Origin of the sequence: Giesbergeria sinuosa (assembly GCF_042652905.1) — a bacterium.
Taxonomy (GTDB): Bacteria; Pseudomonadota; Gammaproteobacteria; order Burkholderiales; family Burkholderiaceae_C; genus Simplicispira; species Simplicispira sinuosa.
The window spans coordinates 1-57,031 of record NZ_JBHSHJ010000001.1; the positions used below are offsets into that span (position 1 = coordinate 1).

A 57,031-nucleotide genomic window follows, 5' to 3' on the forward strand; every position below is an offset into this window, starting at 1 on the left:
TGGAAGTGCAGCGATTGCGGGGCGGAACACGACCGCGATGTGAATGCAGCACGCAACATTCTCGCGGCGGGGCATCGCCGTCTAGCAGTAGGAATCCCCGTCCTTTAGGGCGGGGAGGATGTCAATGGGATGCAAGGCCCAAGAGTCCCTTGCTGTGGGTTTGGCAGAAGCCTGTTTGCTACACTTTGGCCCATGTTCATCCACCGCGTGTTCATCGCAGGTCAAAGTGACCGGGGAGCTTGGCCCTGGCGTCGCTCTGTCTATTGCTGCGCTTGATGCGTGCGGGCATGGCCCTGCACGCCCCCGTGGTCTCCCCTGGCTCTAGCGGAGGCCGATTGCATGAACACTGTGGCACTGCGTCTTTGTCCACGCCAGCATGTGCCGCCCCAGCAGGGATCTATCCCCCGTGATCACAGAATCTGAATTTCACCATTTGGCCCAACAGGGCTACAACCGTATTCCGCTCATGGCCCAAGCCTTTGCGGACTTAGAAACCCCACTCTCGCTGTATCTCAAATTGGCGCATAGCCAAGATGGCGGTCAACGCAGCTTTTTGCTGGAATCGGTAGTGGGGGGCGAACGCTTTGGCCGTTACAGTTTTATTGGCTTGCCTGCGCGCACTTTGCTGCGCGCCAGTGGCTTTGGCCACGCCGCCCACACCGAAGTAGTGACCGATGGTGTGGTGATAGAGACCGCCACGGGCAATCCGCTGGACTTTATCGCCCAATACCAGCAGCGTTTCAAGGTGGCTCTGTTGCCCGGATTGCCGCGCTTTTGTGGTGGCTTGGCGGGCTACTTTGGTTACGACGCCGTGCGCTATATCGAGAAAAAACTCGAAGCCAGTTGCCCCCCCGATACTTTGGGTTGCCCTGATATTTTGCTGTTGCAATGCGAAGAGCTGGCGGTAATTGACAACCTGTCGGGCAAGCTGTCTCTGATTGTTTATGTCGACCCGGGTCAGCCCCAAGCCTACGCCCAAGCACAGCAGCGCCTGCACCAGCTCAAACAGCGGTTGCAAGCGCCCGTGGTGGCCCCGGTGGTGCAAGCCAGCACCAGCCACCCGGCCCAGCGCAGCTTTGCCAAAGACGACTACTTAGCCGCTGTGGCCCATGCCAAAGAGTTGATTGCGGCAGGCGACTTTATGCAGGTGCAGGTGGGCCAGCGCATTCACAAAACGTATACCGAATCGCCGCTGAGCTTGTACCGCGCCCTGCGTTCGCTCAATCCATCGCCCTATATGTATTTTTACAATTTTGGCGATTTTCAGGTGGTGGGCTCTTCGCCCGAGATTTTGGTGCGCCAAGAGCAAACCCCCGAGGGGCAAAAAGTCACCATCCGCCCACTGGCCGGTACGCGCCCGCGCGGAGCCACGCCCGAGCAAGACAAAGCCGCCGAGGTCGAGCTCATCAACGACCCGAAAGAGCGCGCTGAACATGTGATGCTGATTGACTTGGCCCGCAACGATATTGGCCGCATCGCCCAAATTGGCAGCGTCAAAGTGACCGAAGCCTTTGTGGTGGAACGCTACAGCCATGTGATGCACATTGTCAGCAACGTGGAGGGCATCCTCAACGAGGGCATGACCAGCATGGATGTGCTCAAAGCCACCTTCCCAGCAGGCACCCTGACGGGCGCACCCAAAGTCCATGCGATGGAGTTGATTGACCAGTTGGAACCGAGCAAACGTGGCATTTATGGCGGTGCCTGTGGCTACCTGAGCTACGCGGGCAATATGGATTTGGCGATTGCCATCCGCACCGGCCTGATCAAAGACGGCACGCTGTATGTGCAAGCCGCAGCGGGAGTGGTGGCCGACTCGGTGCCCGAGCTGGAATGGAAAGAAACCGAACACAAGGCCCGCGCCCTGCTGCGTGCCGCAGAACTGGTAGAGGAGGGCTTGGAATGACCCGTGCCATCGACAACGTGCAGCACTGCACCACCATGCAAGACGTGCGCCGCCACATAGATGCTTTGGACGATGTGTTGGTGCCCCTGCTGGTGCAACGCACCGGCTACATGACCCAAGCCGCCCGCATCAAGCAAGACCCATCGCAAGTGCGCGACGAGGAGCGCATCGAAGCCATCGTCGCCCGTGTGCGCGCCAGTGCGGCCCTGCATGGTGGTTTGCCCGATGTGATGGAGGCCATTTACCGCAGCCTGATGGAGCATTCGATTGCCCACGAGCACAGCGAATTTGCCCGCCTGCACACACCCCAAGGAGCGCGGCCATGAAACTCTTGATGGTTGATAACTACGACAGCTTTACCTACAACATCGTGCAATATTTTGGCGAGTTGGGGGCCGAGGTAGCAGTGTTTCGCAATGACGAAATTACCGTCGCCGACATTCAGGCCCGGTTAGATGCTGGAGAACTGGATCGGTTGGTGATTTCGCCGGGGCCATGTTCTCCGGCAGAGGCAGGCATTTCGGTGGCAGCCATTCAGCATTTTGCAGGCAAGCTGCCAATTTTGGGGGTCTGCTTGGGCCACCAAGCGATTGGGGCGGCCTTTGGTGGCAAGATTGTGCGGGCGCAGCAGCAAATGCACGGCAAAACCAGCGTCATCACCACCACACAGCAGGGCGTATTTGCGGGCCTGCCTGCGCAATTTACCGTCAACCGTTACCACTCATTGGCAATTGAGCGGGCTAGCTGCCCCGACAGCCTAGAGATTACCGCCTGGACGGATGATGGCGAAATCATGGGCGTACGCCACAAAACCTTGGCCGTGGAGGGGGTGCAGTTTCATCCCGAGAGCATCCTGACCGAGCACGGTCATGCCATGTTGCGCAACTTTTTGCAGCAGCGTGGGGTTGGATGCGGCCCCACCGAGCCAGCAGCACCACCGATGTTGTAGTCGTTTGTCATCTACAAAATGATGGGTAAGCTTACGTTGACGTAAACGTCAACTATGATGGGGGTTCTCTTTCGGTCTCATCAACCGGGTCAACCCCCATGGTCATGCCTCCTACCGTTCAGCACATCACTGCCCAAGATCAATGGGTGTCCGTCCCGCAGGGGAGCCTGCGGGTGCGCGTTTGGTCGCCACCAGCACGGCTCTCTCAAGTGCCCATCATCTTGCTGCACGATTCTTTGGGCAGCATTGTGCTGTGGCGTGATTTTCCGGCAGCACTGTGTGCGGCCACTGGGCGGCAGGTCATTGCCTATGATCGGCTGGGCTTTGGGCAGTCCAGTCCGCACTGGGGCAAGCTGCCATTGGATTTTGTGCTGCAAGAGGCCGAAGGCAGTTTTGCTGCCGTGCGCCAGCAATTGGGCGTGGGGCGTTTTGTGCTGTTCGGTCACAGTGTAGGGGGTGGTATGGCCGTGGGGTGTGCTGCCCGGTTTCCGGAGGCCTGTGAGGCGTTGATCACCGAATCTGCCCAGGCATTTGTGGAAGACCGCACCATTCAAGGCCTAGAGCAAGCCAAGGTGTTTTTTGGCGATGCCGAACAGATGGCCCGTTTGCACAAGTACCACGGTGACAAGGCGGCTTGGGTGCTGGATGCTTGGATCGGCTCTTGGTTGCATCCTGCATTTGCCGATTGGTCGTTGGCGCCTGCACTGCCTTTGGTGGCCTGCCCGGTGCTCGCCATTCATGGTGTGGACGATGAATATGGCTCGCCACGCCACCCGCAGCAGATCGTGCAACAGGTGGTAGGGCCAGCGCAGCTGGCACTGATGCCAGAGACCCAGCATGTGCCCCACCGTGAAAGGCCCGCACAAGTGCTGGCCTTGGTGGCTGATTTTCTACGGGAGCCTCTGGATGGCAGAGGGGCCGGACGTTGACGCTAGACTAGAAGACTGGCACCCCCAGCCCGTGGGTTGCAGTCTTCTCCCTTCTCTGTCAGAACCATGTCTATCACCCCCCAGCAGGCGCTACAGCGCACCATTGAGCACCGCGAAATCTTTCACGACGAAATGCTGCACCTGATGCGGCTCATCATGCGTGGTGAACTCTCGCCCGTGATGACGGCGGCCATCGTCACGGGCTTGCGCGTGAAGAAGGAAACCATTGGCGAGATTGCGGCTGCTGCCCAAGTGATGCGCGAGTTCTCGCACAAGGTGCAAGTGGCAGATGCCACCCATCTGGTCGATATTGTGGGCACGGGTGGTGATGGGGCCAATACCTTCAATATCTCCACCTGCGCTACCTTTGTCATTGCGGCCGCGGGTGGCAAAGTGAGTAAGCATGGTGGGCGCGGCGTGAGCAGCAAGAGCGGCAGTGCCGATGCCATGGAGGCTCTGGGCGTACAAATCAATCTGACGTCGGAGCAGATTGCGCAGTGCATTGCTGACGTGGGCGTGGGCTTTATGTTTGCACCCAACCACCACCCAGCCATGAAGAATGTGGCTCCGGTGCGCAAGGAGTTGGGGGTGCGCACCATCTTTAATATTCTGGGGCCACTGACCAATCCAGCCAGCGCCCCCAATATTTTGATGGGGGTGTTCCATGAAGATCTGGTGGGTATCCAGGTGCGGGCCTTACAGCGTTTGGGCGCTGAACATGCACTGGTGATTTACGGTCGCGATGGACTCGATGAGATCAGCCTAGGTGCCTCCACCTTGGTGGGGGAGCTCAAAAACGGCCAAATCATCGAGTACGAAATTCACCCCGAAGATTTTGGCCTACCGATGGTAGGCACCCGCCAATTGCGGGTCGATACCCCAGAGCAGTCCCGCGCTATGGTGTTGGATGTGTTGGCAGGCAAAGCGGGCCCGGCACGCGATATTGTCTGCTTGAACGCTGGGGCGGCGCTGTATGCAGCCAATGTAGCTGACAGCATTGCCGATGGGTTGGTGCTGGCACAACGAGCCATTGACAGTGGCGCTGCCCAAGCCAAGTTGGAGGCGCTGGTGGCCTACACACAAAAAATAGCGGCCTAAGCCCCGAAAGCACACTATGTCCACCAGCCTTTGGGATGCGCCAATTTGGCAGGACTCCGGCACTTGGATTGTGCTGGGTATTTCATTGTTGTTTTTGGTGGTGGGGGTGGTGATGCACCGCATCATCATGAAGGTGGTGCGTTCACCCCAGGCGCCACCGCAGCCCTTGGCCCCCGGTCAAGACGAATCGACACCACCACCTTAATCTCTATGGGGTGCGATGGGCTGTTGTGCGGTGTACCGGGCTCAATGATTGGCAGAGCGCCTGACGGTGGGGGCTATGGTGTCTGCCGGAATGGCCCGACAATCCGTGGCTGAAATGCGGTACACCGCGGCGGTGTGCTGCCCCTACCAGGAACCCTCACCATGTCCGACATTCTGAAAAAAATCTGCGACGTCAAAGTACAGGAGGTCGCTGCGGCAAAAAACCGCAAATCTTTGTCTGCCATGCGCGCCGATGCCGAAAGCCGTGTGTTAACCCGCGACTTTGTGGGCGCCCTGCGTGCCAAGATCTCGCTGGGCCAAGCGGCGGTGATTGCCGAAGTGAAGAAGGCCAGCCCCAGCAAGGGCGTGATCCGTGCCGACTTCATTCCTGCCGACATTGCACAAAGCTATGCTGAGGGCGATGGCAAAGTCAGTGCTGCTTGCCTGTCGGTGCTGACCGATCGCTCGTTTTTTCAGGGCAGCATTGACGCCCTCAAGCAAGCACGGGCCAGTTGTCAGTTGCCGGTGTTGCGCAAGGATTTTTTGGTGGATGCCTACCAAGTGTATGAATCCCGTGCCATGGGTGCCGATGCCATCTTGTTGATTGCTGCTTGCTTGGACGATGCACAGATGCAAGACTTTGAAGCGATTGCCCGCAGCCTAGACATGGCGGTTTTGGTGGAAGTGCATGATGGCGCGGAATTGGAGCGCGCCCTCCAGCTCAAGACGCCATTGCTGGGCATCAACAACCGCAACCTGCGTACCTTTGATGTGAGCTTACAAACTACGCTGGACTTACAGCGTCATGTGCCACAAGATCGGTTGTTGGTCACTGAGTCGGGCATTCTGACGCCTGCCGATGTCCAAACGATGCGCAGCGCCGGTGTCCATGCCTTCTTGGTGGGGGAGGCTTTTATGCGAGCCCCCGAACCAGGGCTGGAGCTGGCCAAGCTGTTTGCCTGATGGTTTTGTTGCAGGAGCACAAAAGGAGCACCCAATGAGAAAAATAGTCACTTTGCTGTCTATGGTGGCGGGGGTGGTAGCGGTCATGCCAGTCTGGGCGCAGGAGGACAAGCTGCTGGCACAGGCGCGTAGCATTGCTACCGAGATACCGCCCAAGCTGTTGGCCGTGCTGCAAGACGAAATGGCCAAGGCAGGGCCAGAAGGGGCGATGGGGGTTTGCCGTGAAAAAGCACCGCAAATGGCCAAGGCTGCTTCAGAAAAGACGGGCTGGCACATCCGCCGTGTCAGCCTGAAAAACCGCAATCCAAACGCCACGCCTGACGCCTGGGAAACCGCGGTGCTGCAAGAGTTTGACCAGCGTCAGGCTGCGGGCGAAGCGCCTGCCACGCTGGAAAAAGGCGAGGTCGTGGTGGGCGATGGCAATGTACGCACCTACCGCTATATCAAGGCGCTGCCTACGCAAACCCTGTGTCTCAGTTGCCACGGCAACCCCGAGCACCTGAGTCAGAGCTTCAAGGCCAAGCTGCACGAGCTGTACCCACACGACAAAGCCACTGGCTATGCTCCAGGGGACATTCGTGGTGCCATCACGCTGAAGCGGACACTATGAACGCTGACAGTGCTATGAACCCGTCCGTTGTTCTTCCTACCCAACTCCAAAGCGCAAATCCTGCCGATTGGCCTGTGGCCCCTGGTTGGCAAGCCTTGGTAGACGGGTTTTTTGCCAGCACTGCGGGGCAGAAGTTGCTGGCCTTTTTGCAGGCGCGCTTGCAAGCCGGGGCCGTTGTTTTTCCACCGTGGCCCTTGCGGGCGCTGGAGTTGACGCCAACCGAGTCTGTACGTGTGGTCATTTTGGGGCAAGACCCTTACCATGGGCGCGGGCAGGCCGAGGGGCTGGCATTTTCAGTGGCTCCTGGTGTGGCACTGCCGCCATCGCTGCGCAATATCTTTAAGGAGTTGCAGCGCGATTTGGGTACGCCTTGGCCTGCTTTTCCACAGCCGGGAGGCAGCTTGGTCAAGTGGGCAAAAAATGGGGTGTTGTTGCTCAACACCTGCCTGACGGTGGAGGAAGGACAGGCCGCCAGCCACTCGGGCAAGGGTTGGGAGCGCCTGACCGATGCCGTTATTGCCCAAGTAGCACAGGGGCCACGCCCAGTGGTGTTCATGCTCTGGGGATCGCACGCACAGTCCAAACGGGCTTTGATTCCCACAGACCGGGGGCATTTGGTGCTGTGTGCCAACCATCCGTCGCCGTTGTCGGCGCTGCGTCCGCCGGTGCCCTTTATAGGGTGTGGGCACTTTGGGCAGGCACGGGCTTTTCGGCAGGCACAGTCCTAACAACTGCTTGGGGAGGTGCAAGGGTGGTGAAAGGGCTGATGTGACAATGCGCAGCTACGCTTTTTTTACCCCCATCAGGAGACACCAATGGAGCACCAGTTTTTGGACATGCCCGATAGCCAAGGTTATTTTGGCGAGTATGGCGGCCAGCTCATTCCGCCAGAACTCAAGGCGGTCATGGACGACATCAACACTGCTTATGACCAAGTGCGCCAAACCGCAGCCTTTCAGGATGAATTGGCCGAGCTGTACGCCCACTATGTGGGTCGTCCCAGCCCCATTTTCCATGCCAAGCGGCTGTCACAGCGCCAAGGCGGCGCGCGCATTGTGCTCAAGCGCGAAGACCTGAACCACACCGGTGCGCACAAAATCAACCACTGTTTGGGCGAGGCATTGCTGGCCAAGCACATGGGCAAAACCAAGGTGCTGGCCGAAACCGGCGCTGGTCAACATGGTGTGGCGCTGGCCTCGGCTTGCGCTTTGGTGGGGATTGAGTGCGAAATCCACATGGGCGAAATCGACATCGCCAAAGAGCATCCCAACGTCACCAAAATGAAGATTTTGGGCTGCAAGCTGGTGCCGGTCACACGCGGCACACGTACGCTCAAAGACGCTGTGGATAGCGCGTTTGAAGAGTACCTGAAAGACCCGGTCAATTTCTTCTACGCCATTGGCTCGGTGGTCGGGCCGCACCCATTCCCGAAGATGGTGCGCGACTTCCAAAGCATTGTGGGGCGCGAAGCCCGTGCCCAGTGCTTGGCGCAGCATGGCCGCTTGCCCGACATGGTGGTGGCTTGTGTGGGCGGTGGCTCTAACGCGATGGGCATTTTTACCGAATTTTTGCCCGACGAAGCGGTGCAACTGGTGGGCGTAGAACCTGCTGGCAAGGGCTTGGACACCCCCGACCATGCTGCCACGATGGCACGCGGTACCAAGGGGGCGATCCACGGTTTTGCCTGCTACACCTTGCAAGATGCACAAGGCGAGCCGCTGCCGGTGTACTCGATTGCCTCCGGCTTGGATTACCCCGGCGTGGGGCCGCAGCACTGCTACCTCAAAGACATTGGCCGCGTGAACTACGAAAGCATCACCGACGATGAGTGCCTCGATGCCTTTATGACGCTGTCGCGCACCGAAGGCATCATCCCGGCGCTCGAAAGTGCCCACGCCGTGGCCTATGCCATGAAGGTCGCCAAAACCATGTCGCCCGAGCAGACCATTTTGGTCAATCTGTCGGGCCGTGGCGATAAGGACGCCGATTTCGTCTCACAGCGTCTGGGGCGTTGATCGTTCCGTGTCGGCGCGGCGCTCCAACAACATGGCATCGCCATAGCTGAAGAAGCGGTAATTGCGCTTGATAGCGTAGTGGTACAGCCCCATCACTTGCGCATAACCGGCAAATGCGCTGACCAACATCATCAACGTGCTCTTGGGCAGGTGAAAGTTGGTCAGCAGCAGGTTGACCACCTGAAAGTCAAACCCCGGTGTGATAAAGATATTGGTGTCGCCACTGGTTTGGCCCGAGCGTGCCCACGACTCCAGTGTGCGCACAGTGGTGGTGCCCACCGCCACCACCCGGCCCCCGCGCTGGCGGCAGCGTTCCAGTGCTGCCAAGGTGGCCAGTGGTATTTCGTACCATTCGCTGTGCATTTGATGCTCGGCCAGATTTTCGGTTTTCACGGGCTGGAAGGTGCCTGCCCCCACATGCAGCGTCACGCTGGCCCGTTCAACGCCTTGGGCAGCCAGTGCAGCCAGCACCGTATCGTCAAAGTGCAGCGCCGCTGTAGGTGCTGCCACAGCACCTGGGGTGCGGGCAAACACGGTTTGGTAGCGTTGGGTGTCTTGGGCAGCGTTGGGGTCGTTGCCTTCGGCTTGCTGGCGTTCAATGTATGGGGGCAGCGGCAAGTGGCCGTGGCGCTCCATCAATGTCCACGCATTTTCGTGGGCTGGGCCGTGCAGTGCAAAGCGAAACAGCGGGCCGTTCTCATCGGGGTAGCGCCCGAGCAGCACGGCATCAAAGCCCCCGTGGTGGCTACCTCCTGCCATGTGCAGGGTAGCGCCGGGCTGGGGTTTTTTGCTCACCTTCATGTGCGCCACCACCTCATGGTCGGAGAGCACCCGTTCAATCAGCAGTTCTAGCTTGCCGCCGCTGGATTTCTCGCCAAAAATGCGCGCCTTGAGCACACGGGTATCGTTAAACACCAACAAATCACCGGCCCGCAGCAGGCTGGGCAGTTCGCGGAAAATGCGGTCTATTGGTTGTGCGCCACGGCCATCCAGCAAGCGCGAAGCACTGCGTTCGGGGGCCGGGTGCTGGGCAATATGCTCTGGGGGCAGCTCAAAATCAAAATCACTGAGGGTGAATGCGGTGGAGACGGTAGCAGAAAAATCAGTCATGGGGCTTGAGGGCCGAACAGGCCCGTACCAAGAATAAACAGGAAAAATACGCCAAGCCTCAAGGGGGCGCGGCACGATTGTCCCACGGTGGCTGTCCCATAATCGCTGCGCTGCGGGTGTGTGCCATGCCTGTGGTCGCGTGCCACCATGCCGTTGGTGGTGTGTCTTTTTAGCGTCCAAGGAATCCAGTGCCATGTCTCTTGTCGTGTTCAACCAGAAAGGTGGAGTAGGCAAATCCACCATCACCTGCAATCTGGCCGCCATCAGTGCTAGCCAAGGGCTGCGCACCTTGGTGATCGATCTGGATTCGCAGGGCAACTCGAGTGCTTATTTGCTTGGGGCTGCGCCTGCGCCGGCACAGCCTGGGTTGGCCCATTTCTTTGAGCAGACACTGGGCTTTAGCTTGCGTCCCCTGCCCCCCAGCCATTTTGTGCAGCCAACACCGTTTGAGCGCCTGCACCTGATGGCCTCCAGTCCGCTGCTTGATGAGTTACAGACCAAACTCGAATCGCGCCACAAAATCTACAAGTTGCGTGAGGCAGTGCAAGCTTTGGTGCAAGACTATGACCGCATCTATATCGACACGCCCCCGGCACTCAATTTTTATACCCGTTCGGCGCTGATGGGGGCCACGGGTTGTTTGATTCCGTTTGATTGTGACGATTTCTCCCGTCAGGCGCTCTATACCCTGCTAGCCAATGTGCAAGAGATTCGTACCGACCACAACCCCAGCTTGCAGGTGAAGGGGATCGTGGTTAATCAATTTCAGGCCCGTGCCAGTCTGCCCCGGCGGTTGGTGCAGGAGCTGCTAGACGAGGGCTTGCCCGTTTTGCAGCCCTACCTTCCCCAATCGATCAAAGTGCGCGAGTCACACCAGCAGGCCACCCCTATGATTTACCTCGATTCTCGGCACAAGCTCACCGAGGCATTTATGGCTTTGCACCAAACCCTGACCGTATAAATTGGCCCATGCAGTTACAAGATATTCTTTATTCGCAAGGTTTTGGCACCCGTCGCGTGTGTGCTGGTTTGGTGCAGCAGGGCTGGGTGGATGTTTATGATGCTGGGCCAGACCAGCCGCCCGTGCAGTGCTTGGATGCCAGTGCCGATTTTGCCCCTGAGGGCTTGCACTTTCGGGTGCAGGGTGTGGATTGGGCCTACTTTGCCCATGCTTATGTGATGCTGCACAAGCCCGCAGGCACCGAGTGCTCGCAAAAGCCGTCCACTTATCCCAGCATTTACACCCTGTTGCCCGCCCCCTTGCGCCAGCGGCCCGTCAAAAGTGCCATTCAGGGCGTACAAGCGGTGGGGCGTTTAGACCAAGACACCACAGGTCTGTTGTTGCTCAGTGACGACGGCCAGTTTATCCACCGCATGAGTTCGCCGAAGAAGCATGTGCCCAAGGTGTACCGTGTCACGGCCAAACACGCCATTACCCCAGAGCAAATTGAGCGCCTGCTGGCAGGCGTGGTGCTCGATGATGATCCTAAACCGGTGCGCGCTGCTGCCTGCGTCTTGGTCGATGCCCACTGCCTAGACCTGACCCTGACCGAAGGCAAATACCACCAAGTCAAGCGCATGTTGGCAGCCGTGGGCAACCGGGTAGAGGGGTTGCACCGCAGTCGCATTGGTCAGTTGGCCCTGCCGCAAGACTTGGCCCCCGGCCAATGGCGTTGGTTGAGCGCACAAGATTTGCAGCGTCTGACCATGACTGCCGATAATCCACCGTCCGCGGGGTGAAAGTTCTGTCTTGGCCCAACGCCATAATGGTGCATAGACCTTGTGGTGCTGGGCTTGGTGCCTGTCACAGCCTTTGCGGCACCCTTATTTTGTAAAGAAACGAGTCTGCCGCTATGGATACCTTTGTTTGGGATCAGAACTTTGTTACCGGCTTGCCCGATGTGGATGAGCAGCACCACGCTTTGGTGGATTTGTTCAACGAGCTGAGCCGTTCACTGTTCTTGAGCGACGAGTCCCAGGAGACGGTGCTCAGTGAGATTTTTGAGCGTTTGGTGGCCTATACCGAATACCACTTCAGCGATGAAGAAGTGCTGATGGAGGCAGAAGGGGTAGACCCGCGCCATGTGTTGGCACACAAGGGCTTGCACCAGCAGTTTGTAGCCCAAGTGCATGCCATGTGGCAACAGCGCCATTTGATGGCCGACCCTGCCGAAACCTTTGTCGGTTTTCTGACTTCGTGGTTGGGGATGCACATTTTGGGCATAGACCAGTCGTTGGCTCGCCAAATTGTGCTGATCCGTCAAGGCATGTCGGCGGCCCAAGCCTTTGAGCAAGAAAACTCCGGCCACGACAATGGCACCCAGGCATTGCTCAAGATGATTGGCAAGCTCTACCATGTGCTTTCGGCACAGAACACGGAATTGGCGCAGGCCAACCAGTTGTTGGAAGATCGTGTGGCCAGGCGCACACGCGAGCTGGCCCAGGCCAATGAAGAGCTGCAACAAGCCAATTTGCGTTTGGAGGCTTTCTCTCGCACCGATGGCTTATTGCAGATTGCCAACCGCGCCTATTTCAATGATCGTTTGGCCCAGACCTGTGCCAGTGCTGCTCGGCGGCAGGAGCCAGTGGGGCTGTTGATGATCGATGTGGATTTTTTCAAACGCTACAACGACACCTACGGCCATCAGGCGGGCGATGCTTGTTTGCAAGCGGTAGCACGGGCTGTGCAAAACGCCACCCAACGCACCACCGATCTGGTGGCCCGTTATGGTGGCGAGGAACTGGCGGTTATTTTGCCCGACACTGACGCCCAAGGCACTGCCGAGGTGGCGCGGCGGGTCGTGGCCGCCGTGCTGGCTTTGGGGCGTGAACACAAGGCCTCAGATGCTGCACCCTATGTGACGGTGAGTGTGGGCGCGGCCAGCCAAGTGCCCGAAGGGGCCGAAGCCGACCAAGAACTGCTGGGCAATGCCGATGCGGCGCTCTACCGGGCCAAGGAGGCAGGGCGCAACTGCTGGCTGCTGTCAGTCTGAGCGCACCCCGTACTAGGCCAGCAGCGCCTGGGCGCTGGCCTGGTCGTTGGCTACTTCCAGAATTTTCAGAAAACCACTGATCTCAAACACTTCACGCACATGCGGGGCCATGCCGCACAGCACCAGCCGCGCTTGGGCTTGTTTGGCCCGTTTGGCGGCCATCAGCACAATGCGCAAACCCGCACTGGAGATGTAGTCCAGTGCCGTCAGATCGACGATGGCATGGCGTCCGGGGGTATCAAACAGGGGTGTGAGGGACTTTTCCAGCGCACCAGCGGTGGCGCTGTCCACACGGCCCACAATACAGGCCACACGTGCCGTGCCCAGTTCTGAAATCGTACATTCGAGAGCCATTCTCTTCTTTCTTGGAAACAAACAAAAACTCAGGCATCCTTGCGCAGCGTTTTGAGCAGCACAATCAGGTTGCCGCTGCCGTCGTAGTAGGTGCGGGCGTCGTCCATCAGGGTTTTGACCAGATGCACACCCAAACCACCGACTTGGCGCTCTTCCAGATCCAGCTCCAGATCGGGGGATGGCACCTCCACAAAGGGATCAAACTGGGGCGCATCGTCTTTGATGATGATCTCTAGCCATTCATCAGACATGCTCATGCGCACTCGGATCACCCGGTCTTCAGCACCTTGAAGCCCATGCAGGATGGTGTTGGTGATCAGCTCGTCAAGGCACAGATTGGCCGAAAAGGCCAAGTCGCTGCGCTCTGGCAGTGCATCTTCTACCGCACTGGCCAGTTTTTCGAGCTCTTCCAGCCGCGCTGGCAATGGGTAGTCCAGCAGCAGTGTCTTTTGGCGAAGTTCGGGCAGTGGGCCGTCCATCAGGAGCTCCTTACTTTCTACAGAGAATCAGGCAGGTCAGGTCGTCCGAAGCTTCGGCACCATTGACGAATTGTTCCACATCGCGCACCAGTGCAGCTACCAGTGCTGCCGGGCCTTGTTCGGGTTGGGCCTGCACTAGCCAGTGGTGCAGGCGGGCATCGCCATAGGCTTCGTTGGCGGGAGAGAAGGCTTCGGTGACGCCATCGGTATAGAGCACCAGCGTGTCACCAGGAGCCAGGGTGATGTGCTGATCCAGGTAGCGCATGTCTGGGAACACCGCCAGCGCCAAGTCGTGTACGCTGGGCAGCACTTGCACTTCGCCGTGGGCTTGGCGCAGCAGCGGCGGGTGGTGTCCTGCACTGGCGTAGCTCAGGCTGCCATCGCGTGGATCAAAAATGCCGTAGCAGGCCGTGACAAACAAATCCATTGGATTGCGCTCGCACAGCAAATCGTTGGCTTGGGCCAAAACCTGGTGTGGAGGCTGGCCGGTCATGGCCAAGTCCAGCAGTACGGTGCGTGATACCGCCATGAAGAATGCTGCCCCTACGCCTTTGCCTGAGACATCAGCCACCAAAATCCCATAGCGGCCATCAGGCAGCATGAAACCATCGTAAAAGTCGCCGCCGAGTTCGCGGGCCGGAAACATGATAGCGTGAACGGCCCAACTGGCTTCATCGGGGAATTGTTGCGGCAAGATCGCCAACTGCATGGCGCGGGCCAAGTTCAGTTCTTCTTGTACCCGGTCGCCTACAGCGCGCAGCTGCTCGTTCTTTTCGGCCAGTTCTGCCGTGCGGGCCTGCACTTGGGTTTCTAGTTCGCGTTCGCGCGATTCGTTTTGCTCGCGAATCACGTCCAACAGGCGGCCAAACTCCCCAGCCACCGTGTTGAAGTTACGCGCCACCAGCACCAGCTCGTCTTGGGTGTCAATTTGGATGCGGGTGTCTAGGCGGCCTGCGCAGAAAGCATCAGTGCCCTTTGAGAGGCTGCGCAGTGAATGCAGGGTAGACAGGTAGATGCCCACAAACAGGTAGGCAATGGCCGCCAGTGCGCCTACCAGCAGCGCGGCAATTGTCCACTGTGTGTGTTTGAGCCGGGTGATGCGCTCCAGCAGGTGGGCATCGGCTGTGTGTGTCAGGGCTTGTAGCAGTTCGCGGGCACGCTGTTGGTTGTTGTGGGCCAGTTGCCGCAATTCGTCCAAGGCGTCGGGGTTGTCTAGGGTTTTGTCAGCGGCATCTTGCTGGGCAACAATGCCTACCAGCAGTGCCTCTAGTGGCGTGGGCACCGCGCTGGCTGTGGGGTGGTGTGCCATCAGTTGGGCAACTCCAGCCTTGAGGCCGGGCATCGATTCGGTCAGTACCACTTGGGCACCCAAGGCGTAGGAGGCCATGTCGCCGGTATTCAGGGTCAGGGCATCTTGCTGTTTGCCCAGGGTGTCGAGCACCAGTGGCAGGCGGCTGGTTAGCAGCTCAAAGGTGGCATCCAGTTCTGGATCGACGTTCAGCCGATAAACGCGGGCACTGGACTGCACTACCCCCAACATGGCATTGATGGCACCGTTCAGTACCGCAAAGCGCCGCTGTGGAGTGGCGCTGCTGTCGAGTTGTTGCACTTGTTGCCAGCGGTTGTGCAGTTGCGCCCAAGGCCCATCTGGGGTTGCCAGCGGTGGGGGGGCCAGTGGGGTGAGCGCCTGGGTAACCTGGGGCAGTGATGTCAGTGTGGTGCCGCGCACTGCCTGATCACGCAACTGCACCATTTGTGCCAGCACCTCGGCTTGGGCAGCAAAGGCCCGCAAACCCGCACGTTCCGTATCGGCGGTTTCGCGGGCTTGGCGGGCTTGTTGCCACAGTGGCATGCTCAACGAAGCCATTGCCAGCAGCACCACGATCCCGATCAGCAGGTATTTGCGGGAAAAGGTCAAGCGCCCGGACAGCCAGATGGCCGGGGCAAACAAACGCAGAGCCAGCCGTGCCGCACGGCTGGCCCATAAGCTGTCCAAGGGGCGTTGCACTGTGGGCTTACGGGGTTGAGTGGGGGTCTAACACTACCTTCACATTCCCTTCGGCACTTTTTCTGTCGATGTAGCCAATGGCGCCAGGGGTTGCTTGAACGGCCTTGCTGACATCGGCAGCGGTGGCCACTTCGCGCGGCGGAAATCCCATGCCAGTAAACGCCTGCCGTGCCCAATAGGCCCGCAATTGGCCTGGGCTACGCCCAGTCACTTTGGAGTAGAACTCCATGCGCAGGGGGGCACCTTCTTTGATATCAATAGGCTGAATGGGCTTGCCATCAGGCCAAGTCTGCACCTGTTTGAGAAAGATCTGTGTCGCTTGGCTGGGGTCGAGTTTTTCTACCGGCACAGCACGGTGGGCAATGACCACTACCGAGCCTTGTGCCAATGCTGGCAAGGGGGGCGTTAAGGCCATACTCAGAAGCGCAATATGCAAGGGTTTCATAGCCAAACCTTAGAAAACAACATCCAGCACCACACTCACCAGGTTGATCCGGTTGTTGATCGGCAGCCTCAAATTGGCAAACGGCCCGGGGTGATAAGGGTTGGGGGTTTTGAAACGGTCGTATTGCACTTTGAGGGCCATGTTGTCATGAAAATCCCAGCGCACGCCCACGGTGGCGGAACGGGAGGATTTTTGTGTGCCCGAGGCAGCCTCATCGAGGCTGCCTTTGAGTTGTGCCAGCCCTGCATCCAGTTGGGGATGCAAGCCAGTAGGCCCAAGGGCGCTGGTATCGAGGACAGGCGTTTTGCGCTGCTGGCGGGCTATGCCCACATAGGGCGTGAAATCGCCAACGCTGCGGCCCACGCTCAGGTGGTAGCTGTCGGCCCGGCCCAACATGGCCGATCCAGAGTGAAACCGTGCCCATTCTCCCATCACGGCCCAGCCATCCCAGTTGGCGTTGAAGCCCACACTGGTATAAATGGGCGAGCTGTCAAAGGGGTTGGTATAGCCCAAGGCGGCTTGGGCCTTGTTGTTGAGACTGGTACGCAAGGGGGCTGGTAGCATGGGGTTGGCAGCCAAGGCCGACAACCCGCCCGCCATTTGTGCCAGACCGGCATTGAGCTGATCTACCTGGGATGAGCGCAGTGTGGTGCTGTTGACCCAAGTGCGCGAGGCACGCAGCGTGACATGGGGCAGGGTGACACTGGCGGCCAAACCCTTGAGGCCGCTGAGTTCGTTGTCAGACTCAATCACCGGGTTGGCGCTGTTGAAGCGGATTTTGTAACTGCTGCTACCAGCATAGCCTTGCAGCAGCAATGCGGTATTGCCTAAAGAGTGGCGCCATTGCACATCGCCACCATCAATGGCAATGACACTGTTGGCAATCCAGTACACGGGCAGGGGGGGGCGTACCGTCATGTTGGCGTAGCCGATTTCGGTGATGTCGGAATCAAAGTACAGCGGACTGCGGTAGCGGCCTACCCGCACGGCCAAGTCTGGCCCCAGTTGTTGGCGCACATAGCCCATGCGCAGTTTGGGCTCCATGTTTTCGCCAGCACGGCCCACTGCTTGCAGTACCGCCGAGGTGGACTCAGCCATTTGCCAGTTTAACTGCACCCCCAGCACGGAATCCAGATTGCCTGAGATGCCACGGTGGGCTAAGGATTTTTGGTCGAACGAGAACACCATGCCCACATCGTCATTGCGGTGGTGTGTTACGCCCAAGGTGGCAAACCCCGACAGTTTGAGCGTTGGTGGAAGGGGGCTGGTCGTTTCAGACTCTTGTGAATATGCGGGTGCCAGTATGGTCAGTGACAGCAACAGGGCACTCAGAGCCAGATGGTGCGGGAGCTGTCGTGCGGAGGTTTCCTGCATGGGCGGTTTGGTGGAAAGAGGCGGCAGAGGGCAACCAGAAAGTATTGGAGCAGCGGAGACTGTAGAAAATATACGGGGCCAGCCCCACCTTGGCTAGCATAATTTGGCTACAGAATGCACACGAACCTGTGGCTGTAGCCGGTGGATGTCGTGGGGTTGGGCCAAACGGGTTCCCCCAGACAGCAGGGCCGCCGTGCCCCCAGCTACCCCCCAAGCCAGTGCCTGGGCTGGGGGGTGGTCTTGTGCCAGCGCCCAGACCAGCGCCGCCAGAAAGCAGTCACCAGCACCCGTGGTGCCCTCATCGGTAGGCACTGTCAGGGCCGCTGCTTGCCAAACGCCTGCAGGGGTGGCTAGCAAGGCGCCTTGTTCGCCCAATGACAACGCCACCATTTGCGCTTGCCCTTGCGCTACTAGGCTGTGCGCTGCAATAGCCCATTGCGCTGGCTGTGCCAGTGCTTGTCCAGTCAGTTCGCGCAGTTCGCGCAGACTGACCTTGAGCAGACCAACCCCTGCCTGCAAGGCACTGCTTAGGGCCGGGCCTGACGTGTCCAGCACCAACTGCTGGTTTTGGTGGCGGGCCTGTCGTGCCAACTGGGCGTAAAAATCATCAGGCACCCCCGGTGGTAGGCTGCCGCTGGCTACCAGCCACTGTGGTCTGGGTTGCACAGCGGCCAGGCCATGCAGGCAGGCTTGCCATTCGGCGGTTTGCACTTTGGGGCCAGGCAACACGAAGCGAAATTCCTGTCCGGTGCTGTCTTCTATGACCGAAAAGTTTTCGCGGGTTTGCCCGGCAATGGGTTGGGCTTGGGTCTGCACCCCTTCTGCTTGCAACAGGGTTTGCAAACGCTCGCCGGTGGGGCCACCTGCCAAATACCATGCCTGTACCGGGCTGCCCAGTCGGTGCAGCACCCGTGCCACATTGATACCGCCCCCGCCGGGGTAGTGCTCTGCGGTGGTGCAGCGCAGTTTGTGGGTAGGCCGCACTTGTGGGGTGCGGGTCGCCATGTCTAAGGCAGGATTGAGGGTGAGGGTCAGGAAGGTGCTCATGCCGCAGAAGGGGGGGCTGGTGCCAGCGTGTGGTGGTGGGAAATATCAAACCCTGACCAAAGCCGGATCAAATCAGGAAAGTGCCATTGTTCTGGGTCTTCTCGGGCAGTGATTTTTTCGTTGCAGCCAGGTTGACTCAGGTCTATGGTTTCTGGGGGGATACGTTGTTTGGTGCGGGTGCAGTAGAACACTTTGACCCACGGCGCTGTCAGGGTGCTCCGGTTCTGGTCAGTCACCACCCCCAGTCGCTCGGAACTCAGCCGAACCAGAGAGCCCGCCGGATAAATGCCGATGCTCTTGACGAAGGCATGAAAAAGTTGGAGGTCGAAATGGCCTTCGCTCCACTGGGCCATGCGCCGCAGCGACTCGGCGGGGTCCCAACCCGCCTTGTAGGGGCGGTTGGAGGTGATGGCATCGTAGACATCGCAGATGGCCGTCATTTTGGCGATCAGGTGGATGTGCTCACCTGTGAGTCCGTCTGGGTAGCCTGTGCCATCAATCTTTTCATGGTGGTGCCGACAAGCGTCCAGCACGGCCACATCGGTTTTGCCACCTTGGCGCAGCATCTCCCAACCCGCCACCGGGTGGTGGCGCACCACGGCAAATTCAGCATCGGTGAGCTTGCCGGGTTTGTTCAGCACATGCAACGGAATGGTGGCCTTGCCCAGATCGTGCAGCAGTCCTGCCATGCCAGCAATGCGGGTCTGTTCTGCATCCAGTTGTAGTTGGCGGGCCAGTGCAACCATCAGCGCACACACGGCCACCGAGTGCATGTAGGAATAGTCATCCGCCGTTTTGAGCCGTGCCAAGCTGATCAGTGCGCCGGGGTTGCGAATGACAGAGGAGGAGATGTCTTCCACCAGATCGCGCATGCGGTGGGTGTCGGTGGCCTTGCCCAGCCGTGCCTCGTTGAACATGGAGGCGACAGCAGTTTTGGACTGTCGGCAAATGGCCGCGGCCGTCTCCAGTTCTTGCGCCATGCTGGTGGGACGCTGGTCACGCAGTGCGGACGGTGGTGGCACAGAGGCCCGCGTTTCGGTGGTGACCGGCCCATCGTTCAGGTGCTGGAAGGTGTTTTCGACCTGGGCTTCAGCCTCTGCTTGCGAGGTGGACGCAATGCCTGGGGCAACGTCTAGCCCGCGCCCTACATCGATCCAGACTTCCTTGATGGTGGTGGCTCGGATACTGGCCAGATCTTTGGGGTCTGTCAGGGTGAACTGGGTGCGCCAGAAAGGATGCTCCATCCATGAGCCACAAAACTCATGGATGTGCATTCCCAAGGTGAGATGCTGAACATGGATGCGTTTGAGCATGGCAATTTTCTTCGGGTACGAACAGGCAGGACTTTGGGGGCATTGTGGCGCGAAAATAACAAATTGTTGCATTTGGAGCGCCATTGAATGCCAACAGAGTACTGGCCCATACGGCAGATTGTGGTGGTAGCCACCGTGGTGGTTGCTGCGCACAATTCAGGTGGCCATCGCCACTGCTTCAGCATAAGTCCATATGGTCGGGTTTGGACATCCTCTCCCCCCTAAAAGATGGCGATTCCTACGGTGGGATGGCGATGTCCCGCCGCGAGAACGTTCTGTGTTGCATTCGTATCGTGCCCCGCAGTCGCTATGGGGTCAGCAATATGGCGGTTGCGCTACCTGCTATCGGTCAGAATCTCTGTATGCCTGCCGCGCCCTCTGCTCCTGCCCACCCATCCCCTGCGCCTGCAACCTTGAGCGGGCCGCAAAAAGCGTTGCGCAAACTCGGGCTGGTGCGCTCTATTGATTTGGCGTTGCATTTGCCCCTGCGTTATGAGGATGAAACCCGCATTGTTCCATTGAGCCAAGCCCGTGATGGTCAGACGGTACAGATCGAGGCCACGGTGACCACGTCAGAAATTGTGCTGCATCCACGCCGCCAGTTGCGGGTGTTGGTCGATGATGGTACGGGCACCTGTGAGCTGCGTTTTTTCACCTTTTATCCATCGCAACAAAAGACCATGGCGGTGGGGGTGCGCTTGCGGATTCGGGGTGAAGTCAAAGGGGGCTTCTGGGGTCGGCAAATGCTGCATCCAGCCTTTCGGCTGGCGGGGGGGGAGCTGCCGGTGGCCTTGACGCCAATTTATCCGACCACTGCGGGCCTGCCCCAGCCATACCTGCGCCGCGCCATTGTTATGGCGTTGGGCCGGGTAGACCTGTCTGAAACTTTGCCCTCTAGGGCACCCTCTCCCCCTTTGCAATGGCATGACCCTATCGGTAGTGGTCAGGCTCTGTGGACTTTGCGTGAGGCACTGGTGTTTTTGCACCATCCGGCACCGGATGTGGCATTAGCCACATTAGAAGACCACAGCCACCCGGCTTGGCAACGCCTCAAGGCCGAGGAGTTGTTGGCACAGCAGCTTTCACAGGCACAGTCCCGCCGTGAACGGGCGCAGTTGCGTGCTCCGGTGTTACAGACCCGTGGGGCCGGGCCACAGACTTTGTCTCTGCCCGAGCAGCTGTTGGCGGTCTTGCCCTTTGCGTTGACGCCAGCCCAGCGCCGTGTGGGGGAAGAAATTGCCCGTGATTTGGCCCGCCCGGTGCCCATGCACCGGCTGTTGCAAGGCGATGTGGGTTCGGGAAAAACCGTTGTGGCCGCGCTGGCCGCCACCATTGCCATCGATGCGGGTTGGCAGTGCGCCCTGATGGCACCGACCGAAATTCTGGCCGAGCAGCACTTTGCCAAACTGATTGGCTGGCTAGAGCCGATTTTGGCAGCACGTGGTCAATCGGTGGCTTGGCTGGTGGGTGGGCAAAAAAAGAAAGAGCGCACAGCCATGCTCGAGCGTATTGAGAATGGAGAGGCGGCCTTGGTTGTTGGCACCCATGCTGTGATTCAGCAACAGGTGCGTTTCAAAAATCTGGCATTGGCCCTGATTGACGAGCAGCACCGTTTTGGCGTGGCCCAGCGGTTGGCATTGCGGCAAAAGTTGGCGGCGCATGGCATGGAGCCACATTTGTTGATGATGACGGCCACCCCCATTCCGCGCACTTTGGCCATGAGTTACTACGCCGATTTGGATGTATCGGTGATTGACGAGCTGCCGCCAGGGCGCACACCCATTGTGACCAAAACCATTAGTGATAGCCGCCGTGATGAACTCATTGCGCGTTTGGGGGCGCAGATTGCCGCTGGGCGGCAAGCCTATTGGGTGTGCCCGCTGATCGAAGAAAGCGAGGCACTCGACCTGTCTAATGCCACGGCCACCCATGCCGATTTGTCTGCGGCCTTGCCAGGGGTGCAGGTGGGGCTGCTGCACTCACGCATGCCCAGTGCCGAGAAAAAAGCAGTGATGGCCGCTTTCAGTGCTGGACAGATGGGGGTGTTGGTGAGCACCACCGTGATTGAGGTGGGCGTAGACGTGCCCAATGCCAGCCTGATGGTGATTGAACACGCCGAGCGTTTTGGCTTGAGCCAGTTGCACCAGTTGCGTGGCCGGGTGGGGCGGGGGGCAGTGGCTTCGGCCTGTGTGTTGCTTTATTCCACCGGCGACAGTGGCCGCTTGGGTGAGGTAGCCCGTGAACGTTTGCAGGCGATGGTTGAGACCAACGATGGCTTTGAAATTGCCCGCCGCGATTTGGAGATTCGTGGCCCTGGCGAATTTTTAGGCGCGCGCCAATCTGGGGATGCCATGTTACGCTTTGCCGACCTGCGCACAGATACCCTGCTGTTGGATTGGGCCAGAGCATTAGCACCACAGATGCTGGAGCAACACCCCGAGTTGGCCCAACGCCACATTGCCCGCTGGCTGGGTGGTAAGGCTGAGTTCCTTAAAGCCTAATGCGTGGCAGGGTTGCCCACCATGTCCCATGGTGCGGCTGCATGTCTTGTTTGCAACGCTGGGTTCAATAGGCAATCGCAGTTGGGGAGTCAGCGCAGGCCTCACCCCTTGGGCAAAGAGGTGAAGCGGTGGGCAAGTGTGGGGCTCAGCCGTCGGCGTTAATGCGCTGAATCAGCGTTTGCAACACAGCATCGGCTTGGTCGTTGCTGATTTGGCAGGTGCCCGCCGCGTTGTGACCACCGCCACCGTATTCCAGCATCAGGTTGCCCACATGGGTTTGGCTGCTGCGGTCGAGGATGGATTTGCCAGTGGCCAGAACCGTGTTTTGTTTTTGCAGTCCCCACATCACATGGATGGAGATGTTGGCGGTGGGGAACAGCGCATAAATCATGAAGCGGTTTACCGCCCAGATGGTGTCTTCGCCCCGCAAATCGAGCACGACCAAATTGCCGTGTTGGGTGGCGCAGCGCAGAATTTGTTCCTTGGCCTTTTCGGCGTGGTCAAAATACAGTTCTACCCGCTCTTGCACATCGGGCAGCGCCAGAATCTGTTCAATGCTGTGGTCACGGCAGTATTTGATCAAGTCCATCATCAGCTGGTAATTGCTGACGCGAAATTCCCGAAAGCGCCCTAGCCCGGTGCGTGAGTCCATCAGGTAGTTGAGCAGTGTCCACTTTTGTGGATTGAGCACGTCTTCGCGCGAGTATTGCGCCGAGTCGGCTTGGTCGACCGCCAGCATCATCTCGTCGGTCACGCGCGGGAAGGCAGCCTTGCCACCAAAGTGGTTGTACACCACCCGTGCTGCCGAGGGGGCATGGGCCTCAATGATGTGGTTGGCGCGTTCGCCAGTGTTGCGCACGGTTTCAGACTCGTGGTGGTCAAACACCAAGTGTGCTGCTGCCACATAGGGCAGGTTGGTGGTGATGTCACGGTTGGTGATTTCGATTTTGCCGTCCTGCATGTCTTTGGGGTGGACAAACAGAATGTCGTCAATCATCTCCAGCTCATTGAGCAGTACGGCACAGACCAAACCATCAAAATCGCTGCGGGTAACCAGTCGGTATTTGGGGGAACTCATGGTGGCATCTCCTGGAAAACAAAGAAGGGTTGTTTAAAAAACAATGTCTGTCACTGTATCGTGCCTGTAGCGCAATGGTGAGGAAACACAGTGGTTTGGCATGGCTGCCAGAGGGCTTCAAAATTGCTCGTGTGGCCCTAGGTAGCGCCATTGGCCCACAGGCAGGTTGCCCAGTACCACCCGGCCAATGCGGATACGCTTGAGGCCCACCACTTTCAGGCCGACCAGTTCGCACATGCGCCGAATCTGGCGTTTTTTGCCTTCAGTCAGGATAAAACGCAATTGCTCAGGGTTTTGCCATTCCACCTTGGCGGGTTGCAGCATCTGCCCGTCCAAACTCAAGCCATGGCGCAGGCGTTGCAGCTGCGCCCGTGGAAACACGGCCTGCACATTGGTGCTGACCGGGTCGTTTTCATGGATTTCTAGCAAGGGAGCGGCCCGCTCGTCAGGGGAGAGGGGCCGCAGTGGCCCCGGCCCTTGGTACACCACACGCACCAGGTACTCTTTTTCCATCACGGAGTCCTCCCCAATGATTTGCCGAGCCACGCGGCCATCTTGTGTGAGTACCAGCAAACCCACTGAGTCGATATCGAGCCGTCCCGCAGGTGCCAAGCCCCGCAGGTGCGGTGGCGTAAAGCGCAGGCCGCTGGCATCTTGGCGCCAGTGCGTGCGGGGGTTGATGAGGGCTACAGCAGGTTGGTGGCCATCTTCTGCTTGGCCCGATACATAGCCAATGGGCTTGTTCAGCAAGATGGTGACACGGCTGTCCTGTTGGCGCTGGGCAGCACGCTCCACAGCCACATGGTCGTGGGCGGTGACTTTGGTGCCCATGGCAGCCACCTGACCATTGACCAGCACCCAGCCTTGGGCAATCCAGTCGTCGGCCTCGCGGCGTGAACACAAGCCCAGTTCGGCCAGTCGTTTGTTCAGGCGGGTGCCTTCTGTGGTGGGCTGGGAGGCGCCAGCAGGACGCGCGGGTGGAGCCGAACGGCCAGATGGTGGCGCAGCGGCGGGCGAAGGTTTGACCGGTGCAGAGAGCACTGGGCGGCGCAACACTGGGCGGGCAGCAGTGCTGGGACGGGGCGGGCCCGAAGGGCGGGAAGTATCAGAAGACATGAACGATGGCTAAGGCTGTGCCCTCAACGGGCGGTTTCCTGGGCCCAGGCACGCTGGGCGTGCCAAGACAGGAAGGCATCCACCGGCAGTGGGCGGCTAACATGGTAGCCCTGGGCCTCGTCGCAGCGCAGGGTACGCAGGCGTTCCAGGATGGCAGCATTCTCCACCCCTTCGGCCACCACGCTCAGGCCCAGATTGTGCGCCAGATCGATGGTGGAGCGCACAATCATGGCGTCATCTTGATCGCTCTCCATGCCCATGACAAAAGACTTGTCGATCTTGAGCTCATCCACCGGCAGTCGCTTGAGGTAGCCCAGCGAGGAATAACCCGTGCCAAAGTCGTCAATCGAGAGTTTGAAGCCCTGCTGTGACAGACGATTGAGCATGGCCTCGGCCCGTTGCGGATCGTCCATGATGGCGCTTTCGGTGATTTCGAGGCAGAAGTCGTGGGGTTGTACGTTGTGCCGTGCCAACATGGCTTGCAGGCGCTCGCACAATTCGGGGTCTAGCAGGTCGCGCGTAGAGAGGTTGACCGATACCCGCAGTCCGATGCCTTGGGTACGGGGGTCGGCCAGCAGCCGTGCCGATTCTTCAAACATCCATAACGTAAGCTGGCGCACAAAACCCGTCTGCTCGGCAAAAGGAATAAAGTCCATCGGTGGAACCAAGCCGCGCTGTGGGTGCTGCCAGCGCACCAAGGCTTCGGCGGCCATGCCGGGGCGGCCTTGCAATGGCACCTTGGGTTGCAGGTACAGGCGCAACTCATCACGTTCAATGGCGCGGCGCAGCTCGGTCAACAGCGACAAGGTTTGTGCGCTGGACGAGTCCATGATCGGGTCATAGACTTGTGGGCCGTCGAGTTTGCGTTTGGCCACATACATGGCAATCTCAGAGCGGTTGAGCAGCGTGTCTACATCGTTGGCATCGTCGGGCCAACAAGCAATGCCAATGCCTGCACTCAGGTCCACCATTTGGTCACCAAATGCCAAGGGACGCTCAAAAGATTGGGTAATGCTGCGCGCCACCACCATGGCCGCACTGGCATTGGTGCGCCGCAACAGCAGTGCAAATTCATTGCCTCCCAGTCGGGCCACCATGTCGCCATGGGCCATGATTTGCTCTCGCAGGCGCTTGGCTACGGCTTGCAACAGTTTGTCGCCAAAGGCATGGCCTAGCACATCGTTGACATGTTTGAAGCGGTCTAAGTCCAGCGTAATGACGGCCAAGGTGGTGGCCTCGGGGCCATAGTCGGCATGGGCTGCAATGGCGGCCAATACGGTGTTGCGAAATCGCTCGCGGTTGGGCAGGCCAGTCAGGCGATCCCAGTAGGCCAGATGGCGGATTTCTGCTTGTTGTTCGGCAATGTCAATGCGCATCCGATCAAAAGAGCGGGCCAGCAAGCCGATTTCGTCACGGCGGTTGGTGTGTTCGACGGGCATGTCGTACTCACCGCGTGAAATGCGCTGTGTGCCCAGCACCAGCGAACGCAACGGTGTAGTCACCCAGCGTGCCATGAGGCCATGCCCCAATGCAAACAGCAGCAGGCCCGTCAGGGTGATGCCTGCCAGCAGCCATTGCAATTGCCGGTACGGTGCCACCACGGCATCTACCGAACGCAGTAGCAGGGTTTGTGCTTGCTCGGGGCCATCCCGACCCAGAGCAATCGAGCGCACCAGCAGGGTATCGTGACCATTGGTCAGTTCAGTGATGGGGCCATGGTGTTGGCGCAGTGCCGCCAGTGCATCGTCCCCTAGGGTGCTGACCGGTACAGTCCATTGGCTGTTGTTGTTGCCATGCACACGCAAGGCCACTTGCACAGCCAGCAATTGCTGCATCTCGTCGGCCAAGGTCTGATTGATCGGAAACCCCATCAGCACCCAGCCCATGAGCACTGGCGCCCGCATGGGCACCAACACGAACTGGTATGGCAAGCCATTGACCGTGGTGATTTGGCTGTTTTGTTGCCCTGCGGACAGGGCCGGTAGCACCTGTGCCAGAGCACGGTCAAAGGCGCCCATGCCCTGCCCACTACTGACGCTGCGCACTTGCAGTTTGGTGTCTAGCAGGGCCGCCACTGCAGCGCCCATGCGTTGACCGTGGTTTTCTAGGGCAGACTGTATGGTGCGCTGATCCCCAGAGCCTACTGCAGCCCGAAAACCGTAATCTGCAGCCAGCAGTGTGGCACCTTGGCGCAAGCGTTCGGCGTTTTGCTCGAGCAAGCGGCGCCAAACGTTTTCGTCGGTGTCCAAAGTGTGGGCAATTTGGCTGCGGGCATTGCGGTCAATGCTGTTGCGCACCACGGCAAAGCCAGCTATTTGCACCATCAACAGCAACAAGAGTGAGATTCCGACCAGCCGTGCAATCAGGCTGCGAGACCAAGTAGCCAAACGCCAGTTCAAGGTGTTAACTCCTGCAACTGGACGGTGGCCGAGACGGTGTCGGTAGCTCCCACGGTGAGTGCTTGGTCTGTGGCTGGGGCATCTATTGGCAGGCGGGGGTGCCAAACCCGCAGTCGATAGTTGCCTGCAGGCACATGGTCGATTTGCACACGGCCTGTGTGGGCCGCCGTTTGTCCGTAGTATGGGGTTTCCACTACAACGATCCAGCCCACCATCTGGTCGTGGATATTGCAGCCCAGCACCACCACACCTGGTTGTTCAAAGCGTACCGGATCGGCGGGGGTGCCACTGTAGAGTTTGAGTTCGAATTTCTTGGCCGCCGAAAACGAGTACACATGGTGGCGCACGGTGTCTTGGTTGGGAAAGGAGACCTCGCTGCCCACGGGCACTACCAGCACCTGCGGGACGAAGCGTTTTTTCTCCTGTGCCATCTCCAGTCGGGGCAGTGGTTTGACCTGCCGCCGGGCTTGGGCAGACTCGAGATAGACCACGGCTTGTGCCAAAGGCAGGCCGGTAGGTGATTGCACCTCTATGTGCACACTGCCCGCTTGCGCATACCCGATGCCCAGAGTGGTGGCCCATAGCAGTGCAGTGCCATAGCGGGCGGTTTGAGGCCAAGCCTTCTTCATGGCACGATGGCGATGCCTAGCAGCGCCTCTCCATCACCCACCACTCCCAACGCTCTGGCCCGACCTGTGGCCAGGTCAATCTGGTACAGCCGGGTTGGTGCCGAGGGCGAGAGGCTGCGTATGGCAGCCAGTGCTTGGTTGGATACATCAGAGATATCCAAGCTGGCTTCAGCCAGCGCCCCCAAACCCAAGGGGCCCACCGTGTGCAGCTGCCCAGTGTTGGGTGATATGACCGGCTGGGTAGCCTCCAACGAACCCAAGACAGCCAGCGTGCCCAAGGTTTTGTCGATGGCGTAATTGGTGGTCAGTTTTTCATTTTGTTGGTTGTAGGTGTAGGCGACGGCAGTGATGTCGGGCAGCCGCCCCGCGTAGGTGTCACCGGGGGCGTAATGCAGGCGCCCATCGGTTTGCAGGCCGGGTTGGGCTGGGTCGCCATCCACCACGGCCCCTGTGTCTGGGTGCAAACGCAGGTTCAGACCATCGGGGCCAGTCACCCGCAGCCTATCGACGGTGGGGTTGAAATCAAGGCCAAAACTGCCCGTGGGCAGAGCCAACGCAGTGGAGCCGACGGCTTGCAGTGTGGCCCGTTGTGGGTGCAAGGTATAGAGCTGCCCTTGTTGTGACAAGGCATAAAGCACACCGCGAGCCACCCGAAAATCGATTCCTACCAGTGACTGGCCTGTAGGCAGCCCTTGGATGCGCTGGCGCTGCACGATCTGCCGGGGCTGGTCGGCCTGAAACCGAATCAAATCCATAGACGCCGTCACAGCCAGCAACTCTGGCGCACGCCCGAGTGGACGGGTTGGGGCGGGATTGACAGAGGCACTGCGCCCAGCATCTGCCTCGGTAGAGGGAGGAGAGTTGGCACAACCAGCCAGCACCCAAGGCAGCACAGTCAGCCAGAGCAGGCGAGATGGGGGCAGGGATGTCCGTGTCATAGGCAGAATCTATATCTTTGGCAAAGGCGTTTGTTATAACTCTTAAAGATCGACTCTGCAAACCAGTGTCCTGTGGATGTGCTCAGCGTTTTCTGCGATGGGCCTTGCGGTGTTCTCCCGCCTGAAAGACATGCCAACGCAAGGCAGCCAAATCCAACACCCGCAACCCTCCGTATTCCACCTGAATGGCCCCTTGTCGCTCTAGGGCCGTTAGGGCTTCATTGACCCGTTGGCGTGACAGGCCCACCAGATAAGCCAATTCTTGTTGTGTGATGTGTAGCACCTGCCCCACACTGGGATACAGCACCGGATTGAACAGGGCTGCCAGGCTGCGTGCCACGCGCAAATCTGGGCTGTTGAGCCGGTCAATCTCGCGTGCGGCAATAAATTGGCCCAAACGCTCATTGAGTTGGTTCATCACAAAGCGGTTAAAACCAATCGAGTGGTCCAGCAACCAGTGGAAGGTGTCAATCGGCAGTCCAGCGACTGCGCTGTTGCGCAGTGCTTGTACGTTGTAGCGGTATGGCTCGCGCTTCATGGCTGTGCCCTCACCAAACCAGCCTCCAGGGGGGAGGCCCGCAAAGGTCATGGTACCCCCATCGGGGTTGTCGTTGCTCATCTTGAGCAATCCCTCCACCACGCCAAACCAGTAGGTTACAGGGCGGCCTACCCGACAGACGTAATCGCCAGGGCTTGCATCTCCCACCTGCAGTGCGTCAATAGCCCGTTCGCGCTCACTGGTTTGCAAAGAGGCCAGCCAAGGAATGCCTTGAATTTCTTCGGTGGTGGGGGGGCGGCGGCGTTGGTGCAGAGACAATTCGTGGGTCATGGGGTAGTGGCTGGGGTCAACGGTCGATGCGGGATTTCCACGAGACACATTGTCGGCATAAAGACAGCTTTTGCTTGCACACTGGCCGATGATGCAAGACCCGTGTATGTGTTGTGGGTCACGATGCAGTCATCCCCCACCCTTCCTACCGGCAAGACCTTTTCCCTCCATTGTGGAGCTGATATCACCATGACATCCCAAGCAATTACCGAGACAGTTTCCCAACATATTCCCGTTCATTTGGCCCGTCGCCGTTTTTTGGCCGCCGCGATGGCCCTGCCGGCTTGCGCTGCCCCTGCTGTGTGGGCACAGGAAGGTGCGCTCAAAATTTGCCAATCGGTTGCATTGACGGGCCCATTGGGTGATCTGGGTTCGGCATTGCACCAAGGGGCAATGGCGGCTTTTCAGAGTATCAATGCACGCGGCGGTATTCATGGACGCCAGATCAAGCTCGAGAGTTTGGACGATGCCTACGAAGTGCCCAAGGCCATGCTGAATCTGGAAAAATTCTTGAACGATCCAGACTGCTTTGCACTGTTCAATTGTTTTGGCACGCCCATGGTGGAAGAGATGTTGCCCCGGCTCAAGGATGGCAACATCCCCTTCTTTGCGCCGTTCACCGGCGGGCAGGTTTCGCGCGTAGCGGGTGCCCGCCACCTGTTCAATATCCGTGCGAGCTATGCTGACGAGGCCGACAAACTGGTGCAACACTTGGCCACGATTGGCATTCGTCGGATTGGCATCGTCTACCAAAACAACACCTTTGGCCGGGAAGTGTTTACTGGGGCAGAACTGGCCATGCAACGGGCCAAACTGCCTGAGCCGGTAGCCACCACGGTCGAGAGCAATGCCTCCGATGCCGAGAAAGCCGCCACCTTGCTGGCCGAGGGCAATCCAGAGGCCGTGTTGGTGGGGCTGGCGGGCAAGCCGGGGCTGGAATTCATCAAGCATTTCCGCAAGTTGCGCCGGGGTGTGAGTTTGTATGCCCTGTCGGTGTTGGGCACCCCCACCAACATCAAGACCTTGGGAGCCGATGCCAAGGGCATGGCGATCTCACAGGTAGTGCCATTGCCTACCAATGCCACGACTGCGGTGGCCCGCGATTTTGTCAAGGCACTCAAGAACCTTGATGCCAATGCTGAACCCTCACACCAAGCCTTAGAGGGTTATATCAATGCGCGGGTGTTTGCCGAAGTGTTGCAACGGGCAGGCAAAGGGGCGACGCGCAGTGCGTTTATTGATGCCAGTTGGGGGCTGAAAAAGTTTGATTTGGGGGGGTTTGAGGTTCACGCCACCAGCCCAGACCGCAGTGCCTCGCGGTTTGTCGAGTTGACGGTGGTAGGCCGTGATGGCCGCCTGATTCGCTGAGACAAGCAACGAACAAGGGTTTTACCCACCAAGGATAAACCCTGCAATTGTCGTCGCAAAGACAACCTGACGTCAAATTGCTCCCTACCATTCCGGTGAAACTTGCAGGCACCCGTGGCCTGCCAACGTTGGCCCCCACCGGCCATCCCTTGAACCTTTTAGGACCCGGAATGAAGACCACGTTTCCGCAACTGCTACTTCAGCACGCTGCCGAGCGCCCCGATGCCGCGGCACTGCGCGAAAAAGAATATGGCATCTGGCAGACCCACACTTGGGCTGCCTTGGCCCGTTTGGTAGAACAGGTGGCCGCAGGCCTGCACCAGGCTGGTTTGGCCCGAGGCGAACACATGGTGGTGATCGGTGCCAATCGGCCCCATCTCTATGCCACCATGTTGGCTGCCCAATCGTTGGGGGCGATCCCGGTACCGTTGTACCAAGATGCGGTGGCCGCAGAGTGTGTCTACCCCCTGAACAATGCCGAAGTGCGCTTTGCAGTGGTGGAAGACCAGGAGCAGGTGGACAAGCTGCTGGAAATCCGTGACCGTTGCCCAGCCATTTCCCATATTTATTACGATGATCCCCGTGGCTTGCGCAAATACAGCGAGCCCGGCTTGGCCTCGTTCGATGCCCTGATCGAAGCGGGTGCTGCTTTTGCCAGCCAAAATCCACAGTGGTTCCGCAACGAAGTGAGCAAAAGCCAGCCGCAAGACGTGGCGGCCATGTTCTTTACTTCCGGCACCACGGGCAACCCCAAGGGCGTGGTGCATACCCACAGCACCTTGCTAGACCGTGCCACTGCTGGGGCCGAGTTTGACAAGCTCAATCACACCGAAGAAGTGCTGGCCTATTTGCCGTTGGCATGGATTGGGCAAAACATCTTCAGCTATGCCCAGTGGCTGGCTTGTGGCTATGTGGTGAACTGCCCTGAGTCGGCCAGCACCGTCAATATCGACCTCAAAGAGATTGGCCCCACCTACTACTTTGCGCCGCCGCGGGTGTTTGAAGGGCTGCTCACCAGTGTCACCATCCGCATGGAAGATGCAGGCAGCTTCAAGCGCAAAATGTTTGAATCTTGCATGGCACTGGCCCGGCGCGTTGGCCCGGCACTGATGAATGGCGAGAGCGTGAGCGCCATCGACAAGCTCAAGTACGCTTTGGGTGACTGGCTGGTGTATGGCCCGCTACGCAACAACCTGGGCTTCTCGCGGGTGCGTGTGGCCTACACCGCTGGTGAGGCCATCGGCCCCGATTTGTTCACCTTCTACCGCTCTATTGGTATCAACCTCAAGCAGCTCTACAGTTCCACCGAAACAGCGGTGTTTGTTTGCCTGCACCCCGATGACCAAGCCCGTGCCGACACCGTGGGCGTGCCCATTCGTGGCGTGCAAATCAAGGTGGCTGACAACGGCGAGATTTTGGTCAAGTCGGCTGGGTTACTTAAAGAGTATTACAAAAACCCCGCTGCCACAGCAGAAGTGCTCACCCCCGATGGCTGGTACCACACCAGCGATGCGGGCTTCTTGGATGCCCACGGCCACCTCAAGATCATCGACCGCGTCAAAGATGTGGGCCGCCTCAAGGGGGGCGCTCATGACGGAGCCATGTTCGCTCCCAAGTATGTGGAGAACAAACTCAAGTTCTTCCCGCATATTAAAGAAGTGGTGGCTTTAGGCGATGGCCGCGACCGCGTCTGCGTGATGATCAACATTGACTTTGAGGCCATGGGCAACTGGGCCGAGCGGCGCAATTTGCCTTATGCCGGTTATACCGATTTGGCACAAAAGCCCGAGGTCTATGAGTTCATCCGTGAGTGTGTAGAAAAGACCAATGCCGATCTGGCCAGTGATGCCCTGCTGGCAGGCAGCCAGATCAGCCGCTTCTTGATTCTGCACAAAGAGTTGGACGCCGACGATGGCGAACTCACCCGTACCAATAAAGTGCGCCGGGGCTTTATTGCCGATAAGTATTCTGTGTTGGTGGATGCGCTGTATGCGGGCCGCACCGAGCAATTTATCGAGACCGTGGTCAAGTTTGAGGATGGTCGCACTGGCAGTGTCAGTGCCACGCTCAAGCTTTCGGATGCCAAAACATTCACCCCGGTGAAAGCCGCTGCCTGAGGAAACCCATGAGCGATAAGAAGATTGGCGACGTCATCCTCGACATCCAGAACATCAGCCTGCGTTTTGGCGGCGTCAAGGCGCTGACCGATATCTCGTTCAATGTGCGTGAGCATGAAATCCGCTCCATCATTGGCCCCAACGGCGCTGGCAAGAGCTCCATGCTCAATTGCATCAACGGTGTCTACACCCCCACCGAAGGCTCCATCACCTTCCGGGGACAAAAGTTTGACCACATGAACAGCCGCCAAGTGGCGGAGATGGGCATTGGTCGCACGTTCCAGAACTTGGCATTGTTCAAGGGCATGAGCGTGATCGACAACATCATGACCGGGCGCAACCTCAAGATCAAGAGCAATCTGTTGATGCAGGCGCTGCGCATTGGCCCCGCCCAGCGCGAAGAAGAAAAACACCGCGAGTTTGTCGAACACATCATCGACTTTCTCGAAATTCAAGCCTTCCGCAAAACCCCTGTTGGCCAGTTGCCCTACGGCTTGCAAAAGCGTGTGGACTTGGGCCGCGCCTTGGCGATGGAGCCGCAAGTGCTGCTGCTTGATGAGCCGATGGCCGGTATGAACGTGGAAGAAAAGCAGGACATGTGCCGCTTCATCTTGGACGTGAACGATGAATTTGGCACCACCATCGTGCTGATTGAGCACGATATGGGTGTGGTGATGGACATCTCTGACCGTGTGGTGGTGCTGGACTACGGCAAAAAAATTGGGGACGGCCAGCCGCAAGAAGTGCGCGACAACGAAGACGTGATCCGCGCTTATCTGGGCACCAGCCACTAACCGCAGGAAGAATAAAAAATGGCCTTTTTTCTTGAAACCCTGATTGGCGGCCTGATGGCCGGCATGTTGTATGCGCTGGTGGCTCTGGGCTTTGTATTGATCTACAAGGCTTCTGGGGTGTTCAACTTCGCCCAAGGGGCGATGGTGTTGTTTGCTGCTTTGGCAATGGCACGTTTCTCCGAGTGGATTCCTAAATGGCTGGGTTTAGACAACATGCTGGTGGCTAACCTGCTGGCTTTTGTCATTGCCGGGGCCTGTATGTTTGTGGTGGCTTGGGTGATTGAGCGGTTGGTGCTGCGCCATCTGGTCAACCAAGAGGGGGCAACGCTCCTGATGGCCACATTGGGCATTACCTACTTTTTGGAAGGTTTGGGCCAAACCTTCTTTGGCAGCGACATCTACAAGATTGATGTTGGCATGCCTAAAGACCCCGTATTCCTGTTCGATTCGGTGTTTCCTGGTGGCGTGCTGGTCAACAAAGAAGACGTGATTGCTGCGGCGATTGCTGGTGGCTTGGTGATTTTGCTCAGTATCTTCTTTCAAAAGACCACCACGGGCCGCGCTTTGCGTGCAGTGGCTGATGACCATCAGGCCGCTCAGTCCATTGGCATTCCACTCAATCGTATTTGGGTGATTGTGTGGTGCGTAGCCGGTGTTGTGGCACTGGTGGCCGGGATGATTTGGGGTTCTAAGCTGGGTGTGCAGTTCTCACTGACCACCGTTGCGCTGCGGGCTTTGCCTGTGGTGATTTTGGGTGGTCTTACATCGGTGCCCGGTGCCATTATTGGTGGCTTGATCATTGGTGTGGGCGAGAAACTCTCTGAGGTCTACCTTGGCCCCTATGTGGGCGGTGGTATCGAAATCTGGTTTGCCTATGTGTTGGCACTGGTGTTTTTGCTGTTCCGTCCGCAAGGTCTGTTCGGCGAGAAGATCATCGACCGCGTGTAAACAACAAGAAAAAAGAAAAGGAGACTTTCCATGTTTTACCGCGAGAACGGCCAGTTCAAAACGTCCTACCGGGCCGACCAGCAGATTTTCCCAATCGCCCAAGACCGCATTGCCTTGGCAGTCATGTTGGCTATCGCCTTCTTGGTGGTGCCCATGTTGGCTACCGATTATTTTTACCGCGCCATTTTGATTCCACTGGTCATCATGTCGATGGCGGCGCTAGGGGTGAACATTTTGGTGGGCTACTGCGGCCAGATTTCACTCGGTTCGGGGGCGTTTATGGCGGTGGGTGCCTATGGTGCCTATAACTTCTTTGTGCGCTTTCCGGGCTTGCCACTGATTCCGGCCCTGATTCTGGGCGGCCTGTGCGCTACCTTCTTTGGCATTTTGTTTGGGCTGCCTAGCCTGCGCGTCAAGGGTTTGTATTTGGCAGTGGCTACGCTGGCGGCCCAGTTCTTTAGCGACTGGATGTTCCTGCGCATCAAGTGGTTTACCAACAACTCTGACTCGGGTTCGGTGTCGGTCAACGGCCTGCAAGTGTTGGGCATGCCCATTGAGAGTGCTACCTCCAAATACCTGTTCTGCTTGGCCCTGTTGGTGGTGATTGCGCTGTTGGCTAAAAACTTGGTGCGCGGTGCGATTGGCCGCGAGTGGATGGCGATTCGTGACATGGACGTGGCCGCCAGCGTGATTGGTATTCGCCCCATGTATGCCAAGTTGAGTGCGTTTGCGGTCAGCTCCTTCATTATCGGCATGGCTGGTGCGTTGTGGGCTTTCGTTCACCTGGGTTCTTGGGAGCCAGCTGCGTTCTCGGTCGAGATATCGTTCCGCCTGTTGTTTATGGTGATTATTGGTGGCTTGGGTTCGATCATGGGCAGCTTCTTTGGTGCCGCCTTCATTGTGCTGTTGCCCATCGTACTCAACCAGTTCCTGCCTGCTTTGATGGGCCTGTTCGGCATCGAAATCTCTACAGCGGGTGTGTCCCATGCTGAACTGATGATTTTTGGTGGCCTGATCGTTTGGTTCCTGATCGTCGAGCCGCACGGCTTGGCCAAACTGTGGTCGATTGCCAAACAGAAGCTGCGCCTGTGGCCCTTCCCGCATTGATCATTTCCCCGTACTCTGCACTCTTCACATTTCACACCAAGGAGACATCCATGAAGCTTTCGAAAATCGTGATTGCCGTGGCCGTTCTGGCCGCAGGGGCTACATCGGTCACCAGTGCTGTTGCGCAGGCAAAGGAGCAGTTCTTCCCGCTGCTGTCTTACCGCACCGGCCCTTATGCCCCTAATGGCACACCTTGGGCCAATGGCAAGCAGGATTACCTGAAGATGATCAATGCCCGCGATGGCGGTATCAATGGTGTCAAGATCACTTTTGAAGAGTGTGAAACGGGCTATGCCACCGACCGTGGTGTGGAGTGCTACGAGCGCCTCAAGAGCCGTCCCGGCGTCACCATGTTTGATCCACAAGCCACCGGGATCACTTTTGCGCTGACTGAAAAAGCCCCTGTGGACAAAATTCCGCTGATGACGCTGGGCTATGGCCTGTCGGTGGCCCAAGATGGTATGGCCTTCAAGTGGAACTTCCCCTACATGGGCAGCTACTGGACGGGCGCAGATATTTTGGTGCAACACATTGGCAAAAACGCTGGTGGCCTAGACAAGCTCAAGGGTAAGAAAATTGCGCTGGTGTACCACGACAGCCCGTTCGGTAAAGAGCCCATCCCGCTGCTGCAAGAGCGCGCCAAGATGCACGGCTTTGAGCTGCAACTGTTGCCCGTCACAGCACCCGGCGTAGAGCAAAAAGCCACCTGGCTGCAAGTGCGCCAAAGCCGTCCCGACTATGTGATGCTGTGGGGTTGGGGCGTGATGAACTCTACGGCCCTGAAAGAAGCCCAAGCCACCGGCTTCCCGCGTGACAAGCTGTATGGCGTGTGGTGGGCTGGTGCCGAACCCGATGTCCGTGACGTGGGCGATGGTGCCAAGGGCTACCAAGCACTGGCTTTGAATGGCTATGGCACCCAGTCCAAGGTCATCCAAGACATCCTCAAACATGTGCATGACAAGGGCCAAGGCACAGGCGCCAAAGATGAAGTGGGCTCTGTGCTCTACACCCGTGGCGTGATTATTCAGATGCTGGGTGTAGAAGCCGTGCGCCGTGCCCAAGAGCGTTTTGGCAAGGGCAAGGTCATGACCGGCGAGCAAGTGCGTTGGGGCATGGAAAACCTGGCCCTCGACCAGAAGAAACTGGATGCACTGGGCTTCAATGGCCTGATGCGCCCCCTCTCGACCAGCTGCTCAGACCACATGGGTTCCACTTGGGCACGCGTGCAGACTTGGGATGGCAAGAAGTGGGGCATCACTTCCGACTGGTACCAAGCCGACGAGCAAATCATCAAGCCTTTGGTCAAGTCTGGCTCGGACAAATATTTGGCCGACAAGAAGTTGACCCGCCGCGACGCTGCCGATTGCCAATCTTGATGGCATGACACCCTTCCAGCGCGGCGCAAGCCGCGCTGGGTTCTGGCGGCTGCCAGTGCAGCCGCCAACCGGCAGGGCTGGCCCGCACAGTCCTGCCGATTGGCACAGAGAGAGAAACCTTATGGAAAACCGAAACATTGTCCTGAACGTCAACGGTATCGAGGTCATTTACAACCACGTGATCTTGGTGCTCAAGGGGGTCTCGCTGCAAGTGCACGAGGGTGGCATCGTCGCCATTCTGGGCGGCAACGGCGCAGGCAAGACCACCACGTTGCGCGCCATCTCCAACCTGTTGGCGGGTGAGCGCGGTGAAGTCACCAAGGGCAGCATTGAATTTCGTGGCGAACGCATCGAAAACCTCTCGCCCGCCGATCTGGTCAAGCGTGGTGTGGTGCAGGTGATGGAAGGGCGTCACTGTTTTGCCCACTTGACCATCGAAGAAAACCTGCTGACTGGTGCCTATACCCGTGCCAGCAAAGCCGAGATCGCAGCCAATTTGGAGAAGGTCTACAACTACTTCCCGCGCCTCAAAACACGCCGCACCAGCCAAGCGGCCTATACCTCGGGTGGTGAGCAGCAAATGTGTGCCATTGGGCGCGCCATCATGACCAACCCCAACATGGTGCTCTTGGACGAGCCCTCGATGGGTTTGGCGCCGCAGATTGTGGAAGAAGTGTTCAACATCGTCAAAGACCTCAACACCAAAGAAAAGGTCACTTTCCTGCTGGCCGAGCAAAACACCAACATGGCCCTGAAGTATGCCGACTATGGCTACATCATGGAGTCGGGCCGGGTGGTGATGGATGGTACGGCAGCCGATCTGACCAGCAATGAGGACGTGAAAGAGTTCTACCTCGGTGTGGGCGGTGGTGAGCGCAAGAGCTTCAAAGACGTCAAGAGCTACAAGCGCCGTAAACGCTGGTTGGCCTAAAGGCGGTTTGTTTTTTTCCTACGCACCCACCCACCTCGCCCCACACCACCATGACCTCTTTTTACGATACGCTGGAAACCCGTACCCCTGCCGACCGTGAAGCCGCACTGTTGGCCGCGCTGCCAGCGCAGGTGGCCCATGCGCGCAATGCGGCCCCTGCCTTCGCGGCGATTTTGGCCGATGTAGATCCGGCCAGCATCACCAGCCGTGAAGCCCTGGCCCGCTTGCCTGTGACGCGCAAATATGAGCTGCTGGAGCGCCAACAGGCACACCGTGCCGACAATGTTTTTGGTGGCTTCAGTGCCGTAGGCTTTGGTGCGGCCATGCCGCGCGTGTTCTCCAGCCCTGGCCCTATTTATGAGCCAGAAGGCAAGCGTGCTGATTACTGGCGCATGGCCCGTGCTCTGCATGCGGCAGGTTTTCGGGCTGGGGAGTTGGTACACAACAGCTTTAGCTGCCATTTTGTGCCTGCAGGCTCCATGATGGAAAGCGGTGCCCATGCGCTGGGTTGCACGGTGTTTCCGGGGGGCACGGGTCAAACCGAACAACAGGTGCAAGCGATGGCCGAGCTGCGCCCCGCAGGCTATATTGGGACACCCAGCTTTCTGAAGTTGATTTTGGAAAAGTCGGTGGAACTGCAACAGCCTATCTTGAGCATGAACAAGGCACTGCTGTCTGGGGAGGCCTTTCCGCCCAGCCTGCGCGATTGGTTGGCTGAGCGTGGGGTGCAGGGCTACCAGTGCTATGCCACGGCAGATTTGGGTCTGATTGCCTACGAAACGGCTGCCCGCGAGGGCTTGGTGCTGGATGAGGGCGTGATGGTGGAGATTGTGCGCCCCGGCACCGGCGACCCTGTGCCCGAGGGCGAAGTGGGCGAGTTGGTGGTGACCACGCTCAATCCCGACTATCCGCTGATCCGTTTTGGCACTGGCGATTTGTCGGCTATCTTGCCAGGCCAGTGTCCCACTGGGCGTACCAACACCCGTATCAAGGGTTGGATGGGTCGTGCGGATCAAACCACCAAGGTGCGCGGCATGTTTGTCCATCCGGGCCAAGTGGCTGCCATTGCCGCCCGCTTTCCGCAAGTGCTGCGCGCGCGCTTGGTGGTCAGCGGCGAAATGGCGAACGACCAGATGGTGCTACAGGCCGAAACAGCCGAGTTTGCCAGCGGCTTGGCCGAACGTTTACAAGACACTATCCGCGAGGTGACCAAACTGCGCGGCGAGGTAGAACTGGTTGCCCCTGGCACCTTGCCCAATGATGGCAAGGTGATTGAAGACGCACGCAGTTATCGCTAACCAGCTGCTGTTGCACCACTGAAGCCGCCTGCGTTGTGCAGGCGGCTTTTTTCGTTGGCAAGAACACCCGCATTGGCGATGCAACTCGGTGCTTGCAACGCACTGTCTTGGTGCGTTGCTGCTGCTAAGGCGTGCGGTCTCTCGGGGTGTTTAATAGGAAAAAACTATCAAAAAAACTAAATAACTTTTAGAAACCCCTTATGCAGTTTTTCTGCATATCAGGGTAAACCCCAAATTCATCTATGGCATGAAAGCTGCTGTTCCTGTCTGTTGTAAGGACATGTAAAGGAATCGGCATGAAACATCTGCATATTGCCCAACAGTTGGCTATTGGGTTTGGCTTGCTGCTCCTGTCGTTGATAGGGGTCAGTGTTTTTTCGGTGTACCAGCAAGACAAGCTTGGGGCGCTCATGGTGGCGGAGTTCAAACATCCTTTTGCCGTTACGAATGCCATTACGCGGGTGGATGCCAATATTGCCCGTATGGCACGCGCCATGCGCGATGTCACGATGGCTGAAAATGAGGCCGACATCCAAAAGTTCACCACGGATGTGCAAGCCTTAGAGCAGAAGGTTTTAGATGACATGGCACTGGTCAAAGAACGTTTTCTGAGCGACAAGGGGCATTCGGATGCGTTGGTGGGCAAGATTCGCTCATGGCAACCGATTCGTGAGCAGGTGCTTCAACTGAAGAAGGCAGGCCAGTCTGCCGAGGCGGCCCAGGTGGTGCGCACACAGGGTGTGGCTAAAGTGGCTGAAATTAATGCCGCCATCACCGAAATCCATGACATTGCTTGGAAAAAGGCCGAAGGTTTTCAGGCCAATGCTGTGCAAGTGCAACAGACTGGACGTTACATCTCGATTGTGGTCAGTGTTCTCTTTGTGGTGTTGGGGGCGGTAACAGGTGTCTTCATCACCCGCTCGCTCACCGGCCCTATCCAGCAGGCCGTGGAGGTGGCCCGCACAGTGGCTGCGGGTGATTTGAGCCACCGCTTTGAAGTGCAGGGTAAAAATGAAACGGCACAACTGTTGCAAGTGCTGCAAGAGATGCAGTGCAGCTTGGGCGGGGTGGTGCTGGCTGTGCGTACTGGGTCGGAGAGTGTGGCCTCGGCCAGTGGCCAGATTGCCTCGGGTAACCATGATCTGAACCGGCGCACCGAAGAGCAAGCGGCGATGCTGCAACAGACAGCCGCATCGATGGAGCAGTTGAGTTCTCAGGTGCAGCAAAACGCTGACAGTGCCAAGCAGGCCAACCAGTTGGCACAGGGCGCCAGCAGCGTGGCTATTCGGGGTGGCGAGGTGGTGGAGCAGGTGGTAGACACCATGAAGGGCATCAACGATGCCAGCAAGAAAATTGCCGACATCATCCAAGTGATTGATGGTATTGCTTTCCAAACCAATATCTTGGCCCTGAATGCAGCGGTAGAAGCCGCACGCGCGGGTGAGCAGGGGCGCGGCTTTGCCGTGGTGGCCTCGGAGGTGCGCAATCTAGCAGGCCGCAGTGCCGAGGCAGCCAAAGAAATCAAGGGTCTGATCCATGCCAGCGTGGAGCGGGTAGAGCAAGGGGCGGCCTTGGTCGATCAGGCGGGGGTTACCATGACCGAAGTGGTCAGCGCCATCCGCCGTGTGACGGACATGGTGGGTGAGATCACCGCTGCCAGCCATGAGCAAAGCGATGCGGTGCAGCAAGTGGGCGTTGCGGTGACGCGCATGGATCAAGTCACGCAAGAGAATGCGGCCTTGGTCGAAGAAATGGCAGCAGCCGCTGGCGGCCTGCAAAAACAGGCGCAAGAGCTGGTCGATACCGTGGTGGTGTTCAAGTTAGAGGGCCAGCCCTTGGCCGCATCTACTGTACAGCCCTTGGTGCGTGCCCACTGTCTCCAGCTCAGTGCTTAAACGCCCCGCGCCCGTTCTGCCTTAAAGCGGGCGCGGAAGGCAGAAAACTGGCCTGCATCCAGTGCCTCGCGCACCTCGCGCATCAGGTTCAGGTAGTAATGCAGGTTGTGTACCGTGGTCAGCATGGGGCTGAGCATTTCGCCACAACGGTCGAGGTGGTGCAGATAAGCCCGTGAGAAGCCGTCGCGTCCGCCTTGATCCCAACTCACGCCACTGCTGCCCGCACAGGCATAGCAGGTGCAACTGGTATCCAGCGGCTGGTGGTCGGTTTTGTGGCGGGCGTTGCGGATTTTCAAATCACCATAGCGGGTAAACAGCGTGCCGTTGCGCGCATTGCGCGTGGGCATCACGCAGTCAAACATATCCACACCGCAGGCCACGCCTTCGACCAAATCTTCGGGCGTGCCCACGCCCATCAGGTAGCGCGGTTTGTGGGCGGGCAGCCGGTGCGGCGTGTGCGCCATGATGCCGAGCATTTCTTCTTTGGGTTCTCCCACACTCACGCCACCAATGGCATAGCCGGGGAAATCCATCTCCACCAACTGCTGCAAAGACTCTTCGCGCAGGTTGAGGTACATACCACCCTGCACAATGCCAAACAGCGCGTTGGGGTTTTGCAGCCGCTCAAACTCGTTTTTGGAGCGCACCGCCCAGCGCAGGCTCATCTCCATCGAGGTGCGCGCTTCGCGTTCGGTGGTCAGGTGGCCTTTGGTCTCGTAGGGTGTGCATTCGTCCAGTTGCATCACGATGTCCGAGTTGAGTATGGTTTGGATCTGCATACTCACTTCGGGCGACATAAACAACTTATCGCCATTGACGGGGCTGGCAAAGGTCACGCCTTCTTCGGTGATTTTTCGCATGGCCCCCAAGCTCCAGACCTGAAAGCCCCCCGAGTCGGTCAGGATGGGTTTGTCCCACTTTTCAAAGGCATGCAGGCCGCCAAAGCTCTGCATGATGTCCAGACCGGGGCGCATCCAGAGGTGGAAGGTATTGCCCAAGATGATTTGTGCGCCCATGTCGTGCAGGCTGCGCGGCATCACGCCCTTGACCGTGCCATAGGTGCCCACGGGCATAAAAATCGGGGTTTGCACTACGCCGTGGTTGAGCGTGAGCTGGCCGCGCCGGGCATGGCTGGCGGAGTCGGTGTTCAAGAGTTCAAATTGCAGCATGGTGGCATTTTCGGTGATGCTGCACCGCTACACTGATCCGTATTGATCCCCATAAGGAATTCCGATGCTCAAGATCCTGATTGCCATTGATGGCTCTGAATGTTCGCTCGATGCTGTGCAGCATGCGCTGAAGTTGGTACAAAAGGGTTTGCAAGCCCAGTTTGTGCTGGCTAACGTGCAGGAGCCAGCCTCACTGTATGAGCTGGTTACTTCGCGTGATCCTGAATTGATTGCTGCCGCCAGCCTAGAGGCTGGACACCATCTGATGGCTCCTGCGTTGGCACTGTTGCAGCAAGCAGGATTAGAGTGTGAGACAGAAGTGGGCATTGGAGACCCGGCACACACACTGGTAGACATCATTGAGGACACCGGCTGCGATTTGGTGCTGATTGCTGCGCGTGGGCAGGGAGCCATTGCCAGTGCGTTGTTGGGTTCGGTATCGCAAGAACTGGCCCATGCCAGCCCGGTGCCCGTGACCATTGTGCACGCTATCGATGTGGAACCAGCACCCGAAGAGCCGCTGGAAGGGGAGTCTGCTGCCGACTGAAGCCCTCTGCATACCGGCCAGGCTGCATGTGGCAGCCTGTAGCGGCAGCGGCTCAAGCTGCGCGGCGGAACTGGTGCGTGCCGCCTTGGCGTTGGAATTTGCCGTGGGGCAGGGTGGCTAGGCGCTTGAACAGGCGTTGCACATAGCCCCGAATCCACAGGCACTTGTTGATTTCTTCTACGGGAAGCGGCCCCGAAATAACCACGATGTCATTGGCTTGGGCCTGCGCACCGGCAGCGCGCAGACGCCGACGCGTCATGGTGGCCCAAGAATGAATGCGGGTGGGATTGCCATGCTGGTGGACCTCGCCGGTATAGAGATCAAACGCAATGGCCACCGTATCTGTTTTCAACTTGAAGCGGCGCTCCCCCGTGACGGCACTGGGCGTCTCGCGCATGTCGTACAGATAATAGCTGCCAGCCTTGAGCTGGTATTGCAGATCCATGGTGCTTCTCCGTGGCAGGATTGTCGTGCAGGTCGGTGCATTTCAGGCGTGGAATAAGCCGGGCAAAAGGGCATTTATACGCAAAAAGAAACTTACCGTGGTGGCGTGGTGGAGGCAGCTTTGGCTGCAAACTCAGCGCGCAAGGCCTTGAGTTTTTCGCGGTAGTCTTCTTGCACAGTGGCTTGGTCGAGCTTCATTTCTGCAATAAAGCGGCTGGGCTGTGCTTTGACCATCTCGCGCCCTTTTTTACGCTTTTTTGTCCAACCCACGGCCAAAGTGCGTTGGGCACGGGTAATGCCCACGTACATCAGGCGGCGCTCCTCTTGCAGGCGTTGCACGATGTCTGCGTCTGCATCGGGGTTGTTGCCGTGGTCGTCGTCGAGTTTGAAGGGCAGCATGCCCTCGGTGACTCCGGCCAAAATGACATGGGGCCACTCTAGCCCCTTGGAGGCATGCAGGGTTGAGAGCGTGACCATGTCTTGGTCTTTTTCGCGCTCCGAGATGGTGGAAAGCAGGGCGATGGTTTGCGCTACTTCGAGCAGGCTTTTGCTTTGTGTGGTGATGACATCGCCCACAGTCTCGTCAATTTGGCCGCCCGCACGCTGGGCCATCCAATCACAAAACTCCAGCACATTCGTCCAACGGGCAGCGGCGACTTTCTCGCTTTCTTCGCCATCGTAGAGGTGCTTTTCATAATCTATCTCTTGCAACCAGTCTTGCAAAAATGCGCGGGCCGCTTCGGCACCGTGGGTGTGGCGGGCGCGGTATTCCAACTCGTTGATGTAACGGCCAAACTCATGCAGCCCTTCCAAGGCCCGTTTGGCAATGGCGGCAGGCAACATGCTATTGAACAGTGCCTCGAACATGCTTTGCTTGTGTTGGGTGGCAAAGTGGCCTAGTTGGCCCAGTGTGGTGTGTCCAATACCGCGCTTGGGGCTGCTGATGGCGCGCAAAAAGGCTGGATCGTCATCCGAGTTGATCCACAACCGAAACCAAGCGCACAGGTCTTTGATTTCGGCACGGTCAAAAAAGCTGGTGCCGCCCGACACTTTGTACGGAATATTGGCTTTGCGCAGTGCCTTTTCAAACGGTTTGGCTTGGTGGTTGGCACGGTACAAAATGGCAAAGCTGCGCCAGTCTGGCGGTGGGTTGCTGGCGGCGCGTAGGCTTTGGATGCGCGCTACAGCGCGCTCGGCCTCGTGCTCTTCGCTGTCGGCACCTACTACGCGCACCGGTTCACCCTCGCCCAATTCCGAAAACAGTGTTTTGGGAAACAACTTAGGGTTGGGCTCAATCACATTGTTGGCAGCGCGCAAGATGGCGCTGGTCGAGCGGTAGTTTTGCTCTAGCTTGACCACTTTGAGGGTTGGAAAGTCTTGCGGCAGTTTTTTCAGGTTGTCTAGGGTGGCGCCGCGCCAGCCGTAGATGCTTTGGTCATCATCGCCCACAGCGGTAAAGTGACCACGCTCGCCTACCAAGAGCTTGAGCAGCTCGTACTGTGTGGCGTTGGTGTCTTGGTATTCGTCCACCAGCACATGGCCCAAAAGGGTTTGCCATTTGGCGCGTACCTCTGCAAAGTCACGCAGCAGTTTGAGCGGCAGACTGATCAGGTCGTCAAAATCCACGCTTTGGTAGGCGCTCAGGCGCTCTTCGTAGCGTGCCATCAGCACGGCGGTGCTGCGCTCTTGTTCATCTTGTGCTTGGGCCAAGGCCTGCGCGGCGTTCAGACCTTGGTTTTTCCAGCGGCTGATAGTCCATTGCCATTGCCGGGCGGTGGCGGCATCGGTGGTGCCCCCAGCGGCATCTTTGAGGATGCTGGTGACATCGTCGGTATCCAAAATGCTGAATTGGGGCTTGAGGCCCAGCATTTGGCCGTCTTCGCGCACCATGCGCACACCCAGCGCATGGAAGGTGCAAATCAGTACCTCTTTGGCGCGGCGGCCAATCAAACCTTGGGCGCGCTCGCGCATTTCGGCGGCGGCTTTGTTGGTAAAGGTGATAGCGGCGATGCGGCGCGGCTCTAGCCCGTGCTCAATCAGATGGGCAATTTTGTGTGTAATGACACGGGTTTTGCCCGAGCCAGCACCCGCCAGTACCAAACAGGGGCCGTGGGTGTAGTGGACAGCCTGAAGCTGAGCGAGGTTGAGACCGGCAGACATGGAAAGAAAAGGAGCGGGGCAGGCGGGAGCGCGCGCAATGATACCGAGGCCCATCTTGTGTGCTTTTTGCCACGGTGCAAAAAATCACTGTTACGTTACGTGACACCGGATTACATTGTCAGAGATTGCTTTTTATAGGCACTCGGTGCCTGTGGGGTAGTCGTTTTCTATCGCTTTACTATTAACTTACCGTCTTCTTTTCAGAAGTATTCTCATGAAAAAGACCATTGCACTGACCGCATCCGCCTTGTGGCTGGTTTTCAGCAGCAGCGCCTTTGCCGCCACCAGCTACAACCGCCCACCGGCCGATGACGCCCAGTACCGCCAGTGTCTGCGCTACGCGGCCAAACTGTATGAGGGCGGCGATGAGGCCAGCCCCGTCAAAGGCCAAACCAAGGCCCAAGCGTGGTGCACTTGTATGTGGAATGAAACCCCCGACGATTTTGGTGGCAACTTGGTCAAGTACTCTGAATCGTCCAAAGGCAAAGCCACCAACAAGCTGTGCGAAAAGCACGCTGACTGGAGCGAATAAGACGCTGCAACCCCGGTGCTGGGTCTGACCCAGCACTGGCAGGCGGCGTCAGTCCGCCAAAAAATGGGGCGTTGGTGCCAAAGTGCTCAAGGGCAGTTGGTGCAGTTCGTGCAGCAGTTGCGCCAGTGCTTGGGCAGCGCCCTGCACCACGGCACGTCCTTTGTCTGCACTAGCGGCTGCGGCATTGCCCACGGCGCCTGCTGGATGGTAGTCTTGTATGGCCCAGCCCAGTTTGGCGCTTTTGCCGTTGCCCAGCAAAGCATAGTGCTGGGAGCGTTCGTACGAGGTAGACGGAAAGTTTTGTGCCCGCTCCATGTGTACGGTTTCTGGTGCCAGATGCAGCATCATCGAGGTCTCAATCTCCCCCGCATGGATGCCAAAGCGGTGTTCGTGGGCGCTGAACTGTCCTGCCACGCTATCGGGCAGGGGCAAGCTGAACCAGCTTGCGCTGTACACCAGCAAATTGCACTGTTGGCGCAACTGCCGAGCCACGATGTCCATCACGCTCACTTGGCCCCCGTGGCCGTTGAGGAGCAGCAGTTTCCGAATGCCTGCACGGGCTACGCATTGACCTATCTCTGTCCAAAGCGTGATCAATGTGGTGGGTGACAGGGTCAGGGTGCCTGCAAAGGCGGTGTGCTCGGTGCTGAGGCCTATATTTTGCGGTGGCAGAAACAGCACGGGCAGATCGGCGGGCAGTTGTGCCAGTGCGGTGTCAATCACCCCTTGCAACAAAGTGGCATCCACCGATAGCGGTAAATGTGGCCCATGCTGCTCTATGGCTGCCACTGGTAGCACAGCGATGATCTCATCGGTAGCGCCCGAAGCCTGAAGTTCGGCAAAGTCATGGGTAGACAGCTCGGCCCAAAAACGTGAGGGCAAAGCAGGGGCAGGGGTGAAGGGGGCAGGGCGACTCATGGGGGGGATTGTCGGCCCTCCGCTACCATGCGGCTCCCCAGAGAGTCGTGCAGCCGGAACCAAAGCGGCCCATTCGGCTCCGACCTATCACCATGCTGCATCCATTTATTTTTCGCCTTTTCTCGGTTGTGTTGTGGCTGACGGCCAGTGTCTTTAGCACGGCGGCGCTGGCCCAGACAGGTTTGTTGGTTACTGGCAGCGTGGTCACTACGCCCCATGTGCGCGCTGAATTGGTGGCCCAAGCTCCACAAGGCATTGCGCCGGGCCAGCCGCTGTGGTTGGGGCTGCAACTTACGCACCAGCCCGACTGGCACAGCTACTGGAAGAACCCGGGCGATTCGGGGCTGCCTACCGAATTGCGCTGGGAGTTGCCTGCTGGGCTGGAGGTGGGCGAGGTGGTTTGGCCTGTGCCCCATCCTATTCCAGTGGGGGAGTTGGTCAACTACGGCTATGAGGGAGAGGTATTGCTGGCTGTGCCGGTGCAGGTGACGCCGCTGTTCCAGCCACCAGTATCGGGTGCAGGTGACATCACCGTACGGTTGCGGGCCAGTTGGTTGGTGTGTCGCGTGGAATGTATCCCCGAGGAAGGTCAGTTTACTTTGACGGTGCCAGTGCAGGGCTCTACCGCTTTGCACAGTGCCGCCTTTGCTCGGCAGTGGGCTACCCAGCCGGTTGCTTTGGAGGGTGAGGCCCGCGCTCAGGTGGATGGTGAGCACCTGCAAGTGCGTGTTGCGGGTTTGCCTGCCTCGGTCAGGGGGCAAAGGCTGTTGTTGTTGCCAGAGATGCCAGCCGTGTTACAGCACTTGGCACAAGCCGCACAGGGTTGGACGCAGGCTTGGGAGGGAGAGGTTTGGACAGCCCGCGTGCCTTTGTCTCCAGACCGGGGAGAAAACATCAGCAGTCTGCCCTTGCTTTTGGTGCCTGAGGGGCGCAGTCAGCACCGTGGTGCCTTGGCGGATGTGGCGGCTTGGCGCACCGTGGCCTCTGTGCAAGGCCAGTGGACTCCTGCCGCCCGTGCCGAGATTTCTCCCGCTTTGGCCGCAGTGCTGGCGGCCAAGCCAGCCGCGCCCGCATCGGCACCTGCTCAGGTGCCGGGGTCTTGGTGGTTGGCATTGCTTGGTGGGCTGGCCGGGGGCATGTTGCTCAATCTGATGCCCTGTGTGTTTCCCATTTTGGCTTTGAAACTGGTGGGTTTTGCCCGCCACGGCCATGCCTTGCGGGCGCAGCGGTGGGCCGGTGGTGCTTATGCTGCTGGTGTGGTGCTCTCGTTTTTGGCTTTGGGGGGCTTGTTGTTGGCACTGCGTGCTGCCGGGGAGCAACTGGGCTGGGGTTTTCAGTTGCAATCGCCTGCCGTGGTGGCCGGGTTGGCGGTGTTGTTTACCCTGATGGGGCTGAATTTGGCTGGGCTGTTTGAGTTTGGTCAGGTGCTGCCGTCTGGCTTGGCCAGTATGCAGGCGCGCCATCCGGTAGCCGATGCTTTTTTGTCGGGGGTCTTGGCCGTGGCCGTGGCATCGCCTTGCACCGCACCGTTTATGGGGGTGTCGCTGGGCTTGGCGGTGGCCTTGCCCACCGGGCAGGCACTGGCTGTGTTTGCAGCCTTGGGTGTAGGGATGGCTTTGCCTTATTTGCTGGCGACCTGGGTGCCAGGGGTCGTGCGTTGTCTGCCTGCTCCTGGTGTTTGGATGCAGACTTTCCGGCAGGCACTGGCCTTTCCGATGTTTGCCACGGTGGTGTGGTTGGTGTGGGTGTTGGGCCAACAAAGCGGCATGGATGGTGCGGGTGCGCTGCTGGCGTTGTTAGTGGCGCTGGCGGCGTTGGTGTGGTCGTCGACCTTGCAGGGGCGCACCCGCTGGTGGACAGTGGCCGTGCTGCTGTGGCTCAACGCTTGGCTGCTGGTAGTGATTGGGCCTTATGTGACCCAGCCAGCGCCTGTTTCTTCCAGTAGAGACAGCGCAGCCACCGTGGATGGCGTGCGCCAACCACAGTGGCAGCCTTGGTCTGCCCAGCGGGTGGCCGAATTGACGGCGGCCGGTCAGCCGGTGTTTGTGGACTTTACGGCTGCTTGGTGTGTGACCTGTCAATACAACAAGCGCACAACTTTGGCCGATGCCACGGTGCTTGCCGACTTTGCCGCACACAAGGTGGCGCTGTTACGCGCCGACTGGACGCTGCGTGATCCGGCCATTACCGCAGCACTGACCCAGTTGGGCCGTAATGGGGTGCCGGTGTATGTGCTTTACGCTCCAGGCCGTGCGCCCGTGGTGCTCACAGAAATCTTGAGCGTGCCAGAGGTGCGAACGGCATTGAGCGCACTGTGATGAAGCACCACGCTACCATTGTCGTATCAACCCTGTGAAGTTTCGCATGTCCAGCCCTGATCTGTTGTGCGCCGCTCTGGCGCAATGTCGCACCATTGCCGTAGTGGGCCTGTCCCCCAAGCCACACCGTGACAGCTACCACGTTGCGCAGTATTTGCAGCAACAGGGCTATCGCATCGTGCCGGTCAATCCGGTGGTGGCCGCCCAAGGCGACCAGATTCTGGGCGAGCCGTGTTATGCCAGCCTGAGCGATGCCGCCCAAGCACTGGCGGCACAACAGTTGCGCATAGACATGGTGGATGTGTTTCGCAACAGTGCCGATGTGCCGCCAATTGCCGAGGAGGCTATTGCTATTGGTGCCCGATGCCTGTGGTTGCAACGTGGTATTTGCCATGAGCAGGCCGCAGCCCATGCCCATGCGGCAGGTTTGCAGGTGGTACAAGACCGTTGCACTTTGGTGGAGCACCAGCGCCTGCATGCAGCAGGGCTGCTTTGATGCTGGTTGGCTATGAGTTTTTTGTCTTTGCGGCCTTGGGGACGGTCTGCTTTTCTATGGCGGGGACGTGCCTTGCGCGCGGCTGTGGCAGGTTTATGGGCTGTGGCCATGAGCGCACCTGTCTGGGCTGTTCCACCCAATCCGGCCAAAATTCCGGCAGCAGCCTCTGTGGCATCAGAATGTCAGGCGCTGGTGCGCCGTTTGCCCAATGTCACGCTGGCGCAGTGCCAGCAGGCCGGTCTGGTAGTGAGTGCGGCCCGCTCGGTGCAGGGGCGGCGCATCTTGGTGCGTGATGTGCCCGATGCGCAGGCGCAGTTGCGGGTGTTGGTCATTGGGGGCATTCATGGTGACGAGCCTTCGTCAGCTTCGGTGGCTTTGCACTGGCTTGCTTTAGCCCGTGATAAAGCCTTTGACCTGCCCCAGCCAGTGCATTGGCGATTTATTCCGGCACTCAACCCCGATGGCCTGCTGATGGAGCGGCCCCGGCGTACGAATGCCAATGGTGTGGATTTGAACCGCAATTTCCCCACGCCCGAATGGTTGCGCGATGCCCCCCACTATTGGGCGCAGCGCACCGGGAAAGATCCACGCCGCTGGCCGGGCAAAGCGCCATTGTCTGAGCCAGAAAGCAGCTATCTGCACGAGGAGATGCAACAGTTCAAGCCCAACCTGATCGTGAGTTTGCACGCACCGTATGGCGTACTGGATTTTGATGGCCCCATCACGCCACCCTCGCGTTTGGGGCGGCTCTATCTGGATCAAGTGGGCATTTATCCCGGCAGCTTGGGGCACTATGCGGGCGTACACAAGGGGATGCCTGTGGTGACGGTGGAGCTGTCCAGCGCCAGAACGACCCCACGCGAGGCGGAGATGCGCCAGATGTGGGTAGACCTGTTGCGCTGGATGAGTGAGCGGCTGATGGCACCGGCCAACCAGCAGGCGGTGAACAAGTCCTGAGCCTGCGTTTGGGGGGCAATCATCAGCCTGCCAACTGCGCTTGCAAGCTCACATAGTCGGTTTTGCCCGAGCCTAAGACCGGGATTTGGTCTACCACCCGGATATTGCGCGCTACGGCCAGTTCTGGCGCCCCCAAGGCTTGGGCAGCCGTCACCAGTTGTGCCCGGTTCAAGGCTGCATCTGTCGTCAGCAACAGCAAACTCTCGCCTTTGGCCGGATCGGCCTGTGCCAACACCGCATGGTGGTGCAGCGGCGAAGCCTTCACCGCCACCTGCTCGGCCACATCCAAAGACACCATTTCGCCCGCCACCTTGGCAAAACGCTTGATGCGGCCTTCGATGCGGACAAAGCCATCGCTGTCTATCGAGACAATATCGCCCGTCTCGTACCAACCGGGGCGGCCCAAGGCTTGGGGCACTTCGAGCAGGCCGGGGTTCTCGTAGCGCAGATAGCCTTTCATCACGTTTGGGCCTTGCACATAGAGTGCGCCACCTTGGGCAATGCCGGGCACGGGTTCCAAATGGTATTGGATACCCGGCAGCAACTTGCCTACGGTGCCGCTGCGCGCTGCCATCGGGGTGTTGACCGCCAGCACCGGCGCACATTCTGTGGTGCCATAACCGACCAAAATGCGCACGCCAAACTTATCAAACCACAAATCGCGCACGGCATCCGACAGCTTTTCGGCCCCCGCCACGACATAGCGCAGCCGGGCAAAGTCAAATGGGTGCGCCAGCTTGCCATAAGCGCCCAAGAAAGTGCTGGTGCCAAACAGCACCGTGGCATCGCGGTCGTACACCAGTTCGGGGATGATGCGGTAATGCAGCGGACTGGGGTAGAGAAACAGTTTGCAGCCTGCCAGCACCGGCAGCAAAGCGCCACAGGTGAGGCCAAACGAGTGGAACAACGGCAGTGCCAAAAAGAACTTGTCGCTGGGTTTGAAGTCGGCACTGGCACGCACTTGGGCAATGTTGGCCAGCAGCGAGTTGTGGCTATGCACTACCCCCTTGGGTTTGCCCTCAGAGCCCGAGGTAAACAAAATCACGGCAGCGGCATCGGGGTTGCCGGGGGCAATCAGCCGCTGTGGGGCCACCATGCGGGCGGCAATCCACAGTTTGTCCGACAGGCCCATGCGTTCTTTGAGGTCTTCTACATACAAAATTTGATAATGTGGCTCCAGCCCAGCGATTAGTTTTTCCAGCCCGCCCTTGGCAATGAATTGGCGGCTGCTGACAATGGTTTTGACCTGTGCGGCATGGCAAGCGGCTTGCACACCGCCCACCCCGGCACTGTAGTTGAGTAAGGCGGGTATGCGCTCAAACGCCGTCAGACCCAAAATAGCGGCCAGCGTGCCGGTGCTGTTGGGCAACAACACGCCCACGGCCTCGCCGGGGCGGCTGTGCGGTAGCAGCAGACGCGCCGCACCCAAAGCCATCTTGAGCAGGGTGTTGTACGACTCCTCTTGCAGCCGCACATCTTCCACCAGCATATAAGCACCGCCAAAACGGGCGCGGGCTTGCAACAGGGCAGAAAACAGCGTGGTGCGTTCGCGCGACTCTAGCGTCATGTGCTGCATCACGCGGTGCAAGTCTTCTCCCGCTTTGCGCCGCGCCTCACGCGCACTGCCCTCGGCACGGGCAATGGTGTGTGGCGGGTGGATGGTCAGGGTAATTTTGGGAAACCAGCGTGTCGGAAACAGCCCTTTGACATAGCTGAAGGGGGTATGCAGTGCCCCCTCAATGCTGACGGGTACCACGCTGGCTTGGCTGCGTGCCGCCACAAAGCCGGTGCCGGGGTAAGTCTTCATCAACGAACCCGTGACCGAAATGCGCCCCTCAGGAAAAATTACCACCGGCTCGCCCTCATTGACCCGCGCCACCACGGTTTTCATGGCCAGCGGGTTGGTGGGGTCTACCGTCAGGTGGCGTGCCAAGCGCAACACTGTGCGGAAAAATGGTTTGTTGGCAATGCCCGTATTCACCACAAAGGTGGCATCTACCGGCAAAAACAGCGCCAGCAGCACCCCATCGAGCAGCGATTGGTGGTTGGCGACGATCAGGGTTTTGTCCTGATGCAAATGCCCCGGATGGCCCTTGACCTCCACCCGGTAAAGAATTCGAAAAACACCTCGCAAGGCGGTGCGCAGCAGTGGTTTGAGCATGTAGCAGAACTCCGTTGTCTGGGTATGGATGGTAGGCGAGCTGGGCTGGGCAGCCTGCGACAATGGCGTGCATGAATCCATCCGCCTTCGCCCCCCTTGTCAACGACACCTTTTTGCGCGCCTGCCGCCGTCAGGCCACTGATTACACCCCGCTGTGGCTGATGCGCCAAGCGGGCCGCTACCTGCCCGAGTACAAAGCCACGCGCGCCAAGGCGGGCAGCTTTATGGGGCTGGCTATGAATGTGGATTACGCCACCGAGGTCACCTTGCAGCCGTTGGAGCGGTTTGCGTTGGATGCCGCCATTTTGTTCTCTGACATTCTTACTGTGCCCGATGCCATGGGCCTGGGCCTGAGCTTTGCCGAGGGCGAAGGCCCACGCTTTGCCAAAACCGTACGCACCGAGGCCGATGTGGCCGCCTTGGCGGTACCCGACATGGACAAACTGCGCTACGTGTTTGATGCCGTCACCAGCATCCGCACCGCCTTACAGGGCCGTGTGCCGCTGATTGGCTTTTCTGGTAGCCCTTGGACGCTGGCTTGCTACATGGTTGAGGGCAAAGGCTCGGACGACTACCGTTTGGTCAAAACACTGATGTATTCACGCCCAGACTTAATGCACCGCATTCTGGCTGTGAATGCCGACGCCGTGGCCCAGTACCTCAATGCGCAAATTGATGCCGGAGCCCAAGCGGTTATGGTGTTTGATAGCTGGGGTGGTGTGCTGGCCGATGGTGCGTTCCAAGAATTTAGCTTGGCCTACACGGCCCGTGTGTTGGCACAGCTCAAGCGCACCGGTGTGGATGGGCAAGATGTGCCGCGCATTGTGTTTACCAAGGGTGGCGGAATTTGGCTGCCTGAGATGAAGCCGCTCGATTGCGAAGTGCTGGGGCTGGACTGGACGGCCAACCTCGGCCAAGCGCGGGCCATTGTGGGTGGTGATGTGGGCGGCCCCGGCAAAGCCTTGCAAGGCAATATCGACCCCAATGTGCTGTTTGCACCCCCAGCGCAGATTGAGGCAGAGGTAGCCAAGGTATTGCGCAGTTTTGGGGCTCCGCACACCGACCGCAACAGCACCGGCCCGACCCATATTTTTAACTTGGGCCACGGCATCAGCCAATTCACGCCACCCGAGCATGTGGCGGCCTTGGTTGAGGCGGTACACCGCCAATCACGGGCCATGCGCCAAGGGTGATTTAGCAAGGCGTTAGGTCGGGGTGCAGGCTCTGGCCTGCGCCACAATGTGCGTCAGCCCCTCTTGCAGTAGCTGCGTGCATTGTGCGGTGGGCACTGGACGGCTGAGCAGGTAGCCCTGTGCTTGGTCGCAACCAGCATCGTGCAGAAAGGCCAGATGGGCGGCAGTTTCTACCCCTTCTGCAATCACTTCCAGTTGTAGGGTGTGGCCCAACTGGATAATGGCTTTGACGATCGAGGCACCATCGTTGTCGCTCAGCATGTCGCGCACAAAGGACTGGTCAATCTTGAGTTTGTCCACGGCCAATTGCTTCAGGTAGGCCAAGCTGGAGTAGCCAGTGCCAAAATCGTCAATCGATAGTTTCACTCCCAAATCTTTCAGGCCTTGCAAGGTCTTGATGGTCTCGCTCACGTCTTGCAACAGAATGGACTCTGTGAGCTCCAGCTCTAAGCGGTCGGGTGATAAACCAGAGGCAGCCAACGCACTGGAGACCAGCTCCAGCACATTGCCCCGCTTGAACTGCACTGCCGAGAAGTTCACTGCCATCAGCGGTACATCCAAACCCTGTTCTTGCCAGCGGCGGCCTTGGCGGCAGGCTTCGTGCAAGACCCATTCACCAATTTGAATGATGTGGCCGCTGCGTTCGGCCAGTGGAATGAATTTGCCCGGTGGCACCATGCCATCGGTAGGGTGTTGCCAGCGCACCAGTGCTTCCACCCCCACAATCTGACCACTGCGGATATCGATTTGTGGTTGGTAGTGCAACAGGAATTGTTGTTGGCGCACGGCTTCGGTCAGGGCGCCGGTCAGGCGCATCTGGTCTAACAGCCCGGCATTCATGTCTCGGGTGAAGAAGCGGTAGGTGCGGCGGCCCGCCTCTTTGGCGCTGTCCACGGCTGTGTGGGCACGGTTGAGCAGGGCATCAAATTCTTCCCCGTCATTGGGAAACAGGCTGATGCCGATGGAGCAAGAAATATTCAGGGTGTGGTCGCCAATTTGCAGGGGGTTGGTCAGTGCATCCCGAATGGCGTTGGCCAAGGTGGCCGCGGTGGCTGCATCGCAGGGGTCGCTGCGCAGAATGACGAACTCATCGCTGTTGAGGCGGCTGATGGTATCGGTGGTGTCTACACATTGCTGTAGGCGCTGCACCACCTCTACCAGTACCTGATCGCCCACGGCATAGCCCAAGCTGTCGCTGATTTGCTTGAACTGATCCAGATCCAAGTACAACAAGGCCATCTCGGTTTGGCCACTGCGGGCTGCCAGTGCCGCATGTTCAAAGCGATCGCGCAGCAGCAGACGGTTGGGCAGGTGAGTGAGCGGGTCGAAATGGGCCAAGAATTCGAGTTGCTCCTTGGCCGCCGTGTGTTCGGCGCGGGCGCGCAGGGTCACGATGCCAAAGGCCAAATCTGTGGCCAGCTCTTCGAGCAGTTGCACCTCTTCTGGGTCAAAAGCATTGGCTTCGGCCGCATAAATGTTGAGTGCGCCTAGCACTTGGGTATCGCAGATCAGTGGCAAGGCCACACTGGCTTGGTAGCCCCGTTGGAGCGCAGCCTGACGCCACGGAGTCATGGCGGGGTTGTTCAGCACATTTTGGTTGATGCTGGTCTTGCCCGTGCGGATAGCGGTGCCAGTGGGGCCTTGGCCGCGCTCGTTGTTGCCCCAAGAGATAGAGATGCTGTCCAGATAGCCTTGTTCAAAGCCGCATTGCGTGAGAGGGCGCACACTGCGCCCCTCATTGTGTTCGGCATAGCCTACCCAAGCCAACAGGTAACCACCCCGCTCTACACAGAGGCGGCAGATCTCGGCCAGCAGCCGGTGCTCATCGGTGGCATGTACCAGCGTCATGTTGCAGGCGCTGAGCAGGCGCAAGGCACGGTTGAGCTTGCGCTGTGCGGCTTCGCTGTGCTGTAGTTCACGGGTCATGTCTTGGGCCAGCGCATTGGCATGTGCGCGACTGGCAACCAGCAGCCAGACCACCAGCGCCAGCAACAGGCTGATGAGGCTGCCCGTCATGGCGATGGCATTGGCCTTTTCGCTATTGAGCCGTGTATCAAAACTGGGCAGAGAATGGATGCCGATAGTCCACGGATGACCAAACAGCACGATCTGGCGCACATGGCTAAAGGCGCTGGTGTCGTGGTGGGTACGGTGGGTCGAGGAGAACATGCGCTGCTCGGCTTGAACGGCATGTCCATCGTAGATTTCCAGATGCACCGTGTCGCCCACCTCACCAAAGTGTTCCCCCAGAATGCCTGCCATCAAATCGTTCATCCGAAACGGGGCATAGGCCCAGCCCACCAATTGAGCGCGGCGCTCGGCCACGGTGGCTTGGACGTTGAACGACTGGTATACCGGCACATACATGAGAAAACCGGCTTGTATGTCTTGTTCGGTCTCCTGCATCAGTTGTACCCGGCCCGAAATTTGCGCCTTGTCCTCATCGCGGGCGCGTTCCATGGCCGCACGGCGCACGGGGTCGGCGTACATGTCGTAACCGATGGCCCGCTGGTTGCGCCAGGTGGAGGGCTCTAGGTAAACAATGGACGAGTAGAACGGGCGCTGCCCAGTGGGGTGGATGTCGTAGTGGCTGCTGCCAGTGGCGCGCACTTGGGCGATGTGGGCCTCTTTTTGTGCAGCAGTTATCCATTGCGAAAAGCCTACCCCTTGGATACCGGGGTATTTGCCCTCAAATTTCAGGCTGCGCACGTAATGGTTAAATTCTTCTGGCGTCACATGCCCCGAGGCTGCAAAAAGCCCCGCAGTGCCTTCCAGAATCTGTTCGTAACGGTCTAACCGCAGGCGGATGTTTTGAATGATTTCTTCGCTGCGGTAATCAAACTCTTCTTTGAGCGATTGGCGTACCGATTGGCGCGTGGTGTCCTGAAGCATCCATGTCAGCGCAAGCCCCACCACCAACAAGAGTCCGGGCAACAGCAAAAATTGGCGGGAAAGGTGTTCGCGGCGCAGCATGAGCCCACTGTAGCAAAACCCTTGCGGCGCGGGTCTTGGGCT

The 57,031-nt window shown here is 58.7% G+C and carries 50 protein-coding genes; 30 read left to right on the forward strand and 20 right to left on the reverse strand.

What is annotated here, in order from left to right:
- The 11 genes from ACFO6X_RS00005 to trpB form a co-directional block, all read left to right on the forward strand.
- A partial coding sequence (locus tag ACFO6X_RS00005; protein ID WP_382429761.1) for a zinc ribbon domain-containing protein occupies positions 1–108 on the forward strand: 108 nt, incomplete at its 5' end.
- A 298-nt stretch (positions 109–406) separates the two neighbouring features.
- Positions 407–1,906 (forward strand): anthranilate synthase component I, encoded by a 1,500-nt coding sequence (gene trpE / locus ACFO6X_RS00010; protein WP_382428787.1) that lies wholly within the window; start codon positions 407–409, stop codon positions 1,904–1,906.
- Entirely contained in the window at positions 1,903–2,232 is a 330-nt protein-coding gene (locus ACFO6X_RS00015; RefSeq protein WP_382428789.1) for a chorismate mutase, read from the forward strand. The genes trpE and ACFO6X_RS00015 overlap by 4 nt, the downstream gene beginning before the upstream one ends.
- On the forward strand, positions 2,229–2,855 hold the full coding sequence (locus ACFO6X_RS00020; protein WP_382428791.1) for an aminodeoxychorismate/anthranilate synthase component II: 627 nt from the start codon (positions 2,229–2,231) through the stop codon (positions 2,853–2,855). Before ACFO6X_RS00015 ends, ACFO6X_RS00020 begins: the two co-directional genes overlap by 4 nt.
- A 98-nt stretch (positions 2,856–2,953) precedes the next feature.
- Complete coding sequence (locus ACFO6X_RS00025) at positions 2,954–3,784, forward strand: alpha/beta fold hydrolase (RefSeq protein WP_382428793.1); 831 nt, start codon at positions 2,954–2,956, stop codon at positions 3,782–3,784.
- A 66-nt stretch (positions 3,785–3,850) separates the two neighbouring features.
- Positions 3,851–4,882, forward strand: a complete 1,032-nt coding sequence (gene trpD, locus ACFO6X_RS00030) for an anthranilate phosphoribosyltransferase (RefSeq protein WP_382428795.1) — start codon at positions 3,851–3,853, stop codon at positions 4,880–4,882.
- A 16-nt stretch (positions 4,883–4,898) separates the two neighbouring features.
- Positions 4,899–5,087, forward strand: a complete 189-nt coding sequence (locus tag ACFO6X_RS00035; RefSeq protein WP_382428797.1) for a hypothetical protein — start codon at positions 4,899–4,901, stop codon at positions 5,085–5,087.
- Between the two features lie 161 nt (positions 5,088–5,248).
- Positions 5,249–6,049 (forward strand): indole-3-glycerol phosphate synthase TrpC, encoded by an 801-nt coding sequence (trpC, locus tag ACFO6X_RS00040; RefSeq protein WP_382428799.1) that lies wholly within the window; start codon positions 5,249–5,251, stop codon positions 6,047–6,049.
- Positions 6,050–6,083: 34 nt separating this feature from the next.
- A complete protein-coding gene (locus ACFO6X_RS00045) occupies positions 6,084–6,659 on the forward strand; it encodes a Tll0287-like domain-containing protein (RefSeq protein WP_382428801.1) in 576 nt (191 codons plus the stop codon).
- Between the two features lie 14 nt (positions 6,660–6,673).
- Positions 6,674–7,387 (forward strand): uracil-DNA glycosylase, encoded by a 714-nt coding sequence (locus ACFO6X_RS00050; RefSeq protein ID WP_382428803.1) that lies wholly within the window; start codon positions 6,674–6,676, stop codon positions 7,385–7,387.
- 87 nt (positions 7,388–7,474) lie between these two features.
- Positions 7,475–8,674: a tryptophan synthase subunit beta gene (gene trpB / locus ACFO6X_RS00055; RefSeq protein ID WP_382428805.1), complete on the forward strand. Its 1,200-nt coding sequence runs from the start codon at positions 7,475–7,477 to the stop codon at positions 8,672–8,674.
- On the opposite strand, the gene queA is transcribed toward trpB, so the two are convergent.
- Positions 8,654–9,784, reverse strand: a complete 1,131-nt coding sequence (queA, locus tag ACFO6X_RS00060; protein ID WP_382428807.1) for a tRNA preQ1(34) S-adenosylmethionine ribosyltransferase-isomerase QueA — start codon at positions 9,782–9,784, stop codon at positions 8,654–8,656. The genes trpB and queA overlap by 21 nt on opposite strands.
- Before the next feature lie 193 nt (positions 9,785–9,977).
- Between queA and ACFO6X_RS00065 the strand changes: the two genes are divergently transcribed.
- The 3 genes from ACFO6X_RS00065 to ACFO6X_RS00075 all read left to right on the forward strand — a co-directional run bounded on the left by ACFO6X_RS00065 (position 9,978) and on the right by ACFO6X_RS00075 (position 12,777).
- Positions 9,978–10,745 (forward strand): ParA family protein, encoded by a 768-nt coding sequence (locus ACFO6X_RS00065; protein WP_382428809.1) that lies wholly within the window; start codon positions 9,978–9,980, stop codon positions 10,743–10,745.
- Positions 10,746–10,753: 8 nt separating this feature from the next.
- The gene (locus tag ACFO6X_RS00070; protein ID WP_382428811.1) at positions 10,754–11,524 is read left to right on the forward strand and encodes a 16S rRNA pseudouridine(516) synthase; all 771 of its coding nucleotides are present in this window, start codon (positions 10,754–10,756) and stop codon (positions 11,522–11,524) included.
- A gap of 113 nt (positions 11,525–11,637) precedes the next feature.
- Positions 11,638–12,777, forward strand: a complete 1,140-nt coding sequence (locus ACFO6X_RS00075; protein ID WP_382428813.1) for a GGDEF domain-containing protein — start codon at positions 11,638–11,640, stop codon at positions 12,775–12,777.
- A gap of 12 nt (positions 12,778–12,789) precedes the next feature.
- On the opposite strand, the gene ACFO6X_RS00080 is transcribed toward ACFO6X_RS00075, so the two are convergent.
- The 7 genes from ACFO6X_RS00080 to ACFO6X_RS00110 all read right to left on the reverse strand — a co-directional run bounded on the left by ACFO6X_RS00080 (position 12,790) and on the right by ACFO6X_RS00110 (position 19,797).
- On the reverse strand, positions 12,790–13,131 hold the full coding sequence (locus tag ACFO6X_RS00080) for an STAS domain-containing protein (RefSeq protein ID WP_382428815.1): 342 nt from the start codon (positions 13,129–13,131) through the stop codon (positions 12,790–12,792).
- A 29-nt stretch (positions 13,132–13,160) separates the two neighbouring features.
- On the reverse strand, positions 13,161–13,610 hold the full coding sequence (locus tag ACFO6X_RS00085) for an ATP-binding protein (RefSeq protein WP_382428817.1): 450 nt from the start codon (positions 13,608–13,610) through the stop codon (positions 13,161–13,163).
- Between the two features lie 10 nt (positions 13,611–13,620).
- Entirely contained in the window at positions 13,621–15,618 is a 1,998-nt protein-coding gene (locus ACFO6X_RS00090; protein WP_382428819.1) for a PP2C family protein-serine/threonine phosphatase, read from the reverse strand.
- Positions 15,619–15,625: 7 nt separating this feature from the next.
- Positions 15,626–16,063 (reverse strand): phosphate ABC transporter substrate-binding protein, encoded by a 438-nt coding sequence (locus ACFO6X_RS00095; protein ID WP_382428821.1) that lies wholly within the window; start codon positions 16,061–16,063, stop codon positions 15,626–15,628.
- 9 nt (positions 16,064–16,072) lie between these two features.
- Complete coding sequence (locus ACFO6X_RS00100; RefSeq protein WP_382428823.1) at positions 16,073–17,437, reverse strand: porin; 1,365 nt, start codon at positions 17,435–17,437, stop codon at positions 16,073–16,075.
- A 93-nt stretch (positions 17,438–17,530) separates the two neighbouring features.
- Positions 17,531–18,484, reverse strand: coding sequence for a 1-phosphofructokinase family hexose kinase (locus ACFO6X_RS00105; RefSeq protein ID WP_382428825.1), 954 nt, complete (start codon positions 18,482–18,484; stop codon positions 17,531–17,533).
- Complete coding sequence (locus tag ACFO6X_RS00110) at positions 18,481–19,797, reverse strand: HD-GYP domain-containing protein (protein WP_382428827.1); 1,317 nt, start codon at positions 19,795–19,797, stop codon at positions 18,481–18,483. The genes ACFO6X_RS00105 and ACFO6X_RS00110 overlap by 4 nt, the downstream gene beginning before the upstream one ends.
- Positions 19,798–20,159: 362 nt before the next feature.
- Between ACFO6X_RS00110 and recG the strand changes: the two genes are divergently transcribed.
- Positions 20,160–22,298 carry an ATP-dependent DNA helicase RecG gene (gene recG, locus ACFO6X_RS00115; RefSeq protein WP_382428829.1) on the forward strand — a complete coding sequence of 713 codons (2,139 nt, stop codon included), beginning with the start codon at positions 20,160–20,162 and terminating at the stop codon, positions 22,296–22,298.
- A 145-nt stretch (positions 22,299–22,443) separates the two neighbouring features.
- Here recG and ACFO6X_RS00120 read toward each other — a convergent pair whose 3' ends face one another.
- From ACFO6X_RS00120 to ACFO6X_RS00145, 6 genes are all read right to left on the reverse strand, one after another.
- Positions 22,444–23,376 (reverse strand): exopolyphosphatase, encoded by a 933-nt coding sequence (locus tag ACFO6X_RS00120; RefSeq protein WP_382428831.1) that lies wholly within the window; start codon positions 23,374–23,376, stop codon positions 22,444–22,446.
- A gap of 117 nt (positions 23,377–23,493) precedes the next feature.
- Positions 23,494–24,492, reverse strand: coding sequence for a pseudouridine synthase (locus ACFO6X_RS00125; protein WP_382428833.1), 999 nt, complete (start codon positions 24,490–24,492; stop codon positions 23,494–23,496).
- A 23-nt stretch (positions 24,493–24,515) separates the two neighbouring features.
- On the reverse strand, positions 24,516–26,891 hold the full coding sequence (locus ACFO6X_RS00130; RefSeq protein WP_382428835.1) for a putative bifunctional diguanylate cyclase/phosphodiesterase: 2,376 nt from the start codon (positions 26,889–26,891) through the stop codon (positions 24,516–24,518).
- Positions 26,888–27,520 carry a methylamine utilization protein gene (locus ACFO6X_RS00135; RefSeq protein WP_382428837.1) on the reverse strand — a complete coding sequence of 211 codons (633 nt, stop codon included), beginning with the start codon at positions 27,518–27,520 and terminating at the stop codon, positions 26,888–26,890. The genes ACFO6X_RS00130 and ACFO6X_RS00135 overlap by 4 nt, the downstream gene beginning before the upstream one ends.
- Entirely contained in the window at positions 27,517–28,458 is a 942-nt protein-coding gene (locus tag ACFO6X_RS00140) for a DUF4394 domain-containing protein (RefSeq protein WP_382428839.1), read from the reverse strand. Before ACFO6X_RS00140 ends, ACFO6X_RS00135 begins: the two co-directional genes overlap by 4 nt.
- 82 nt (positions 28,459–28,540) lie before the next feature.
- Positions 28,541–29,287 carry a Crp/Fnr family transcriptional regulator gene (locus ACFO6X_RS00145; RefSeq protein ID WP_382428841.1) on the reverse strand — a complete coding sequence of 249 codons (747 nt, stop codon included), beginning with the start codon at positions 29,285–29,287 and terminating at the stop codon, positions 28,541–28,543.
- A 189-nt stretch (positions 29,288–29,476) separates the two neighbouring features.
- Here ACFO6X_RS00145 and ACFO6X_RS00150 point away from each other — a divergent pair, with 189 nt between their 5' ends.
- The 9 genes from ACFO6X_RS00150 (at position 29,477) to ACFO6X_RS00190 (ending at position 41,121) form a co-directional block, all read left to right on the forward strand.
- Positions 29,477–30,655, forward strand: a complete 1,179-nt coding sequence (locus tag ACFO6X_RS00150) for an ABC transporter substrate-binding protein (RefSeq protein ID WP_382428843.1) — start codon at positions 29,477–29,479, stop codon at positions 30,653–30,655.
- A gap of 170 nt (positions 30,656–30,825) precedes the next feature.
- A complete protein-coding gene (locus ACFO6X_RS00155; RefSeq protein ID WP_382428845.1) occupies positions 30,826–32,772 on the forward strand; it encodes an AMP-dependent synthetase/ligase in 1,947 nt (648 codons plus the stop codon).
- 8 nt (positions 32,773–32,780) lie between these two features.
- Complete coding sequence (locus ACFO6X_RS00160) at positions 32,781–33,566, forward strand: ABC transporter ATP-binding protein (RefSeq protein WP_382428847.1); 786 nt, start codon at positions 32,781–32,783, stop codon at positions 33,564–33,566.
- Between the two features lie 18 nt (positions 33,567–33,584).
- Positions 33,585–34,514, forward strand: coding sequence for a branched-chain amino acid ABC transporter permease (locus ACFO6X_RS00165; protein WP_382428849.1), 930 nt, complete (start codon positions 33,585–33,587; stop codon positions 34,512–34,514).
- A gap of 30 nt (positions 34,515–34,544) precedes the next feature.
- The gene (locus ACFO6X_RS00170; protein WP_382428851.1) at positions 34,545–35,621 is read left to right on the forward strand and encodes a branched-chain amino acid ABC transporter permease; all 1,077 of its coding nucleotides are present in this window, start codon (positions 34,545–34,547) and stop codon (positions 35,619–35,621) included.
- A gap of 50 nt (positions 35,622–35,671) precedes the next feature.
- Positions 35,672–36,997: an ABC transporter substrate-binding protein gene (locus ACFO6X_RS00175; protein WP_382428853.1), complete on the forward strand. Its 1,326-nt coding sequence runs from the start codon at positions 35,672–35,674 to the stop codon at positions 36,995–36,997.
- 121 nt (positions 36,998–37,118) lie between these two features.
- The gene (locus ACFO6X_RS00180; RefSeq protein ID WP_382428855.1) at positions 37,119–37,928 is read left to right on the forward strand and encodes an ABC transporter ATP-binding protein; all 810 of its coding nucleotides are present in this window, start codon (positions 37,119–37,121) and stop codon (positions 37,926–37,928) included.
- A 50-nt stretch (positions 37,929–37,978) separates the two neighbouring features.
- A complete protein-coding gene (locus tag ACFO6X_RS00185; RefSeq protein ID WP_382428857.1) occupies positions 37,979–39,226 on the forward strand; it encodes a phenylacetate--CoA ligase family protein in 1,248 nt (415 codons plus the stop codon).
- A 296-nt stretch (positions 39,227–39,522) separates the two neighbouring features.
- Positions 39,523–41,121 (forward strand): methyl-accepting chemotaxis protein, encoded by a 1,599-nt coding sequence (locus tag ACFO6X_RS00190; protein WP_382428859.1) that lies wholly within the window; start codon positions 39,523–39,525, stop codon positions 41,119–41,121.
- Here the strand turns inward: ACFO6X_RS00190 and tgt are convergent.
- Entirely contained in the window at positions 41,118–42,290 is a 1,173-nt protein-coding gene (tgt, locus tag ACFO6X_RS00195; RefSeq protein WP_382428861.1) for a tRNA guanosine(34) transglycosylase Tgt, read from the reverse strand. The two genes, ACFO6X_RS00190 and tgt, sit on opposite strands and share 4 nt — an antisense overlap.
- A gap of 64 nt (positions 42,291–42,354) precedes the next feature.
- Here tgt and ACFO6X_RS00200 point away from each other — a divergent pair, with 64 nt between their 5' ends.
- Entirely contained in the window at positions 42,355–42,837 is a 483-nt protein-coding gene (locus ACFO6X_RS00200; protein WP_382428863.1) for a universal stress protein, read from the forward strand.
- 52 nt (positions 42,838–42,889) lie between these two features.
- On the opposite strand, the gene ACFO6X_RS00205 is transcribed toward ACFO6X_RS00200, so the two are convergent.
- Together ACFO6X_RS00205 and ACFO6X_RS00210 are read right to left on the reverse strand one after the other, a co-directional pair.
- Entirely contained in the window at positions 42,890–43,282 is a 393-nt protein-coding gene (locus ACFO6X_RS00205) for a hypothetical protein (protein ID WP_382428865.1), read from the reverse strand.
- A gap of 92 nt (positions 43,283–43,374) precedes the next feature.
- Positions 43,375–45,441, reverse strand: a complete 2,067-nt coding sequence (locus tag ACFO6X_RS00210; protein ID WP_382428867.1) for an ATP-dependent helicase — start codon at positions 45,439–45,441, stop codon at positions 43,375–43,377.
- 214 nt (positions 45,442–45,655) lie between these two features.
- Here ACFO6X_RS00210 and ACFO6X_RS00215 point away from each other — a divergent pair, with 214 nt between their 5' ends.
- The gene (locus tag ACFO6X_RS00215; RefSeq protein WP_382428869.1) at positions 45,656–45,973 is read left to right on the forward strand and encodes a hypothetical protein; all 318 of its coding nucleotides are present in this window, start codon (positions 45,656–45,658) and stop codon (positions 45,971–45,973) included.
- 48 nt (positions 45,974–46,021) lie between these two features.
- Here the strand turns inward: ACFO6X_RS00215 and ACFO6X_RS00220 are convergent, their stop codons facing one another.
- A complete protein-coding gene (locus tag ACFO6X_RS00220) occupies positions 46,022–46,891 on the reverse strand; it encodes a creatininase family protein (protein ID WP_382428871.1) in 870 nt (289 codons plus the stop codon).
- A gap of 92 nt (positions 46,892–46,983) precedes the next feature.
- Between ACFO6X_RS00220 and ACFO6X_RS00225 the strand changes: the two genes are divergently transcribed.
- The 3 genes from ACFO6X_RS00225 (at position 46,984) to ACFO6X_RS00235 (ending at position 50,662) form a co-directional block, all read left to right on the forward strand.
- Positions 46,984–49,209 carry a protein-disulfide reductase DsbD family protein gene (locus ACFO6X_RS00225; protein ID WP_382428873.1) on the forward strand — a complete coding sequence of 742 codons (2,226 nt, stop codon included), beginning with the start codon at positions 46,984–46,986 and terminating at the stop codon, positions 49,207–49,209.
- Between the two features lie 46 nt (positions 49,210–49,255).
- Complete coding sequence (locus tag ACFO6X_RS00230) at positions 49,256–49,705, forward strand: CoA-binding protein (RefSeq protein ID WP_382428875.1); 450 nt, start codon at positions 49,256–49,258, stop codon at positions 49,703–49,705.
- Between the two features lie 108 nt (positions 49,706–49,813).
- Positions 49,814–50,662, forward strand: a complete 849-nt coding sequence (locus ACFO6X_RS00235) for a DUF2817 domain-containing protein (protein WP_382428877.1) — start codon at positions 49,814–49,816, stop codon at positions 50,660–50,662.
- A 22-nt stretch (positions 50,663–50,684) separates the two neighbouring features.
- On the opposite strand, the gene aas is transcribed toward ACFO6X_RS00235, so the two are convergent.
- On the reverse strand, positions 50,685–52,823 hold the full coding sequence (gene aas, locus ACFO6X_RS00240) for a bifunctional acyl-ACP--phospholipid O-acyltransferase/long-chain-fatty-acid--ACP ligase (RefSeq protein ID WP_382428879.1): 2,139 nt from the start codon (positions 52,821–52,823) through the stop codon (positions 50,685–50,687).
- A gap of 71 nt (positions 52,824–52,894) precedes the next feature.
- Between aas and hemE the strand changes: the two genes are divergently transcribed.
- Positions 52,895–54,016, forward strand: coding sequence for a uroporphyrinogen decarboxylase (hemE, locus tag ACFO6X_RS00245; RefSeq protein ID WP_382428881.1), 1,122 nt, complete (start codon positions 52,895–52,897; stop codon positions 54,014–54,016).
- Positions 54,017–54,028: 12 nt separating this feature from the next.
- Here the strand turns inward: hemE and ACFO6X_RS00250 are convergent, their stop codons facing one another.
- Positions 54,029–56,989: a bifunctional diguanylate cyclase/phosphodiesterase gene (locus tag ACFO6X_RS00250; protein WP_382428883.1), complete on the reverse strand. Its 2,961-nt coding sequence runs from the start codon at positions 56,987–56,989 to the stop codon at positions 54,029–54,031.
- Between the last annotated feature and the right edge of the window lie 42 nt (positions 56,990–57,031).

Bases quoted from the DNA above. Each gene is read 5' to 3' on its own strand.
- ACFO6X_RS00015 (WP_382428789.1), top strand. From the start codon at position 1,903: ATGACCCGTGCCATCGACAACGTGCAGCACTGCACCACCATGCAAGAC.
- ACFO6X_RS00020 (WP_382428791.1), top strand. From the start codon at position 2,229: ATGAAACTCTTGATGGTTGATAACTACGACAGCTTTACCTACAACATC.
- ACFO6X_RS00025 (WP_382428793.1), top strand. From the start codon at position 2,954: ATGGTCATGCCTCCTACCGTTCAGCACATCACTGCCCAAGATCAATGG.
- trpD (WP_382428795.1), top strand. From the start codon at position 3,851: ATGTCTATCACCCCCCAGCAGGCGCTACAGCGCACCATTGAGCACCGC.
- ACFO6X_RS00035 (WP_382428797.1), top strand. From the start codon at position 4,899: ATGTCCACCAGCCTTTGGGATGCGCCAATTTGGCAGGACTCCGGCACT.
- trpC (WP_382428799.1), top strand. From the start codon at position 5,249: ATGTCCGACATTCTGAAAAAAATCTGCGACGTCAAAGTACAGGAGGTC.
- ACFO6X_RS00045 (WP_382428801.1), top strand. From the start codon at position 6,084: ATGAGAAAAATAGTCACTTTGCTGTCTATGGTGGCGGGGGTGGTAGCG.
- ACFO6X_RS00050 (WP_382428803.1), top strand. From the start codon at position 6,674: ATGAACCCGTCCGTTGTTCTTCCTACCCAACTCCAAAGCGCAAATCCT.
- trpB (WP_382428805.1), top strand. From the start codon at position 7,475: ATGGAGCACCAGTTTTTGGACATGCCCGATAGCCAAGGTTATTTTGGC.
- queA (WP_382428807.1), bottom strand. From the start codon at position 9,784: ATGACTGATTTTTCTGCTACCGTCTCCACCGCATTCACCCTCAGTGAT.
- ACFO6X_RS00065 (WP_382428809.1), top strand. From the start codon at position 9,978: ATGTCTCTTGTCGTGTTCAACCAGAAAGGTGGAGTAGGCAAATCCACC.
- ACFO6X_RS00070 (WP_382428811.1), top strand. From the start codon at position 10,754: ATGCAGTTACAAGATATTCTTTATTCGCAAGGTTTTGGCACCCGTCGC.
- ACFO6X_RS00075 (WP_382428813.1), top strand. From the start codon at position 11,638: ATGGATACCTTTGTTTGGGATCAGAACTTTGTTACCGGCTTGCCCGAT.
- ACFO6X_RS00080 (WP_382428815.1), bottom strand. From the start codon at position 13,131: ATGGCTCTCGAATGTACGATTTCAGAACTGGGCACGGCACGTGTGGCC.
- ACFO6X_RS00085 (WP_382428817.1), bottom strand. From the start codon at position 13,610: ATGGACGGCCCACTGCCCGAACTTCGCCAAAAGACACTGCTGCTGGAC.
- ACFO6X_RS00095 (WP_382428821.1), bottom strand. From the start codon at position 16,063: ATGAAACCCTTGCATATTGCGCTTCTGAGTATGGCCTTAACGCCCCCC.
- ACFO6X_RS00100 (WP_382428823.1), bottom strand. From the start codon at position 17,437: ATGCAGGAAACCTCCGCACGACAGCTCCCGCACCATCTGGCTCTGAGT.
- ACFO6X_RS00105 (WP_382428825.1), bottom strand. From the start codon at position 18,484: ATGAGCACCTTCCTGACCCTCACCCTCAATCCTGCCTTAGACATGGCG.
- ACFO6X_RS00110 (WP_382428827.1), bottom strand. From the start codon at position 19,797: ATGCTCAAACGCATCCATGTTCAGCATCTCACCTTGGGAATGCACATC.
- recG (WP_382428829.1), top strand. From the start codon at position 20,160: ATGCCTGCCGCGCCCTCTGCTCCTGCCCACCCATCCCCTGCGCCTGCA.
- ACFO6X_RS00120 (WP_382428831.1), bottom strand. From the start codon at position 23,376: ATGAGTTCCCCCAAATACCGACTGGTTACCCGCAGCGATTTTGATGGT.
- ACFO6X_RS00125 (WP_382428833.1), bottom strand. From the start codon at position 24,492: ATGTCTTCTGATACTTCCCGCCCTTCGGGCCCGCCCCGTCCCAGCACT.
- ACFO6X_RS00135 (WP_382428837.1), bottom strand. From the start codon at position 27,520: ATGAAGAAGGCTTGGCCTCAAACCGCCCGCTATGGCACTGCACTGCTA.
- ACFO6X_RS00140 (WP_382428839.1), bottom strand. From the start codon at position 28,458: ATGACACGGACATCCCTGCCCCCATCTCGCCTGCTCTGGCTGACTGTG.
- ACFO6X_RS00145 (WP_382428841.1), bottom strand. From the start codon at position 29,287: ATGACCCACGAATTGTCTCTGCACCAACGCCGCCGCCCCCCCACCACC.
- ACFO6X_RS00150 (WP_382428843.1), top strand. From the start codon at position 29,477: ATGACATCCCAAGCAATTACCGAGACAGTTTCCCAACATATTCCCGTT.
- ACFO6X_RS00155 (WP_382428845.1), top strand. From the start codon at position 30,826: ATGAAGACCACGTTTCCGCAACTGCTACTTCAGCACGCTGCCGAGCGC.
- ACFO6X_RS00160 (WP_382428847.1), top strand. From the start codon at position 32,781: ATGAGCGATAAGAAGATTGGCGACGTCATCCTCGACATCCAGAACATC.
- ACFO6X_RS00165 (WP_382428849.1), top strand. From the start codon at position 33,585: ATGGCCTTTTTTCTTGAAACCCTGATTGGCGGCCTGATGGCCGGCATG.
- ACFO6X_RS00170 (WP_382428851.1), top strand. From the start codon at position 34,545: ATGTTTTACCGCGAGAACGGCCAGTTCAAAACGTCCTACCGGGCCGAC.
- ACFO6X_RS00175 (WP_382428853.1), top strand. From the start codon at position 35,672: ATGAAGCTTTCGAAAATCGTGATTGCCGTGGCCGTTCTGGCCGCAGGG.
- ACFO6X_RS00180 (WP_382428855.1), top strand. From the start codon at position 37,119: ATGGAAAACCGAAACATTGTCCTGAACGTCAACGGTATCGAGGTCATT.
- ACFO6X_RS00185 (WP_382428857.1), top strand. From the start codon at position 37,979: ATGACCTCTTTTTACGATACGCTGGAAACCCGTACCCCTGCCGACCGT.
- ACFO6X_RS00190 (WP_382428859.1), top strand. From the start codon at position 39,523: ATGAAACATCTGCATATTGCCCAACAGTTGGCTATTGGGTTTGGCTTG.
- tgt (WP_382428861.1), bottom strand. From the start codon at position 42,290: ATGCTGCAATTTGAACTCTTGAACACCGACTCCGCCAGCCATGCCCGG.
- ACFO6X_RS00200 (WP_382428863.1), top strand. From the start codon at position 42,355: ATGCTCAAGATCCTGATTGCCATTGATGGCTCTGAATGTTCGCTCGAT.
- ACFO6X_RS00205 (WP_382428865.1), bottom strand. From the start codon at position 43,282: ATGGATCTGCAATACCAGCTCAAGGCTGGCAGCTATTATCTGTACGAC.
- ACFO6X_RS00210 (WP_382428867.1), bottom strand. From the start codon at position 45,441: ATGTCTGCCGGTCTCAACCTCGCTCAGCTTCAGGCTGTCCACTACACC.
- ACFO6X_RS00215 (WP_382428869.1), top strand. From the start codon at position 45,656: ATGAAAAAGACCATTGCACTGACCGCATCCGCCTTGTGGCTGGTTTTC.
- ACFO6X_RS00220 (WP_382428871.1), bottom strand. From the start codon at position 46,891: ATGAGTCGCCCTGCCCCCTTCACCCCTGCCCCTGCTTTGCCCTCACGT.
- ACFO6X_RS00225 (WP_382428873.1), top strand. From the start codon at position 46,984: ATGCTGCATCCATTTATTTTTCGCCTTTTCTCGGTTGTGTTGTGGCTG.
- ACFO6X_RS00230 (WP_382428875.1), top strand. From the start codon at position 49,256: ATGTCCAGCCCTGATCTGTTGTGCGCCGCTCTGGCGCAATGTCGCACC.
- ACFO6X_RS00235 (WP_382428877.1), top strand. From the start codon at position 49,814: ATGAGCGCACCTGTCTGGGCTGTTCCACCCAATCCGGCCAAAATTCCG.
- aas (WP_382428879.1), bottom strand. From the start codon at position 52,823: ATGCTCAAACCACTGCTGCGCACCGCCTTGCGAGGTGTTTTTCGAATT.
- hemE (WP_382428881.1), top strand. From the start codon at position 52,895: ATGAATCCATCCGCCTTCGCCCCCCTTGTCAACGACACCTTTTTGCGC.
- ACFO6X_RS00250 (WP_382428883.1), bottom strand. From the start codon at position 56,989: ATGCTGCGCCGCGAACACCTTTCCCGCCAATTTTTGCTGTTGCCCGGA.